Source organism: Prolixibacteraceae bacterium (assembly GCA_019856515.1).
GTDB lineage: Bacteria > Bacteroidota > Bacteroidia > Bacteroidales > Prolixibacteraceae > Halosquirtibacter > Halosquirtibacter xylanolyticus.
The window spans coordinates 865073-922743 of sequence record CP082230.1 but is presented as its reverse complement, the minus strand read 5'-3'; the positions used below and the strand labels follow the sequence as shown (position 1 = coordinate 922743).

Sequence of the window (57671 nt, the reverse complement as noted above, 5' to 3'; positions counted from 1 at the left end):
AAGAAATATACAGATACTAATTTAATAGTATTTCAAAACCTTATAAATGTCTTAGGCAAACCGAAAATTGAATATGTAAAAGGTAAAATCAATAGAATGATTTTTAGAGATGTTTGTCCTTCTATTGTTGTCGATTTTATCACAGAATATCAGAGTGATATTCCAGCTATCTCAATGAATAGTATAAGTACTTATATTTCCACACAAAACAAGGGAAATAAGCTTACTAAATGGACTATTGTTCTTCGCTTTAGTTCTGTATCTGATCCTGAGTGTCTTAGTGTTGGAGGCGAACTCTATAGTGTCGGTTTACCGCAAAGAAGTTATGCCGAAGAGATGAGTCATGAAAGACTATTGACATATAGATTAAAATCGAACAATATTTCTGGAACAGAAGATCGTGTTGTAGATCTTAATTTAAAAGGGAAAGAGACTACTGCCGAGATAAAGAAAGTTAGAGAAATAGAAGAGAGCTCTTTGTTAACTATTTTCCCAATGCGAATGAAACATCCTGATAAGGATAAAGAAGAATTAAAGAATGAAATTGTTGTTGGATGGGATATATTATTACCGAACATACCTAATGAGGAGAAGGTCGAATATCAAGTAAGGCCATTGTCTGATGCATATGAAGGCCAAGAAGATGATGATATAGATGAATGTGATGACTAAACTAGAAGCTATTTGGGATAGAATTGAGACCCAAAATACAAATAAGACTGAATCTTTGTTTCAGACTCAACTTTATGCAATTTTTGGAGGTTATGCGTGTGAAATAGGTTCGACTGTAAATACAAATAGTCGAGTCTTTATTTTAAAAAACACTCTAGAATCAGAAGGTTTTAAGTTTACAGAGAAAAGGTTAAATGGAGTAAGTATTATACCATTAGAGGATAATAGTCCACAAATGTTGGTTATCTCATTGAATGAGAAAGATTCAATGGATATTTATACGATCTTCATTGAAGATTTGATTGTAAGTTTAAGTAAGTTTAAAGAGCCCGACTTGCTATTAGAATGCTTCAAACAAAGATTGGAGTATTGGGGGAAGTTTTTTTCTAAAGTATATCAGAAAAAATTAAGTAGAGAGGAAGAGCAAGGTTTATATAGCGAAATCTATATTCTTCGAAGGTTATTAGAAAAAGAGACAGATCATTGTAAAGTTTTAAAATCATGGAGAGGACCATTGGGAGAACTTCATGATTTTAAATATAAGGATCGGAGAATAGAAGTAAAAAGCAGTAAGCTAAATGAGAAGGTTATAACGATTAGTAATGAGGATCAATTAGACTATACTAAATTTGAGTATTTAAAATTATGTGTAGTTTATGTTCATGAGAATAGTGAAGGAGATAACACGTTAAGTCGGGCTATTGAAGAGATTGATAAATTTTTAGGAGCTAATTGGGAGACGAAAGATTTATTTTATCAGAAGCTTAATGAGATTGGAGTTTTTGATGCATCAATTTATGATACTAAAAGTTTTGAAGTAGATAAATTACAGGTGTATACTATCAATAATAAATTCCCACGCATAACAAGAGAGATGTTAAACCCACTCGTGAAGGGAGTTAAATATAAGGTCAGTTTAGTATCCGAAGATTTGCATTGTGAAGACTTTGGTGTTGATTTTAATTTTTATATGTAATGAGCAAACTAAAACCGTACAATATAGATTTAGAGAAGTATCAGCAAGAGATGTTTCATGAGGTTGAGTCTTTGGTATATTCAGACGAAGAAGGAGATACCAAAGAAAATAAATTCACTTCACATGTTCTAAATATATTAAATGATGCCGAGGAGACCGAAAGTTGTAGAGTTTGCTTTTATTTAAAAGAAAACACCAAAGAGCAGGTTGTTTACAAAATCAATGGCTATTCATTAGATGACCAATATGAAAATATTGATATTTTCATCTCTTCGTATAAGGATACAAATGAATTGTATGAGTTGAAGAAAAGTGATGTGGCGAATCTCTTGAAATGGTCGAGTAAGTTTGTTAATGACTCTATCAAAGGCTATTTAGAAGAATTGGAACCTTCCTCTGAAGCTTATGGACTAGCAAAAATCTTATTCAAGAATAGAAATGATATTATTAGAGTTAATTTGTTTGTACTGACTAATGGGATAATAAAACAAGAGTTTGATGCAGATTATAAAGTAAAGAACTTAGATAGTATATATTTTTCTGTGAACATTTGGGATATAGAACGATTTCAAAGGCTTCATGAATCGCAAGGTAACAGAGAGCCGATAGAGATTGATCTAGCAACATTAGATAGAAAGTATTCTATACCCTGTTTAAAGATGCCTTCATATGAAGAAAAGTATGATTGTTATTTAGCTATTATTGAAGGGTCTTTGTTATCTCTTTTGTATCGTAATTATGGAACAAAACTACTAGAGAGTAATGTTCGCGCATTTCTACAGCAAGCAGGAAAGATAAATAAAGGAATGCGAGAAACAATACAGATAGAACCAGGGATGTTTCTTCCTTATAACAATGGTTTATCGGCCACAGCACAAAATGTTGTAATCGAAACAAAGGATAACCAACAATATATAACAAGTTTAAAAGATTTTCAGATTGTAAATGGAGGACAAACAACTGCATCATTATTTCATACAGAGAGGAAATATAAGGCTGATTTAAATAGAGTGTATGTACAGATGAAGCTTACCGAGATAAAGGATGTGACATTGAAAAATGATATTGTTCCTAAGATATCAAGATATGCGAATAGTCAGAATAAGGTTTCAGAAGTAGATTTAACATCAAATCATCCATTTCTACAGAGGCTAGAAGAGTTGTCTCGAGTAACGTATGCAATAAATCCAGAGAATCGTAATAAGCAAACGATATGGTTTTTTGAACGCGTAAGAGGACAATATAAAGAGTCGTTGAATAAAGAGCCAACAAAAAGTAGGAAAGATGCTTTTTCTCTTAAATATCCAAAGAATCAGATTATAATAAAATCGGATGTGTCAAAATATCAGAATTTATTGGCACTTAAACCTTTTATGGTATCGCGAGGAGCACAAAAGAATTATGTTGACTTCATAAAACATATAAAAGAAGGAGAGAAGGATTTGCCTGGAAGAACATATTGGGAAGACTTAATAGCAAACTCCTTACTATTTAAAGCGATAGATCAACAATTTGGTAGAAAAGGTAAAGATGCTATTGGAGACACAAATATAAAGTCACATACAGTAGCGTATACTATTTCATTTTTTCATCATATAACAAAGAATAAATTAAATTTTGAGCAGATTTGGAACAAACAAGAAGTTTCTCAAGAGTTAATTGTAGAGTTGCGAAAGTTATTGATTGTAATTTATGAATATTTAACGAGCTTAAATGTTGCGTTAGTCAGTGAAGCAGCAAAAAAAGAAAAGACATGGGAGGATATACTAAAACAAACAAAAGCTATAAATCCGATGGATATGGATGTTGTAAAGAGCTATCTGATCACAGAAAGAGACTACAGGAAACGTTACGCAAAAGACAAAGACAGTCTTGTGGTTGAAGCTAAATTAGAGAAACTTGCTCGTATAAATAATATCGGTTTAAAATTTTGGGATGGATTATGTCTTTTTATGATGCGACATGAATTATATACGGATGTAGAGCAAAATATTATTATATCGATACGAGGGAAATTAAAAACGAATAAGAACCTCACCCAACGAGAAATTGATAAGGGCCAAGTTATTTTAGATAAGTTCATCAAAGAAGGAACAACTGTAGAGGATGTAGAAGCACTGAGTAAAGTAAAACAAGATAATTTATTAGATCCAGCAAGTTTACATGCTAGGTTAAAACAAATAAACTCTTCTACTTGGCAAAGAATTATTTCATTAGGAGAAAAGAGTGGAGCATTAAGCTACAAGCAAGTAAGTACAATTAGAGTTGTATCGAAGTATATATTAAAAGGAGAAGAGGTCGATATTCAAAGGATAACTATTGTTAAAGATGCACTAGATATTGTTTCAAGAAAGTTTAAAATGAATGTATAAAACATAGGCAACATAATAGATTGTAGATGATATATTATGTTGCCTATTTATTTAAATTAAGGATACCTTTTAACAATTACATATGTAGATATTGATGAATTGCGATAGCTATTTTCTTTGCAAAAAGAGGGGGGACAGCATTTCCTATCATCTTATAGCAAGCACCACGACTGCCACAAAAGTTGTAGTCCATAGGGAATGATTGTAACAATGCAGCTTCGCGCACAGTAATAGAACGACTTTGAAGAGCATCTGGGTGAATGAATAGCAATCCATCTTTATTGAGATGTGCAACAATTGTTGGAGAGGGTTTATCCCAACATAAGGATCGATATTTAACAATATTGGAATACCTATTTGTTCTTTGTTTATAGAATTCAAGTTTTTCTTGTTGTGTTTTCTTGTTCATCTCTAATTCTACCCAATCTTTAAAGATTGCAATATCTCTTAAGTTATTGAATCGAGGAAAATGATTTGGCACTTCAATATTAGAAGTTGCCTTATATGCTACTTTTTTACCATCAACGTTTATAGGAAAAGAAAGAGGTGCAAAAGAAGGAAGGTGCTCAATAGCATCGCGAACAGTTTTCTTCTCTTTGGTCTTTTTTTTGTTTATCGTTTTATATATTGTATTAAGATTGTATTCAGTATCGTTTTTTACACCTATAATAATAACTCTTTTACGAGACTGTGGCACCTCAAAATCATCAGTATTTAAGAGACATTCTCTGAGGTTCTCTGGTTTTGTAATATTGTACCCAATTTTATTAAAAGCATCGAATATTCTTTGTGTTACATTAACATCACCTGGTTTAGCACTTAGCATCCCTTGTACATTTTCGAAAACAAAGAGCTTGGGCTTATAGTGATCTACTATCTTAACAAAACTTTCGAAGAGGAAGTTTCTATAATCATCTTTCATTCCTTGGGGATTTTTTGCTCTTCCAGCCAGCGAGTATGCTTGACAAGGTGGCCCTCCAATGATTATATCAACAGGCTCCTCTTTGATAATAGCATTTAGTCCATTTTCAACAATGTCAGAGTGATTTGATCCTTCGAATTCGTTAAGTGCTTTGGTATCCCAATTTCCATTTATTAACTGATCGACACGTTGTATATCGAAGTGAATCACTCTTTTTTGAGCCTCTTCGGTAGAGTGATCCCAATGCGTGTTTAATCTATTTCGAAGCGTATCAACCATTGGCTTTTCCCATTCGACATGAGCAAGTCCGTGAAAAAGATTGCTGCTAAGAAAACCTTCAGATAGTCCACCACACCCTGAAAATAGATCTATAAAAGTCAACTTATTTTGTATCATTATTGTTTTCGTCAATAGTTAAAAGAATTCTCTTAAATTCTTGGGCAAAATAAGAAGCTAAAAGAGGAGGGACGGCATTACCTATTTGTTTAAGTTGTTTACGCGTGGTACCAGTAAAGAAGTACCAATCTGGAAAAGATTGAATACGCGCAGCTTCTCTAGGTGTTATGCTACGAGGTTTATCACCTGGGTGTACATAAGAGTTTCCATCAACTTCAAGATGCGCAATGATAGTTTTAGATGGCTTATTTGGATCTAATTTAAAATATTTATCTGTAAAATTTCGGATACATCTTTTTCCTTGCTCATCATAATAGATTCCATAAGGAACCTTAGACAAAGCCATCTCATTATCAGGATGATCTAGGTATTTTCCATGAGCAAGGTTCTTATATATAAATAAGTCTCTTTCGTTGTTATACCTTGCTTTATGATTGAAAAGGTATTTCGTTTTAATGTCTTTACCCTTGTAAGTATTTATTATATTGGTGTATTTTGATTTATTATTGTCGTCTATAAGGAGACTGTATTCTTCAGAAGATATATTTTGACCGAAAGAATCAATTTTTCCTATCGGGATTTCATTTTTCACTTCGTAATTAGATTTTAGAGGGTTTGCGATAACTTCAGGAAGATCTTTAATCGCATCGTTGAGAGTCAATATATCCTCAGATTTATTATTTTCAATGATATTATTAAAAATATCTACGGCAGATATATCATGATTATTTGAAATATCGCGACGAAGACCTATAAAAAATATTCTTTCTCTATTTTGAGGTATTCCAAAATATTTAGCATTAATTATAGTTGAAGATACATCGTACCCTACTCCCGTATTTCTCAATGTTTCCTCTATGAGGTCACGATATTTAGAAGCGGATGCAAGGCCTTTAACATTTTCTATAAGAACTATCTTGGGCGCAAGTTTATCCGCAAATTTCAGAAAATATTTAAATAATTGATTTCTTGGATCATCGATAAATCCCTTCATTCTCTCTTCTTTGGTAGCCTTTTTTGCTCTACCGATAAGAGAAAAACCTTGACATGGGGGTCCACCCACAAGTACATCTATATCTCTTATAGAAGAAACTATTTCTTCTATCTGTTTATTTTCTTTAATTGACGCAGTCTGTTTATTTACTCTAGCATCCTTATTGGTTTGTAATGTTAGATGACTTTCGTTTGTAATTTCAACTTCATTAACATTTAAGTAGTTATACAATTCTTTAATATCACCTAATATAACACGAGAAGGATCTGTCTCAGGATGTGCATGTTTTAGATTATATTTCAACGTGTTTAATGCATCCGAAAAGATATCATTTGCTAGTTCCAAATGAAAATCATGGTTTCCGAAACCGATGGAGATCCCCCCAGCACCTGAAAATAAGTCAATATATCTATAATTGGACATTCAAAATTATTTTTTAAAGCCCGCTAAGTTACTAAGATATTACCAGAATATGAAGCCTTAAAATGATGTTAATAGATCTTTTGTGTATATTCTTTCTGAAGAACTATAGTAATAACTATTTTGAAAAAATCTTATATCTTTTAGGATTGTCTTTCTCATTCGATATTTTGCTACACGTAGCGAGGTAGATCTTTCGGTTCTAGAGCAAGGGGCATTGATGATTGCTAAAGATGTGAATCTAAACGGGAAAAGGATATGCTTTAAAAAAGTATTTATGGACTTCTTTAAGGAGTTAGGTCGATGTGGTGCTGAATTTGGGTATCGTACGGCCAATGAGATGATCTGTTTGATAGAAAAGCTTAAGTTGATTGATGCTTCTGGGATGACAAGTCTAGATGCAAGAATTGATATTGCGATTATGCAAAAACTTCTTCCTAAATTACATGGTTCACGCAGAAAATTACAACCTGTGTTAGAGACGTTGGCTACTCTTTGTTTTGACGATTATGATGTGGCTAAGGTACGAAGTGAGGTATTGGGTAAAGTAGATTTTGATTTGAAGAATGCCAAATACCCTATTTCGCTTGAAAAGATTTTAAGGATGTATGACGGTATTATGGATAACGGTTTTGTGAGTTATGCTGAGGCTTAAAGAGTGTATTTATGAAGCCAATTAAGTTAGATGATATCCAGGAAGGGTTAGAGCTCTTTTTGGACGAGAGAAGCGATAATACGCTATTTGATTGTGAGGATGCTCAGCAGTTTGGTGAGGCTCGTTATCAGATGGTTGAGGGCTGTCGTTATGATTATGAATTGTCTGATAGTAGCTTAAGTTTGGTTGGTGAGGTGGTAGTTCCTCATAAGCGTAAGAAAAATGAAGGGTCTATTGAGCCAAATATATATGTTGGAACATTGACATTAAAGGTGTGTCGAGAGTCAGAGTGTTTGGGCACAATTCAACTGGAGGTTCGTTCGATTAAGTCAAGCTATCGTGAAGATTATCGTCATATGTTGGAGTATATTACGGATCGATGTGTTGATTTGGTTTTACAGGCAGATTCTCCTGTGTCACAACTCTTTGATGTCGATTTTGATAAAGATAGTGAAACGCTTTATCAGAGATTCTGTTTTGTGCGTTCAGTGGTAGGTTCTTCTGAGTTTGAAGAGTCGATACAACGTATATTAACAGCACCTGTTACACAATGGAAAGAGAGAGAGGAAAAGAAGGATATAAGAAAGATTCGTCGATTTCGTAGTCATAATGTAAAACAGATGGTCTCTGCAAATTGTAGAGAGAACCTTCCTTTAAATCACCCTTTACGAAGTTATGGGGTGGAGAGTGTGGCTAGAGAGGTTTCTTCGTCTCGTAAGGAGGATAGTGTAGATACGCCTGAGAATCGTTTTGTTAAGCATGCATTGTGCTCTTTTCAATTCTTTATGATGGAGATACAGAGAGCCGCAAAGAATCATAAGACGTTAGAGAAAGAGGCGAAAGCATTAGAGGAGAAGTTGAATGGCTATTTGCAATATGGGTTATTTAAAGAGGTGTCGAATCCTCAGACATTGAAACTCAATAGCCCTGTATTACAGCGAAAGGAGGGGTATCGAGAGATACTACGAGCATGGTTGATGTTCGATTTGGCTTCGAAATTAGTATGGAAAGGTGGAGATGATGTATATTCCGCAGGGAAACGTGATGTTGCCACTTTGTATGAATATTGGGTTTTCTTTAAGTTATTGGAGCTGTTTGGTGACTTTTTTGATATCGACCACGATGATCTGGATAGTTTAATAGTCTCTTCTTCGGATGATTTAAGTTTGCAGCTCAAGCAAGGAAAGCACACTGCATTAAGTGGTGTGTATGATTCGGGAAGTCGACAACTACTGGTTCGTTTTAACTATAATCGTTCTTTTGGTAAGAATAACAACTATCATGAGGCAGGTAGTTGGAGTCGTGGTTTACGTCCTGATTATACGCTCTCATTATGGCCATATGGAGTGAATGAATCTGAGGCAGAAAAAGAGGAGTTGATTGTTCATATTCATTTTGATGCCAAATATAAGCTTGCCAACTTTCGGGCTTTATTGGAGGACAGTGATGATGGTGAGGTAAAACGTTCCCATAAGAAGGAAGATATTCTTAAGATGCATGCTTATAAGGATGCAATTCGTCGTACTGGTGGGGCTTATGTACTTTATCCTGGTGATGTGTCTACTCATTTAACTGGTTTTCATGAAGTGCTACCTGGGTTAGGGGCATTCCCTTTATGTCCTTCGAAAGGGAGTGATGGGACCAAAGACTTGAGAGAGTTTATTGATGAAGTTATAAATCATTTTTTGGATCGTGCTTCTCAGAGAGAAAGGATGGCTTATCACTCCTATGATGTATATCGTCAAAAGCCTAATGGTGAGGATCGAGTGGAAGAGGCTTTGGTGGAGACCACGGATAGCTATAGAGACCATCTTCCTAATAACACTCATGTGTTGGTCGGTTATTGTAGGAAAGGTCAATTGGATTGGATTGAAAATAGGTTATTGTATAATGCGAGAACTGGAACTCAGCGGGGGGCTTTGAAGATTGATCCCAAAGTGGCAGGAGCTAAATACTTACTGTTACATTCGGAAGGAGAAACACTTGCGCATCGCCTTTATCATATTGTAGAAACAGGGCCGAGGGTGTTCTCTAAGGCTACGATGATAGCAAATGGATATAGTAAGCCTAATCATGATTATTACTTGGTATATAAGCTAAAGCCTTTAGAGGATCATGTGAATACCTTTCAGTGGGATATACGAGCGCTTAATGGTTATGAGAAGGGAAGAGGTTCAGCATTGCCTTTTGCAGTCTCTATGGCAGAGTTGATGAAGGTGAAAGTGTAAGTATAGATTGAGTTAATATTACAGGGAAACATCTATTGGATATGAGAAGATCAATAGATGTTTTTTTTATGTTACGACATTTTATGGCATAGGTCTCAGTTATGTTTGTACTATTGTTTAATCAGAGGCGGAGATAAGCCTCTAATAAAAGTCAAGCGTGATGAAGATAAAGAGAAATAGTGTTGTGAATTATAGTAGTATGGTGGTCGTGGGATTTTTTAATACAGATTGTCCAAAGTGTCAAGGAGAGAATGCTTATCATGATGGCATGGGATATGTGTGTCCAGATTGTGGGCATGAGTGGTAATGCGCAAGTGAAATGAAGCCCAAAGACACGAAGGGTTGAGGCGCAAGAGATGGCACACCGATGAGACGGATTTTTTTGTGGTTGAAGCGTAAGATGAAGAGTACCGCGAAGACGCAAAGACACGAAGGGTTGGGGTGCACGGGAATTATAGCCACGGATTAGACGGATTTGACGGATTGCCACAGATTATATTGTGGTTGAAGCGTAAGGTGGAGAGCACCACGAAGACGCAAAGACACGAAGGGTTGAGGCGCAAGAGATGGCACACCGATGAGACGGATTTTTTTGTGGTTGAAGCGTAAGATGAAGAGCACCACGAAGACACAAAGACACGAAGGGTTGGGGTGCACGGGAATTATAGCCACGGATTAGACGGATTAGACTGATTTTATTTGTGGTTGAAGCGGAAGGTGGAGAGCACCACGAAGACGCAAAGACACGAAGGGTTGAAGCGTAAGATGAAGAGCACCGCGAAGACGCAAAGACACGAAGGGATGAAGCAAACGGGATGGCACACAGATGAAACAGGTTAGACCGATGAAACAGATCTTTTTGTGGTTGAAACGGCAGGTGAAGCGCACCACGAAGACGCAAAGACACGAAGGGATGAAGCGTAAGATGAAGAGTACCGCGAAGACGCAAAGACACGAAGGGTTGGGGTGCACGGGAATTATAGCCATGGATTAGACGGATTTGACGGATTGCCACAGATTATATTGTGGTTGAAGCGTAAGATGAAGAGCACCACGAAGACGCAAAGACACGAAGGGTTGAGGCGCAAGAGATGGCACACCGATGAGACGGATTTTTTTTTTTGTGGTTGAAGCGTAAGGTGGAGAGCACCACGAAGACGCAAAGACACGAAGGGATGGGGTGCACGGGAATTATAGCCACGGATTCAACGGAATAGACTGATTTTCACGGATCTTTTTATGATGTAACAACCTATTCAATACTTCAACAGCCCCGAATGGGGTGACCGAATCTAGCCCAATGGTGGAAACCGTACCTTGACCGTAAGGTCAAGGTGTCGGTTGGAGCCTTGGGTAAAAAGTACCCCCACAACCAAGGGCTGAAGGCCTGTCCGAAAAAATAGCAGCGGATATAAATGAAGCCCAAAGAGACGAAGGTACAAAGGGGTGATACGCAAGAGATGGAACACAGATGAAACGGATGATACAGATGAACACAGATTTTTTTATTATAACGACGTCGTATTGGATGTGGAATGGATAAGATGGGCCAGGCTTTCAGCCCTTGTTTTTGTATGGGCAGTGTACCCAAGGCTCATTGCTATGCAGCGCTACTGCGCAACATACTCATTTCACCGTTGGGCTAGGTTCGGTCACCCCATTCGGGGCTTGGTTGAAATGGTTGAATGTACAAGAGGAATAGAACCGCGAAGGCACGAAGGGATGTGGAGTAGGGAAATATAGCCACGGATTAGACGGATTTGACGGATTGCCACGGATCTTTTTATGGTTATGAACGACGTAGAGGGACGAAGAGTTGAAACGCACGGGATGGCACACAGATGAAACAGATCTTTTATGTTTATGAACTACGTAGAGGCGCGATGTTCGCGTCTAATTTAACAGTATAGCCATGGATTGAACGGATTGCGTTAACGGGTAAAAGGAATGGAACCGCTAAGAGGCAAAGAGGCAAAGGAAATAATATAGCCACGGATTAGACGGATTTCCACGGATTGAAATGAAGTGTAAGGGAAATGCACCACAAAGACGCAAAGATACGAAGGGATGGGTGTAAGGGAGATATAGTCACAAATCTTAACTATAGTGCTTCTTGATGCTGAGCAGGTGCTCAGTATTCCCAAATGAATATCAATTTTATTTGTGTTGAAGTGTAAGGCGGATGGACGGCTAATACGAAAAGCTTCGTGTTTTGAGTTAACAAAATGAGTCCATTCTGAGAACTCATTTAAGGTCGTAAGAGAATAAATGAGTTCTTTGAAGTAAAGAATATCAATCTGCCTATTATGGCATCAGATAGTCGTAAAACAGATGTAGATTAGATGACATCAAGGAACGGGTCGAATGACATAAGTTTTCCATCAATTCTTAAAGTACAAGCGTATTGGTAATTTCCTTTGTCTCCACGAGTTTCAACAATTCCTTCCCAATATTCTTCATCTCCGAGATCATTCTTTTTAGGGACACAGATTCTTTCTGTAATGATTTGTCCTGTGAATTCAGTAATGTTGACATCATTGTCTGGACTAATTGAGGCTACTCTCCAAATGATCTTTTGGTCATCATGACATTTTGTGCTCAATTCATGTGTTCCTTCTCCATACGATCCTAGATACTTGTTTGTATCGATCATGTATAGGTTGTCTGACAAGTTTCCACTTGAAGTTGCTCCAACAACATCCACTACAATAAGTACTTCAACAGTTTTCATTTTGAGAAATATTTATATTATTCCTACTCGTATCGCTTTTCGGATTCCGCGTTATATATCCCAAAGTGTTTTGTTCATAAAAAGCGGATTGTCTTATGGTTCACTTTTGTCAAATTATAAAAATAAAGACGTTAATCCTATTTATTTGTGTTATATAGTGTTGTGTTTAAGTATTGTTGACGTTTGTTAGTGTTGTGAAAAATAGACAACAAATAGGTCATGGATTGAACGGGTTAGAGATTGAAGGACAAAAGGAATGCACCACAAAGACGCAAAGATACGAAGAGTTGGGTGTAAGGGAGATATAGTCACAAATCTTAACTATAGTGCTTCTTGATGCTGAGTAGGTGATCAGCGTTCTCATGTTTTTATGGAGCTATGTTTTTTGTTGATATTAGTATGTTCAGATACTTCTGTTTAACTTACTCGTTGGTGAGTATGCTACCTTTTATATATAAGTGGTATTGTTTGGAAGGATATTTCTTTTTTACTGTTGTTGAAATATAATGAGTTGATGTTGTGGTTAAGGTGTTGATTGTAAGGTGTAAATATGGAGGTGTTGCTTTTGCTGTATCATCGTCTATAAAGTGAATTTTTGTAGCATGATGTTTATGAATAGTTTTCTTTGTTGAAAGATTGTAAGGAGTGTAATAAACATTAAAATAGAACTACTAATGTATTGTACTGCGATAGGTCTATTGCGTTTAAGTTAAGAAAGAAAAATTGTTTATGAAAAGAGAAGTATTATTAGTGATTATGATGTTTTGTTCGTGGATTGGGTGGTCAGCGAATAAGATCGTACGAGTAACATCAGGTGAGTGGGAGTATCATTTGGTGGAAATTGATGGCGTTGAAGGTGCTAGTCTAGACCTCTATAAAGGTACGGATGTTGAACTTGAGATCCCGGAAGATATCGATGGACATCATGTGATATCATTGTGTCATGATGGAAATGTCTTGGCTGGATTATTTGATCAAAACTACAAAAGTGTAAATAATAATATTGAAAAGGTCTCTACTTTGAATGCGCCTTATTTGAAAGAGATTGGACCCAGTGCGTTTCAATTCTGCAAGCATGCTCGATTTGAAGTATATATGAATGATAAGATTGAATATTTTGGTAAAAAAGCTTTTTCAGGTAGTTCTATTAGTGAAATAGACTTTCCAAGTAGTTTGAAAAAACTGGGGGATATGTGCTTTGAATCATGTGATAAGTTAGAGTATCTAGAGAGTGATTTACCTGAGGAAGTGACTGTAATTCCATTTTGTTGTTTTAGTGGTTGTTCTAGATTTAATGCACGTATTGAATGGATTATTCATTCTCGAATAGAGGCTATTGGGCAGAGTGCCTTTTCAAATTGTTCCAAACTAATAGGTGTTCTATCGATTCCATTAAGTTGTAAAACTATTGGTGATTATGCCTTTTCGAATTGTTCGAAGATAACTGGAGGATTAGATTTGCGTCATGTTACCGATTTAGGTGGTGGTGCATTTTCGATGTGTGAAAGTTTGAATGGTCAGTTACAGTTGCCATTGAATATTACAACGATAGGGGAAAGAACTTTTTTAAATTGTAGTCTCCTTACAGGAGATTTAATACTGAAGGATGAGGTTTTATCTGTTGGTTATAAGGCGTTCAAAGGTTGTCGAAGTTTAGGTCCAAAATTGCAATTGTCTGCTAGCTTGAAGAAAATTGAGGGAAATAGTTTCTTCGGGTGTTTGGGATTTAAGGGAGATTTGTCGATACCTGAAGGTGTTGATGAAATTAAGTTTGGTGCATTTAATTCATGTAGTGGCTTTGATGGTACTTTAACTATCCCATCCACTGTGAAAATAATTGGTAACTCAGGTTTTTATCGTTGTAGTGGACTTCTTTCAGTTGAGATTAAAGGATCATCCCTTGAATCGGTTGGAGATTATGCTTTTAGTGATTGTAAAAAGATCGTTAAAGGAGTGGACTTACCTTCTTCCTTAATTAACATTGGAATGGCTGCTTTTAGTGGTAGTCGAGTTCATAAGAAAAAAATGACACTACCTGAAGGGGTGACAACGATTGCTTTTGATGCTTTTTCTTGGGGGGATAATATTGATGTTGATGAGAGACGAATGTTGAATAAAGTTTATCTTCCTTCAACTCTTGAGGAAGTAGGAGAAGATGCTTTTAATGGCGTGAGTTCTAATTTGAGTGAGTTATATGTTAAAAGTGAAGTCCCACCTCGTGTCTTGCGTATGGCAGATTCAAAGTGGTCTAAGCCTAAAAATCGTAAGATTATTGTATTTGATGAAGAAGCTTTTCAGCATGCAACACTGCATGTTCCTGCAGATAGTTATGATGCTTATGTTTCGGATGTTTATTGGGGACAGTTTCAAAATATTGAGAAGGTTGTTATTTCAACGGCAGTTTCAGATCGTGATGTGACAGCTTCAGTTCGTTCGATAAATGGTACTTATGTGATTGATAACACTGAAATGAAATGGGCAAGTTTAGAGTGTTTTAATATTTCAGGGATAAAGGTTTATTCTCAGAGTATAAAGACGACAGTAGTTACTCTACCATCTCAAAAAACTGGGATCTATTTGGTTCGTCTCTATTCGAAGCGTAAAGAGATTGCTTTATTAAAATTAGTCTATTGATTTCTTTGAGGGCGATACTAAATATTTATCGTTCTAAGATGAAAACGGGAATCGGTTTATAACCGATTCCCGTTTCTATTTTAATGTAGTTGTCTTTTGTGGTGGTATGGTTCGTTAAATGATTGCCTTGATTTGTGATATTACTTTATCAATATCATTTATTGTTGTGAGATGACTGAAGCTAAATCGTAGGTTATGTACTGGAGAGGTATTGTCAAGATTTAAGGCTTTAATCACTCTTGATGTATCTATTACTTTCGCTTTGCAAGCGGAGCCAGAGGAGAATGCAACATATGGCCTTAGAGCAAGTCTTAGGGCTTCAAAGTCAATATGTAGAAATCTAATATTAGATATGTAAGGAGAACGGTTGGCATGATTGGCAATAACTTGTATGTCGGCTATTTTTTGTAGCTCTGTTTCGAAATGTATTTGGATATGGGACACATGTTGGTTTCGTTCTTTGACATGATCTTGAGCTAAGGTAATGGCTTGTTCTAATGCTAAAATCAATGGAGTAGGAAGTGTGCCAGCTCTTAAATGATTTTGTTGCCCTCCACCATGAATGAGTGGGGCTATTTTTAGTTTCTTATTGAATACTAGTGCTCCAATACCTTTGGGACCATATATTTTATGCGCAGAAATGGTAAAGGCATCGAATAGTTGGTAATTTGTCTCTATTTTTCCCACTGTTTGTGTGGTGTCACAAATAAATAGAGCGTCTTTTTGATGGGCTAAATCTGCAATTTGTTCAAGAGGGTGAATGAGACCCGTCTCATTGTTTACCCCCATAAGTACTACAGCAAGTGTGTTTGTGTCTATCTGCTCTTTTAGTTCTTGTAGATCAACTTCTCCTTGTCTGTTGTTTTTTAGAGTGATGATCTCTAGGCCATAGCTCTCTAACTCTTTACACACTTCGAATACCGCACTATGCTCTGTCTGTGCAGTGATGATTTTTGATTTGGTGTTACTTGGGTGGTTGTATAGTCCTTTTAGAATGGTGTTAATTGATTCGGTGGCACCACTAGTGAAAATTAAATCATTAAGCGGGGTATTGAATGCTTTTAATATTTGTGTCGCAGCTTCTGATGTTTGATCTGCGAGGTTATTTGATTTGAGACTTTCTGTATTAGAAGGGTTGGCATACATCTCTGTCATCGATGTATTTAATTGCTCTAATATTTTAGGGTCAATAGGTGTTGAAGCAGCATAGTCGAGATAGATATATTGGCTCATATTACTGAAGATTGGTTTTAATTTACACGTAATTACAAATGTAAAAAAAACCATTGGTTTATGATATAGATCGACTTGTCTTCCTTTATTATTCTGTTTGCTCATCTGTTATGGACATTGTACTACAGTTACTAAAAGCGAAAAAATAGCTGTAGCACAATACCCGTAACTATTATATATTTATAGGATTTTTGTTTTTATATTCGATTTTGTTTTAACCTGTGTTGAAAAATATCTCTGTAGGACGAGGTTGCTTTATTGCCTCGTCCAATCACAGTGTTTTTGTGTAATGAATGTGTAGATCTATTTGAGATTACACTTGGTGTTAATTGACAATTACTTCATCTAGGCGAAGCCAAGTGTATTCAAGGTTCTTTTTTGTGTTGTATGTAGCTTGTCGTCTATTTTTTCCTATCACGTGTATGTATCTAGCGGATGTGTTTGACGGGATACATTTCACTGTTTTTCTCTCCTTTTTTTGTGTCTCTAGATCAAAGTGTACTTGATAGATATTTCTGAATGTTGCTCCATCATTTGAGACTTCATATCTTACAAAAGCAGGAATAACTTCTCCTTTCTTTGGTTTGGCATCCCATGTCGTTCTTATTTCGTTGATATCTTGAATTTCTCCTAAGTCAATGACGAAGTCAAAATCGTCAAGTTCGATAGATTGGAAGTTTCTACATACGCCATCAATAAGTGCCGATTGAAAGCAGTTTGGACGATCCATTGAATAGTTGTGTTTATATGTTATTTTGGAATGAATAGCCTTGTGATTAATAATATTCTTAGATTTTACTGGAGTTGGAATGCCTCTTTTGTCTTTGGTGATACAGTGGATGTTGATAGAGTCTTTTATTTTGATTGGTTGTGTGTAACGTGTTGATTCACTTGTGGGATTCTCTCCATTGGTTGTATACCATATTGGAGTGTTCGATTCATTGTACATAGTTAAAAGGAGTTCTCCTTCAGAAGATTTGGTGGTTTTCAGACGAATATCTTGTGATGGATATCCAACAATAAAGTCTTTTTGTCTAAGATAGTTATTCGCAATTTGTACTCGTTTGTTAAAAGACTCCCAATTATTGTTATTATATCCGCTCCAACCACGCTCCGCAATAGCTAGCAAGCGAGGAAAAGTGCGAATGGAAGCATACTTGAATGATGGTGAATTTTGGGTTGGAAGGATTGCAGAAATCCCTAATATATCATTACCTCTATCATCATTACCTCTATCATCATTATTGATAAAAGGGTTGAAGTTATATACATCTTCCAATGAAAGAATTCCAATTCGTGTGGTACTTAGGGTGTCATGACTCTCATTTTTAGAGAAAACATAGCTTCTTGGACTATATATGATTCTATTTCCATTGTCGCAAATATGATGTGCTTCCTCTATTCCATGTTTTAATTGTGCAATAGAGTTTTGATTCAGAGAGTATTTATATAGGTGATTCCCTCCAATTATTTGTCTTTGATATTTGTTCGCAATTTTTTCAAGTTCTCTCATGTATTGAAATGCTACTTGATCGTAGGGTTTTCTTGAGTTATCGCATGCATTAATACATCTTTTACACAGCCCTTCGGTTGAAAACCTTCTTTCACTATTATCAATAGAAATATATGGATTACGAAAAATATTAGTCATTTCACTGAAAACATCATCCCAAAATACCAAAGCCTCAGGGGACGTTTTACAGATATGATTGTGAGTTCCTTTACATGTTATTTCAGGATATGCTCTTCGGAGTGCACATAGTTGTCTTGAGGTGGTAAATTTAGGGATAATTTGGATATTCATCTGGTGTGCATAACGAACCAGGTTGTGCATTTTATTTTGGGTATAAAAGCCTCCATATGGTTTACCATTATCTTTGTTCATATGGTGTTTTTGATTCTGTTTAAAGCCGATATGATCTCTCATTGAGCATATTTCCGTTAGCTTTGGACGTTTTTTTATTTCGATTCTCCATCCATGCGGATCTCCTAAAGTTAGGATGAGACGATTCATCTTAAAATGAGACATGACCTCAATAAGTCTTTTAAGATCATCAATACTATATATATGGGAGCATACATCTAACTCAAAACCTCTGAAGGCATATTGAGGATCGTCTTTGATATAACACTCAGTCATCGATAGTTTATTCTCGGATTTGTTTATGAGTTGTGTTAACGTTTGTATTGCATAAAGAACACCTGCATTGTCCTTTGCTTTGATTACTATTCCCTCTTGTTTAACTGATAGTTCGTATCCTTCTTTATTTATGGCCTTCTTGGTTTGGCGAATGATCTTAATGAAACCATCTTTTTTAACCTTTTTACAGGTATTTCCTGTGTGATTCTTTATGATGGAGGTCCCCATCTTTATACCACTCATAAATAGTGCACTATTACTAGAGACTGTAATTGTATCGGGGATAATTACAGTTTCTGAATGTACTTCTTGGTATGAAGTTTGAGGTAGGATAGAGTTAATCTGATTTTGATCTTGTCTTTGACAACATATAAGCAAGGGGATTGCTACTATGAATATACATATGAAAAAAATAGAGTGCTTTTTAAATTTTTTCGTCATATTACATGGTGGTTAATGAGTGTTAATTAAGAGTGCAATATATTAAATTAAACAGTTCTATTTATTGTGTTATTTAAAATTATGATAATGTGTTATTGGGCTTGGGTTTGATTGTAACTATTTGTTTATTAGTTTAAGATTGTTCTGATTTGAGAAGTGTTTAAACTGTTTGGGATTAGATGATGGTTTTCAACTTATTAATAGAATTCCGTGTTCTGTTGTGTTTGTGTTTTTTGTTAATTAATGTGATTTGATGTGTTGTGGTGGGATAGAATAGTGTTTTAATACTTATTATTAGATCACAAACTTGCTGGGATCTTTATAAATTATGTCATTTGTGAGAGATATCAGTTCTTTATAATGCTCCTTAAAATGTGGTGTGTCGATTTTTGCATTTGTCGATGTTGATATGATACATGCGCAGATCTGTTGAAGAATAACAGATAAAGGATATTTAATCTGTAGAATAAGATGAAGACGATCTAAGTTATTCTGTTGTTAAACCGAGTTGTAAATAATCTAGTTTTAGATATGAGTATTACATATGAAAGAGAAGAAAGTCGATAGATTTTCAAAGAAGGACTATGGATAGAGAAAATGAATTGGATCATTGATTATATCACGTTTAGATGAAGTTTGTCTCTAAATCCAATGACTTGATAGAGGTTGTAAACTTCTTTTTTTTTTAGAATACATAATGGAATAAGTGGTCATGATATAATCCATTGGAATTTACTTTTATGGTTTATTGTTGGCATTTAGATCTATGTGTTTTGAGGATGGGTCCTAATATTTAATTTGGAAATGAACTTTCGAGAGATTATACAATAACTCAAAATTAAATTAATCAATGATTGTTACGATAGTCTGATGGTGTCTTTTTGTAGACATTCCTAAATGCAGTACTAAAGTATTTGGGGCTAGAGAAGCCTGTTTGATCTGCAATTTCTGATATAGACAGTGGGCTATTACAGAGAAGATCTGCAGCCTTGTTTAGACGAATTCGTTTAATGAAATCTTGTGGTGAATATTTGGTTAATGCTTTAACTTTTCGATATAGTACTGGTCTACTCATGTATATCTCTTTGCATAATATTTCAACAGAAAAAGATGGGTTATCTAAATGTTTATGGATTATTGAACTGCATTTGTCCATAAAGATTTGGTCTAGTTCATTGTTTTGTTTTATGTCTTTAAGCTTATGATTGAGAGAGGAGAATTTCTCTTTTAGTTTCTGATGAGACGTGATTAGATTGGATATTTTTGATTTAAGGATCTGGATATCAAATGGTTTTTCGATATAGCTGTCTGCTCCACATTTATAACTTTCAATTTCATCTTCGTTTGATGTGAGTGCTGTGAGAATAATTATAGGGATATGACATGTTTCGATACTTCCCTTTAATTTAGAACATAACTCGATTCCATTCATGTTGGGCATCATCACATCTGATATTATTAGATCTGGCTCTTCCTCTTTTATATATTGTAACGCTTCAAGTCCATCATTAGCAATATCGATATCGTAAGATTCGTTTAGAGTACTTGTTAATAATACCTGTATCTCTTTGCTATCTTCAACAATAAGGAGCTTTTGAGATGGAAGAGTATCTCTTATCTTCTTACTCGTAGATTGAAATGAAGAGAGTTCTATGTTTTGGTCATGAAAGATAGAGGAACCATTAAAGTGTTTATTCCCTTTAGGAAGTTTGATGGTAAAAGTGGACCCTTGGTTGATGGTGCTTTGAAAGGAGATGATTCCATGATGAGTGTTAATAATTTTTTTTACGAGCATGAGACCGATACCACTTCCTGAAATGTTTGAGTTAATCGCATTGGATGCCCTGTAATATCTCGTAAAAATATATTTCTGCTGTTTTTTTGGGATACCTATTCCATAATCCTTTAAACGAATGGTGGACCAGTTGTTCTCTTCTGAGATTTCTAAAACGACCTTACCATTTGTATGTGAGTATTTAAATGCATTGGATAAGAGGTTGGAGAAGACTTGTTCCATTTTATTTCGATCATACCATATATATAATTGCTGTTTTGGGTGTGAAATCTGGAAATCAACTCCTTTTTCTACGATGATTGGATTGAAGAATTGGGATATCTGTTCAATATGTTCAAGGATATTATAGTGTGAGACCGAGAGTGGTTCTTGAAAAGTTGTTACTTTTTGGAAGTCTAGAAGTTGTTTGAACAATGAGATCAGTTTATTGGTGTTTTTTAGAGATAGATCAAGAAGTAATTTCTCGTCGTCTGTTATATTATTTTTTTTAGATAGAGCAGTAATCGGAGCTTTAATTAAGGTTAGAGGTGTTTTAATATCATGGGCAATATTTGTGAAGAAGAGTATCTTTTCTTGATTACTCTTTTCATGAATTTTGATTCGATAGTAATTGATTATGATTGCAATTAAAAATAGTAATAGAACTGTATATAGCGCATATGCTATTTTGGTTTGCCACCAATAAGGTAAAATATTAATGATCATTGTTTTGGTTTGACTATTCCATTGGTGATCAATATTGGAAGTTTTTACAAGTAGAGAGTAAATGCCAGGAGGTACTTTTGTATAGGATGCTATATTTGTCGTTGTCCTTTTGTGCCAATGTTTGTCATAGCCCTTTAACATCCATGAGTAGGATGTATTTGTTGGGTTTGTGAAATTAATACCTGCAAACTCAAGAGAGAATGTGTTTTGGTTGGGTGCAAGTGTGATCTCTTTTGTCGTATTGATATTGTGTTTAAGAGGACTATGCTTTTGATCTCTTTGACATATTTCGTTGTCGATGCGAAGGTTCGTAAAAATAAGGTTTATATCCCTTCTATTCTGTTTCAAGTGCGATGGTTTGAATTTTATAAATCCTTTATTTCCTCCAAATATTATTTCGTTATTATTAAGCTTATATGCAGCCCTTTCATTGAATGCATCAGATATAAGTCCATCAGAGGTGTCGTAATTTGTGAAGGTCTCTTCTCTTTGATTATAGCAGGTAATTCCTTTTGTTGTGCTTAACCATAGTTTATTACTGTCTTCTGGAATAATACATTGTATTTTTAGAGATGGTAGTCCATCTTTCTTTGTTAAGTATTTAAATGTTTGTAATTCAGGATCGAATATATTTAATCCACCACCATCTGTTCCTATAAATATTTTGTTTTTACTTGCTTGATAAAAGCTTAGGGCTGGACTATTTGGCTGTTTGTGGTTGTTCGGTTTGTATGTATAATGGTTAATGTCGTTTGTGGTCAGATTGAGAGTGTAGAATCCATTTCCACTAGCAAGAAATAGTTGTTTTCTATCGTTTTGATAGATGTTTTTGATGCTGTTTATCGGAAATGTTTTAATACATTGATTTTTTAGAGAGTAACAAATAAGCATTCCTCTGATAGATCCAATCCATACATTTTGTTCTAGGTCTTTATGTATGCAGAAAATATATTGTGTCGCTCGATTCTTCTTTAATGTCTTTGACGTTATGGGGGTTCGTGTTGAAAAAGTATGAATGTTAATTTCTGTTATGCCTCCTCCGTAACTTCCAATCCATACTTTATCTTTAGATATTTGGGTGATGGAAAGTATTTCGTTGTTACTTATGTGAAGAGGTCTATTCTTATGATTTAGATGAATCCACTTTTTAGAACAAGGTTGATATATACTAATCCCTTTTTTTGTTCCAAACCATAGTTGCCCAATGTTATCTTCAAATATTGATTTTGCAGTATTATTGGCTAATGAATTTTTCTCTCGAATTTGATGCTTGATAATTTGAAATGGGTTCTGATTCAAATCATATAGATTAATTCCACCTCCATAAGTTGTAATCCATAGTCGTTTTTGTTTATCTTCCATCAAGTCATAAATCCCATTATTATTAATAGACATAGGGATATCTTCATTATGTGTGTATTGGTCTTTTACATTTCCAAGAGTGTCTAAAGCTATGACTCCTGAACCATCTACACCAATTAGAAGATCACCTGTAGATTGTTGTATTATTTTACGAACCCAAGAGGATGGGGCAATTTTATTGTTTATGTTAGGATGAGAAGTAAGCTTTTGTTGTCGGAGGTCATAGGAATAAATGCCTTTTTCAACTGATGCAATCCATATTCTACCATTATTATCTTTAAAAATATAACTACAGATTGTATTCTTGATCTGTTTGCATGAATCTAAGGGCATCAACAGATCTATATTATTCTTTATATCCATTTGGTATACTCCTTTGTCTGTCGCCAAAAGAATCTGGTGTTTATTATACGAGGTGATAGAATGGACCTCAAATTGTTTCTCTATGACACGTTGTATCTTATGGGTGTGTATGTTATAAAGAATAATTTTTTTTGAAGTAATTAAGACTAGAATCTGTTTTGAGTGAGGGTAAATGAGATGAGGAGGAGAATTATCCAGTCGTTTATTCTCTATTTTTATAAACCGATCCTTTTTACTATCGTAAAGATAAAGACCTTGATTACTTCCCACCCAGATGTTTTCATTCATGTCAATGCATAGATCGTTAATTCGTTCTCTGTTTGGCTCAAGGTAGTAGTACTTGAAGTGGTTTCCATCGTATCTTTCAATACCATTTTTTGTTCCTAACCATATAAGTTCGTTGGTATCTTGCACCACTTTAAACACATAATTAGAACCAAGTCCTTCATCCATTGTGATATGTTTAAACGGTATCCCATTGCTCCAAAAATGACATAGCATCAAAATGGTTATGAGGAATAATTTAGATAAGGTGTAAGTGGTATGTCTCATTTAATGTTAATGGGTCTTATCGGTGAAAAAAGAGAATCGTTTGATGATGATATTTTGAAGTTTTTGCACTGTCCCTCATCTATGCAATCATGTTCAAACGATTGTTTGCAACTCTCAGTTAAATATAGTTAAGATCATGGAATAATAAAATAGTTGATTGTCGATAAGTGTGTTGTTTGAATGTGTTTTTATTTGTAATTGATTGAAGTGTAGGGGTGTATGTCTGCAATGGTGGACAGAATGGAACATCTGTTTATATATTATGAACTTAAATTAGAATTCAAAGAACTCTAATTAGACCCTTTATTGAGAGCAAAAGTCGTCATTTGTGTTATTGCCAATTAGAAGTTAAAGTGAAGAGTATTAATCTTCATTTCAAGTTGAAATTGCTACAAATCCAATAAACTAAATGTACCCATGAAGAAGATCATTATCTTATGTATTATTTCTCTTCACAGCTTTTTGAGTTTCTCTCAAATAGATATAAAAGGTGTTGTCAGGGATAAGGAGGAAGTAACCTTACCTGGGGTTAATGTCCTTCTTAAAGGGACTAAAGTTGGAACGGTTACTGACATAAATGGTCGGTTTCAACTAGAGGTTCCAGATAGAGAATCAACTCTGGTATTTTCTTATGTCGGCTATAAAGCCAAGGAGGTTCAGGTTCGATTCCGAACAGAGGTTGAAGTACAGTTAGAGTCTACACTACAATCTTTGTCTGATGTGGTGGTGGTTGGATATGGTGTCCTTCAAAAAAGAGATGTTACAGGCTCGGTTTCAAAAGTAAAAACTTCAGACAATGAGGCACGGCAGTATACCTCTGTTGATGCATTACTTCAAGGGCGTTCAAGTGGAGTCCAGGTAACCTCTAATTCCGGAACACCTGGATCAGCAGTAAGTGTGAGAGTTCGAGGGACGAATAGCTTAAGGGGTAACAATGAGCCTTTATATGTGATCGATGGAGTGATTATAAACTCCGCAGCTGAGGATGTTAGAGATCCTTCTTCTGATGCTAATGAGATACAAAGTGCACAAAATGGGTTGACGGGTTTAAACCCTCGAGATATTGAAAGTATTGAATTGTTAAAGGATGCTTCAGCTACTGCAATATATGGGTCTAGAGGTGCCAATGGAGTCATATTAATTACGACCAAGAAAGGAGTGAGAGGAGAAGCAAAAGTTAATGTGTATGGTAGTATTTGCTTTTCACAAATGTCGAATAAGATTGATATGCTAGACGCATTTGGATATGCAAAATATATTAATGAGTTTCAATTACAAGTTGGCGGAGAACAAAAATATGAAATGGACCAAGATAATATCTATATATTAAATCATATAGAAGATCCTGATGCAGGCGCCCCAAGTAATGTAATGTCTTCGACCCGTGCCATTGATTGGCAAGATGAAATATACCAGATGGGAATTACACATATAGAAGGAGTATCGGTTAGCGGGACTAGTAATAAGACTCAATATTATATTTCAGGAGGATATACTGATCAACAAGGGTTTATTGAGACATCAAATTTACAGAAAGGAGACTTTCGTTTGAATTTAACCAACAACCTTTCGTCGTCGGTGAAATTAGATACCCGTTTCTCAGGGATATATCAGAAAGGTTCTTTTTCTCAAGCTGGTAGTAAGGCTGGGGGGCCTAGAAGCTTTCCAAAACAAGTCCTTACATACTCTCCAATAGAGAGTGATCAAGAGCTTGGTATAGACCAAGAATTAGAAGTTTCAAGTCCATATACTTGGTTGATAGATTATCAAGATGAAACGTCTGAAACGCGTGTTAATGGATATACATCCGTGAGTATCCGATTATTGACTGGATTAACATATAAAACACAAGTCGGGTTAGATTATCGTAATAAACAGCGTAGCCGATTTTGGGATCGTGGTGTTTTTAAGGGTAAAATAGACAATGGGGTCTTGGCCACTTCAACTCTTTTGCGATATTCATATAGTTTAGATAATTTATTGATGTATAATCGCAATTTTGAGAATGGAAATAGGCTTGCATCTACTATCGCTTTCACCTATGATGAATCGAATTCAACCTCTTCCATTTATGAGACCAAAGATTTTCCATTTACATTCTTAGGTATAGACTCTCCACAGGTCGGACGATTGATCTCAAGGCCTTATAGTCTATATAAAAGTAAGCAATCAATATTGTCGTTATTGGCTCGATTAAATTTTACGTTAAAAGACAAATATATTTTCACTGGTAGTATACGTGCTGATGGCTCTTCTAAGTTTTCGAAAGGCAATAAATATGGTTATTTTCCTGCAGGGGCATTTGCTTGGCGAATAGGAGAAGAACCGATAATCAAATCGGTGAAATGGATCGATAATCTTAAGTTTCGAGCTGGTTGGGGAAAGACCGGTAATCAGGCAATTGGGCCATACAGTACATTTAAGAATTATGCAACGGTATATGCTGCAGATGCAAGTGACAACTTCATTATTGGATCAGTTCCTACCAATATAAAAAATAGTGATCTTACATGGGAGGTCTCTTCCCAATACAATACGGGTCTTGATATCTCTTTTTTTGATCAGCGTGTGAGTTTAGTTGCTGATGTTTATTACAAAACGACAAGTGACCTTCTTCAAAGTATTGAGATCGGAGCATCCAATGGTTATCGTAGAATGCTTGTTAATAGGGGTGAGATTGAAAATAAGGGTGTGGAGTTGTCTCTTGATGTACAACCTATACGAAAAGATGATATTTCTCTTTCGATTGGTGCCAATATCTCATTTAACAAGAATAAGATTAGAGCACTTGGGTTGTCTCCCTCGGAAGTTTATATTAATGGAGAATCAAGGAGCGAAATTTTTTATTATGGAACAAATGTCTCTACTGGATTAGAGTTTAAGTGTCCTGCTAATATCTTTATGGAAGGACAACCTATCGGGATGTTTTGGGGTTATCAAACAGATGGCATTTTTCAAAGTCAAACAGCTGCAGATAATGCAGCAGCATTTCGAGGTCAAGATAATCAAGCAGGTGATGTCTGTTTTATAGATCAGAATAAAGATGGTGTCATTAACAATAAGGATATGACTTTTATTGGTAACCCAAATCCAGATCTCTTCTATGGAATGAATATAAACCTTTCGTATAAAAGGTTTAGGTTATCAGCATTGTTGAATGGAGTATATGGAGTCGATATTGCGAATGGTGTTTCTCTTTCAACTTCATATCCGACGGGCAATGGAAAGAATATTACTGAAACGAGTTATGCTAATGCGTGGCGGGAAAATACCCCCAATAACACTTCTCCAAGAATTGGATATCGTTTGAGTCAATATTTTACTGATCGGATTGTTGAAGATGGGAGTTTTTTAAGGCTATCAAATGTTACATGTAGTTATGATATTATTAGAAATAAATTTGGGTTAGATAATGTCAACTTATACGTTACAGGTAGTAACCTCTTGACGGTAACCAATTATAGTGGTTATGATCCAGAAGTTACGAGCTTCATGTTTAATGGTGGTATTATGGGGGTCGATTGGTCAGGTTCTCCTAATAGTAAGAGTATTCTTGTTGGATTAAATGTTACATTCTAAATAATATGATTATGTGTAAGATATATCGAATAATAATCGTTTGTTTATTCCTCGTATTGGGCATGTCATGCTCGTTGAATGAAAAGCCATTTACCGCCTCTGAAGAGAAATTGATATCTACAGAAGAAGGAGCACAATCTTTAGTGAATGGATGTTATGCAAAGATGGCTTCTTACAATCATATGGGTGCTAGTGCGCAGATGTTAACCCATTTAGGTTCCGGTCTCTTTACAACATCTAAGGCAAGTAATCTAAAAGACATATGTGCCTTGAAACCATATTCAACTCTTAATTATGTTGACAAATATTGGTCGGGAGTATATGCTACTATTGAATCGTGCAATACGACTATTGCAACATTGAAAAAGAGTCATTTAGATGAAGTTAAGATCAAAGACTTATATGGACAAGTCTATTTCATTAGATCCTTTTGTTATTTTGATCTGGTACGTTTATTTGGAAGAATTCCTTTACGAATAGCTCCTTCCAATTCGAGTAATATTAACTCTCCAATGAGTGATGTCTCTCTTGTATATGATCAAGTTATCAGTGATGCGACGCTCGCAAAGAAGATGTTAAAAGAGAAGAGGATGGATGGTCTGCCATCTAAATATGCGGCACATATGCTACTGACAAAAGTTTATGTTACGCTTGCAGGGAATAAAAGAGCTAATGAGACTCCCTACTGGACAAAGGCATATGATGAAGCTATGACGATATACGGGCATTATCAGTTGGTTCATGACTATCGTACTTTATGGCGTGAAGAGACAAGCAATATTACTTCAGAGTCTATTTTTGAGATTATGGGTAACAATGAGCATACCCTTCGACATTACCAACTCTATACACCCTCAAAGGGAAACAAAGGAAAGTCGACATGGGGACGTATCATCCCAAATATTGAACTATATGATGCTCATGCGAAAAAGTACCCTTCTGATCCAAGATTAAAGGAGACATTTCTTACTGAGTGGATAAAGTATGTTAAGAAGCCAACCTTGATGAAGACCTATCCTTCTTTTACAAAACGAAATAACGTAGATAAAAGTTACCCTTTTTTATCCAAATATGTCATGAATAATTCTGAATCGATGGGGTATGCTACCAACATGAACCTAGTATTATATCGTTATTCGGAACTATTATTAACTCTTGCAGAGATCGAGAATGAATTGCATGGGGCGAAGGGGGCATACTTCTATGTAAACAAGGTGCTTGCTAGAGCAAGAGCCAGTTCTGATATCCCATCTGTCGATCCTAAGGACTGGTCCGATTTATCACAGGATCAGTTTAGAGAAGCTATTATGGCAGAATATAATTTTGAATTGTTAGGAGAGGGTAATGACTGGTATGTAGTCCGACGAAGAGGATATGAATATTTTAAAAATCATGTGATCGATGTTCACAATAACACCATGGTGTATGACTTCAAGAAACAACGTGATGTTCAATATCCAGAAGGAGTAAGTACAATGTTGTTTCCGATTCCCATGATAGAGATTACTTCTAACCCAAACATCTCGATTGACGATCAAAACTTGGGGTATTAATTCTATCAATAATATTAATTAAAAAATGTGGTACGATGTTAAACAAATACTTAATGATTACGATCATTTTATTTTCATGCTTTATATGTCAAAGTAAGAGTAAGCGATCTCGCCCTAATGTACTTTTCTTTTTAGTCGATGATATGGGGTGGAGAGATGTCGGTTATCAGGGATCAGATTTTTATGAAACCCCTAATATTGATCGCTTATCCGATAAAGGTGTAGTTTTTTCAAATGCTTATGCTTCCCATCCACGATGTGTTCCGTCGAGGTATGCCATCATGACGGGAAGGTATCCTGCAAGAGCTCAAATGCCTGGTCCAGGAGAGGGGAAACTAAAGTCGAATATTATTGCTGGTGATGATGGGAAGCTTAATCCTACTGATCGATGTATTGCAAAAGAGTTTAAAAGTGTAGGGTATAAAACTTTCTTTACAGGTAAATGGCACCTGGCAACCTCTGGTACGTTTCCTGAGGATGTTGGTTTTGATATTAACATTGCTGGTGGTCATGCCGGATCTCCTATCTCATATTTTCACCCCTATAATGAAGGACGTGCTACAGGTAAAAAAGCACCGATTAAAGGATTAGAGGAGGGATACGATGGAGAGTACTTAACAGATCGAATTACGAAAGAGACATTGAAGTTTCTTGATGATCATCTTAAAAATTCAGATGAGCCATTCTTCGCTTTTGTTTCACACTATGCAGTACATGAACCTTTAGAGGCAAAAAGAAAAGATATAGAACGTTTTCAAGAGAGACAAAAAAAAATGCACTATGAAGGTCCTGAATTTATTCCTGAAGGAACAGGTACAACGAAAGTTCGTCAAGATGATCCCAAATATGCAGCAATGATCTATAGTATGGATCAAAGTTTAGGGCGTATTATCAATAAGCTAGAAGAAGAGAAGGTAATGGACAACACGATTATCGTTTTCTTCTCTGATAATGGAGGTTTATCTAATAGAGGTTTTCGACCAAGGCATGTTGCAACATCTAACTTGCCTCTAAGAGCTGGAAAAGGTCATCTATATGAAGGGGGAATTAGAGAACCAATGATTGTTTATGACCCGAGGATTAATAAGAGTGTTAATCGTTCAGATGCCATTGTGATAGGGAATGACTTTTATCCTACATTAATGGAGATGAGTGGAATGTCTACAAAAGGACTTCGTGGCATAGATGGACAGAGCTTTCTGTGGGCATTAAAGGGACAAAAAAATCCCAATCCACAAAGGTCTATTTTTTGGCACTCTCCTGTGCCTAGACCTCAATCTACAGGTGATGAATCTTGTACTGCAGTGAGAAAAGGGGATTATAAACTCATCGAATGGTATGATAAGGGTATTGTTGAACTATATAATATCACCAATGATATTGGAGAAGAGTCGGACTTGTCTAAAGAAGATCCCGATAAAGTGAAAGAGCTTTTAACTGAAGTCAAAGTATGGCGTAATGAAGTAGATGCCTATATGGGGAAAAAGAAGTGATGCAAACATAAATAGTGATAGGTCATAATGAAGGATTTACTCCAATGATAAACAGAATTATAATACACACATAAAAACAACTTAAATATGAAAAGCAATCGATATACAGAATGGATCACTTTGGTACTCTTCTTATTTGCGGGAGCTATACATGCCGAGAAGGTACAAAAACTGGAGAGAGACAAGAAGACTCAGGCAAGAAACGTTATTTTTATTCTAACGGATGACCATCGTTATGATTATATGGGGTTTACAGGAAAGGTTCCATGGTTGAAGACCCCTAATATGGATCGTCTAGCAAGTGAGGGAGTGTATTTTAGGAATACCTTTGTTACGACTTCGTTATGTTCTCCTAGTCGTGCTTCGATATTGACAGGCCAATATTCTCATTGTCATACTATAGTGGATAATGTGGCTCCGAACCCAGGCAATCTCGTTTTCTTTCCTCAATATTTACAACAAGCCGGTTATCAGACCTCTTTCTTTGGTAAATGGCATATGGGAGACCATAATGATCAACCTCGTCCAGGTTTTAACCATTGGGAGAGCTTTAAAGGACAAGGGAAATATTATAATCCCAAACTGAACATTGATGGTAAGCATGTCCAGTATAAAGATTCGACTTATGTGACCGATCTTTTAACTGACCATGCTATTGATTGGCTAGAGAACAGAGATAAAGAAAAACCATTTTTCATGTACTTATCTCATAAAGCTGTACATGCATCTTTTCAACCTGCAAAACGACATCGTGGAGTATACAAAGGAAAAAAGATTAAACTACCTGCCACTTTCGACCAAACAAAGAATGGGGCATATAGAGATTTAAAATGGCCTGAATGGGTGAAAAATCAACGAGTTAGTTGGCATGGTGTTGATTATATGTACCATGGAAATCACGATATGAATGAGATGATCCAGAAATATTGTGAGACATTGCTAGGTGTTGACGAGAGCGTCGGCAGAGTACTTCAGTTTTTGGAGGAAAATGGTCTTGATGAGTCGACCATGGTGATCTACATGGGAGATAATGGTTTTAGTTGGGGTGAGCATGGTTTGATTGACAAGCGGCATTTTTACGAAGAATCAGTTAAGGTTCCATTTTTGGTAAGGTGTCCTGAGTTAACGTCAGGTGGGATGGTTGATGAAAGAATGATTCAAAATATTGATGTTGCACCAACCATCTTAGATCTTGCAGGATTAAGCAAACCTAGCTATATGGTAGGAAACTCTTTTATCCCTCTTTTATCTAATGAGAACTCAGCATGGAGAAACAGAATTTTCTATGAGTACTATTGGGAGTATGACTTTCCGATGACTCCAACTGTTTTTGGAGTCCGAACCGATAGATACAAATATATTAGATATCACGGAATTTGGGATCGTAATGAATTGTACGACATCAAGAATGATCCTGATGAAATGTACAATATAATTGATAAGCCTGAAAACCAGAAGTTAGTAAAAAAACTTGTAAACGATCTATATGGTTGGTTAGAGGATAGTGATGGAATGCAGATTCCATTGAAACGAACTGTGAAATACCGATTTGGAGATTACAAACATAAAAAACAGTATTGATAGCTTCTTACTCATGGAGTCCATTATTGAACTCCATGGATTGTTTTATTGTTTGATTCTGAGATAATTCTAATAAGAGTGTTTCAGCTCAGTGAATAAAAACATATATATGAATATACGAAATCTAATAGTTGCCTTTATTCTTACCCCAGTATCTCTTTTTGCAAAGGAGAAGAAGAATGTTCTTTTCATCGCAGTCGATGATCTAAAACCAATTCTTGGATGTTATGGAAATAGTTTTATTAAAACACCTAATATTGATCGTTTGGGCAAACGTGGGGTTGTCTTTACCAATAATCATTGTCAACAAGCTGTTTGTGCTCCTTCTAGGTCTAGCTTGTTGTGCGGACTTAAACCCAATCATACTAAAGTATGGGATCTAAAAACGAAGATCAGAGATATGAATCCGAATGCAGTAACCATTCCCCAATACTTTAAAAGCAAAGGTTATTTTGTGACAGGAACAGGTAAAATTTTTGATACTAGAAGCGTCGATCGTAAACATGATGCTATTTCTTGGAGTGAACCTTATTCATTTCTTGGAGACGAAAAATTTATGTCTAAAGAGTATGGAGCACCTGCGTTGAGACATTACCAGCTTGCAGCGACTAAAAGGGAGGTGGCAAAATATCAGCGTATAGCTAAGGAAAAAGGATTAAGAGGTGCTCAAATTAATAAATTTATTCAAGAGCATATTAAACCAAGTGTTGAGTGTGTTGACGTTCCTGATAATGCATATGTTGATGGGGTGATTGGACTAACAGGTGTGGAAAGAATTAAACAGGCTAGCAAGAAACAGCAACCATTCTTTGTTGCCGTTGGTTTCAAGCGACCACATCTGCCTTTTGTTGCACCGAAGAAATATTGGGATTTGTACCAAAGAGAAAAAATTCCTGTTGCACAATATCAAAAGTATGCAAAGAGAGGACCTAAACTATCCTATCATACTTCTGGTGAGATACATTCGTATTCAGACATTCCAAGATTAGAAACTTTCTCAGACATCAAACAAAACATCTTTGATATCGATAAGCAAAAAGAGCTTATTCATGGTTATTATGCTTCTATCTCATATGTTGATGAACAAATCGGAAAATTATTAGATACGATTGACTCTTTGGGATTAAATAAAAATACAATTATTGTTCTCTGGGGTGATCATGGATGGCATCTTGGAGATCATGGATTGTGGTGTAAACATAGCAATTTTGAACAAGCTACTCGTAGTCCGTTGATTATTTCAGATTCATCAAGGAAGACAGGGATTTATCAGTACCCTACCGAATTCCTATCTGTCTTTCCCACAGTATGTGATCTTGCAGGAATCTCAAAACCGTCATTTATTGAAGGGGTAAGTTTGAAACCAGCAATGGACAATTTAAATCGACGCGTGTTAGATTGTGCCGTAAGTCAATATGGTAGAGGTAAAAGAGAAGGTTATGCTTTTAGAACCGATCGTTATAGACTCGTGGTATGGTTCAACAAAATGGCACACCATCCAGAAAATTATTCTAGAGACCTAATCTATACGGAAGAGTTGTATGATTATGATGTGGATCCTCTTGAGACAATCAATGTGGTTGATGATCCATCGTATGATGTAGTGCGAAAGAGACTTGAGACTTACTGTTTTAACTATTTTGAACAGATATCTGAAAGAGAAGAATAACGAATCATTTATAAGGAAACTAAAAACTAAAGCTTTATGAAGAAAAAAATTCAGCTCCAAATCCAATTGTTGTTGGTCATGATCATTGGTCATGTCGCTTTGTATGCCGAAGAATCACCCGTAAAGCGATCTGCTTTATCTCCATCCGCAAAGAGTTCAATCGTACTTGCCGAAGATAATCCAGGAAGTTTACCATATGTTGTCAAACAAAAGTCGAATTTCTTAGATCTTATTATTGGTTCAGCCTATCATGAACGTTTTATGACCGATTCCAATAGAAAGGAGCTATATGCCAATTTTGATTATATCACACCAGGAAATGATTTTAAACAGAGTTATATGCATTCTAAACCAGGAGTCTATCGTTTTGATAAGAGTGATTTTTGGATCAACGAATGTAAAAAATACAATAAAGTCATTCGGTTACATGCTCCTATTAGCCCTCAATGTTCTAAGTGGGTTCGAATAGATAATCGAACGGGGGGAGAGATGCGAGTAATGATGCAAGAATATATGGATACATTGATTGCTAGGTATATGAATGAACCTTGTGTGAGATGGTATGATGTTGTCAATGAAACCATCGATGCTAATACAGGAGATTGGTTTATGGATAAAAGTGGTGTTGACAAGTGGGAGAATCCATGGGTTAAGATGGGGTTTGATCAATCCTCATCATTAAAAGTTCCTAACTATGTGATCGAATCCTTTGAGATTGCTACCCAAAAGTGTCCGAATCATGTAAAGTTAATTATTAATCAACATGGAGCTTTTGAACGTCCTGTATGGAATCGAATGAAAAAACTCGTACTTTTTTTAAGAACGAGAGGTTTTCGTGTTGATGGGATAGGGTGGCAAGCACATATCGACTGTGGTTGGGAGAAAAGTCAAGATAATATTTCTCATCTACAAGAGGTTATTCGCTGGTGTCATACCAATGGTTTGGAATTTCATATCACTGAATTTAATGTGTGGCTGAAGAATAAAACGTATAGTTATCAAGATCAAGCCAATACTTTTGCTAAAGTGGTTAAAGTGGTTTCTAACGAATCTAAGAATGGACCTGTAAGAATCAATTTTTGGCATATGAGAAAAGGAGAGACTGCTAAAGAGACGTTCGATGGTACACCTTTCTTTGATAATTTTACACCGAAACCAGCATATTATCGAATGCGAAAAGTATTACGTAATATTTAGTTTGATCGAATCTATTGCGATGTAACCCCCTCACTATTTTAGGGGTGACAAGTGGAGTATTACGAGAGTAATACCGATTTGAAAATAGAATTCTCAGAGAGATCATTTTTTAGTCTTAGTAGATGGATGTGATCTTCGAGATATTCAAGAGAGTGCTTCGTTTGATAAAGATATATGAAAATAAAAAACACGTAAATCAATGTATAAGTTATTATTTATCTTGACCCTGTCATTAAGTCTAATTGCTTGCAAAGAGAAAAAGACACCAATGAAACCAATCTATTTAGATGAATCTTTTTCTGTAAATAAACGAGTGGAGGATTTGTTGTCAAGGATGACCTTAGAAGAGAAAATAGCTCAAATGTGTCAATATGTTGGTCTCGAGCATATGAAAAAAGCAGAGCAAAATTTGACCAAAGAACAGATGGAGGAAAGTGATGCTCATGGATTCTATCCTGAACTTCATTCAAGTGATGTGGAAGAGATGATCACAAAAGGGTTGATTGGATCTTTTCTTCATGTGGTAGATGTCAATGAAGTGAATCATCTACAAGCACTGGCACAAAAAAGCAGACTTAAAATACCACTGCTCATTGGTATTGACGCAATTCATGGTACAGGACTTGTTGAAGGTGCAACCATTTATCCTACTCCCATTGGTTTAGCAAGTACTTGGGCCCCTGACTTAGTTAGGAAGGTATCCGTAGAAACTGCAAAAGAGATGAGAGCTACTGGTGCAACATGGACATTTACTCCAAATATTGATGTGGCTAGAGATGCAAGATGGGGAAGGGTAGGAGAAACATTTGGAGAGGACCCATTACTTGTATCCAAAATGGGTGTTGCCATGATTCAAGGGTTACAACACAGTGAGAAGAATGGCCATTTTAATGTGGTGGCTTGTGCAAAACATTTAATTGCCGGTAGTCAGTCTGTCAATGGAATAAATGGGGCCCCAACAGATTTATCCGAACGAACAATTCGTGAGATATTTTTGCCACCATATAAGGCAGCTGTGGAAGCAGGAGTGTTCTCTATTATGACTGCTCATAATGAATTAAATGGCGTTGCTTGTCATGCCGACAAATGGATGATGAATGACATCTTAAGAGAAGAGCTTGGATTTAAAGGGTTCTTTGTTAGTGATTGGATGGATATTGAACGTCTTGTTACACGTCATTTTGTGGCTCCCAATCAAAAAGAAGCTTGTTTTCAAACCATCGATGCAGGAATGGATATGCACATGCATGGTCCAGGATTCTTAAAACCTGTTGAGGCTTTAGTGAAAGAGGGGCGTATTTCAGTACATCGTATTGACCAAAGCATTAGACGAATACTTGAAGCAAAGTTTAAACTAGGACTGTTTGAGAATCCCTTTGTTAATACAACAGGGACAACAGAGACAACAGAGACAACAGGGGTGCTGTTTAATCGACTACATCAGGCTACTGCCTTGGAAGCAGCACAAAAATCTATTGTACTGCTAAAGAATAAAGACAATCTCCTTCCTATTAATAAACTGAAGTATAAAAAAATATTGGTTACAGGACCTAATTCCAATAATGAGACGATTCTTGGTGATTGGGTATGGAAACAACCAAAAAAGAATGTGGTGACCATTCTAGAGGGCATAAGGGAGGTCGCAAAAGGTTGTGAGATAACTTATTTGAATGTAGGAGAAGATGTGAGAAAAATAGTACCTTCTAAGCTGTTAGAGGCAAAGAGAAAGGCTCAGAAATCGGATCTTGCTATTGTGGTGGTTGGAGAAAATTCATTTAGGTGGAAATGGCAAGAAAAAACTTGTGGTGAGAATGCTGCTCGTTCAGAATTAAACTTGGTCGGAGAACAACAGAAGTTGATCAAAATGATTAATAGTACAGGGGTTCCTACTCTCGTTGTCTTTGTTAATGGTCGTCCATTGGCAACCGAATGGATTGCTGAAAATATTCCTGCTATTATTGAATCTTGGGAACCTGGTTCTATGGGTGGAAAAGCTGTTGCACAGATAATCTTCGGTGAGGTGAATCCTTCAGGAAAATTGCCTATAACAATTCCACGTAGTGTTGGACACCAGTTGTCTATTTACAACGCGAAACCATCTCAATATTTTCATAAATATGTAACAAGTCGTAGTGATAATCTCTTTTCATTTGGTTATGGATTAAGTTATTCGAAATTTAAGTATGACAACGTGCGAGTTTCGAAAGATACTATTAGATCTGATGAATCAGTCCAGATATCAGTCGAGGTTACGAATGTCGGAGATGTAAAAGGAGATGAGATCGTACAATTTTATTTGCGTGATGAATTTAGTTCTGTTACACGTCCAGTTAAGGAATTAAAAGATTTTAAACGTATTTCATTGGATCCTAAAGAATCAAAGGTCGTATCGTTTAAAGTGATGCCACATATGTTGGGGTTTTTAGGTAAAGATCTTGTTGAGACTATTGAATCGGGTACTTTCATAGGAATGGTGGGAAGTTCGTCAAGAAGAACGGATTTGAAAAGTGCTTTGTTTTATGTAACAAAAGATTAGATTATTCCTTGTCTAGGTATAATTGTTGCATTATCCTGAGACAGAACTAATTTAAAAAATATATTTTGTGATAATTAAAAGCCTCTATTACTGAATGTAGATAGGGGCTTTCGTTTTTCTTATACATTTAATTCTGTAGATTTCGTATGGTCTCTGATAGATGAATGCATATATGTTCTGAGATCTATATTTGAGCATATTGAAAAATGCCTGTCGTATTAAGTTCAATGATCTCATTGTTTTGAATTTTATCTCAATATTGTATTGGTATAATTAACGGTATATGATTACAAAAAATGTATCAACTAGAATATGCAGTATCTCTCTTCCGAAGGAGTCAGATCAATTTAAGATCGGCCTCATAAGAATTATTACTATTTGAGCCCCCTCTATCCTAATTTAATAGTGATAATACGACGTCTTCGTATATAAGTATTCTTGAATCGCTTGGCTAAGAATATCAACGAATAAAATAGTTCTTGTGTTTTTATTTATCACCATCAGCGAATAGATTAATACGCTCTTTTTCGAATTTTTCTCCCTTAGGTTTAAAAAATAGCTTATGATTGATGATCTAAATCTTATGAATGAAAATAATTGATTATTTAGAAAGATATTTTTATTCATATTTAATATAAATAAATATTTTTGTGCCCCATATTGGGAAGTATGTGCTTGAGGTAATGCTTGTGTGATATTTGATTTAAGATACTTTTGTATCGATTAGAATCGTGATGTCTAGAGTATATTCCATTTCATGGAAGAAGGAGGATAATAACGAATAACGTGATAAAAAACTATTAACAACTATTTATGGGGGGAATGTATTCACCAGACGAGATCGTAGATGTCGTAAGAAAAACTGCGCTCAAGAAAGCGAAGTATGGTTCAAAGAAAACACTTATTTTAAGCTTCCTTGCAGGTGCTTATATCGCTTTTGGTAGCCTTTTAGCAATTATAGTAGCAGGCGGAACTCCTGGCTTAAGCGAGTCATATATTGGAATTCAAAAACTTCTATTGGGAGCAACATTCCCTGTGGGACTAATTATGGTCGTCATCGCAGGAGCAGAGTTGTTTACAGGTAACACAGCTTATTTCATGCCTAATATTATAGACGGAAAGCAGCCTGTGTCTGATATGTTTCGGAATTGGATGTGGGTATATATCGGTAATTTTATAGGTTCGCTTTTTGTTGCCTATTTTATTACCTATCTCACCGATGTTGTGGCTCATAAACCTTGGTTAGATATGGTGAATAGTATTGCAATAGGAAAGACTTCAAATCCGTTTTATAAGACTTTCTTGAAAGGCATTGGAGCAAATTGGTTGGTTTGTCTTGCAATGTGGTTAGGAATGGCTTCTAAAAGTGCTTCTGGGAAAATACTTGGAATATGGTGGCCTGTTATGGCATTTGTAACGATTGGTTTTGAACATAGTATTGCAAATATGTATTTCATACCATTAGCGATCTTCCATGGTGCTGATATCTCATGGAGTGATTTTATCTTCCATAACCTTATACCTGCAACTTTAGGTAATATTGTTGGTGGATTGTTTTTTGTTGGAACGCTTTATGGCTATCTATTCCGTAATAAATCATGATGCCTTAAGATCTTACCAAGCACTTTCATTAGGAGATTAGAAAGTGCTTGGAGATTATCTAGAACATAATGATGGAACATAAAGAATCTGTTTTTAATATCTATGTCTCCGATAAGGTAACGATAGTGTATTTGTCATGGTGAAAGAAATAAGTGAAGTTATATTCAAATTAGATGTGAGTAGACTCCTCTTTTTGTGCCGATTATGCTGGATGAAATCATATGCTTAATATGCTGATAGTTCTGTAGCCTTTTATTCGTTCGTATTGAATTTTTTTTATTCGATCTTATTTACGACGAATGTCATTAAGTCACTCGTTATAAGTTCCTAATGATCATTTAGCAAATTATTAATATTTTAAAAAGTTATATCCTTTTATCGGCCTAAATTATATTCTCGATGTTATCTTTAATCGTTGTGACCGAATTTTCTTTTGCCACCATGGAAAGAAATGATTGTTTTATAATATACGATTGTATTCCTAAGATAATACCTACTTCACCACTCAATATGAACATCAAATTAAATATCCTTCAAGATCCTTTTCGATCCATAGAAACCCGCTGTTGAATTATGTGTATTAGTAGATAGGCTAGGTGTCGGTTGTGAAATATGGGGGTGATAGTTTTTTATCATATATCCTGCCACTAATTCAGTTCTATTTTAAAATATGGGTACCTCGTAATTGAGTTAAAATGGGTATTGTGTTGTTTTATAGAGTGATCCTGTCGTTAGATATAGTCGCTGTGTTATGATGTATTCTTACTCAATAGAAAAAAATACTTTATGTTATTGATTTTATCCGACATGTTATTATATTTGTTCGTGAAACGACGAACAATGGGTGTTGAAATAAGTATTCATTTTTTTTGTTTTTAATGTTCGTGTTATTGCGAATAATAGAGTCCGTTATATTACATATGTTTTAAAATAATTGATATGGAAATTAAAGTATTAGGCACAGGTTGTGCAAAGTGTAAAACACAAGAGAAATATGTGCAAGATGCTGTTGCAGAAGCAAATGTCGAAGCTACTGTGGAGAAGGAAGAGGATATTATGAAAATTATGCAGTATGGTGTAATGGCTACTCCTGCAATCGTTATTGATAATGAGGTTGTAGCAAAAGGTCGGGTCTTGTCCGTAAAAGAAATTGTAAAACTAATTACCCAATAAAACCAATTTAATTCTACATTCAGAATATGAAAAACCTGAGAATTTATATCGTATTGATTGTTGTAGTTACATTTTTTACTTCTTGTAACGGAACGAATAAGAAGAAATCGGATTGTTGTGAAAAGAAAGTGGAAAAGACTGCTTGTTGCGATGAAAAGAAGGCTGAGAAGAAGCCTTGTTGTGGGGATAAAACAAAGACTGCTACAAAACCTTGTAGTGAAAAGAAGAATATTCAAAAGAAACCATGTTGTGGGGATAAAGTTGCAAGCAATGGTGTAAAAGTTTACTATTTTCACGGAACTCGTCGTTGTGCTACATGTAAAGCAGTAGAGGCAGTTACTTTAGAAACTGTTTCTGAAACATTCGGTGACAAAGTTGCTTTTATTTCTATTGACAGAGACCAAGATAAGGAAAATCCATTGATCGAAAAGTATCATGTTACAGGACAAACACTTCTTGTGGTAAACGGAGATCAAAAAGAGAATCTTACCAATGTTGCATTTATGAATGCTAAGACACACCCAGAGAAGCTGAAAGCAAAGATTATTGAAACAGTGGAAACATTGAAATAATTATGGAAATACTTCAGGGATGGTTAGAGGGATCTTCATTTCCTCTTCTAACAGCATTTATTTTAGGACTTATGACAGCCATAAGTCCTTGCCCTTTGGCAACAAATATTACAGCGATTGGTTTTATCAGTAAAGATATTGGAAGTCGTAAGCGAGTTTTTATTAATGGAATTGTATACACATTGGGGCGTGCAGTCACTTACACTCTTATTGGAATTTTGTTCTTCTTTGGTGCGAGTCACTTGTCTATCGAAGGAGTATTGCAAGAGTGGGGAGAGAAACTTCTTGGGCCCCTGTTGATTATTATTGGACTTTTTATGCTTGATCTGTTTTCTTTTCGTATTCCTGGAATAGGAGGAGTATCTGAAAAGATGGAAAAGCGTAGCCAATCTGGTTTAGGAGGAGTACTTCTTTTAGGAGTTGTATTTGCCTTGGCGTTTTGCCCTTACAGTGGTGTATTATATTTTGGGATGCTAATTCCGATGACTATTAGTAGTGCAGGAAGTCTATACTTGCCAGCAGTATTTGCGCTAGCTACAGGTGTTCCTGTTATTATTTTTGCATGGATTATTGCTTTCAGTATTGGTTCAATGGGAACTGTTTATAACAAAATCAAACGTTTTGAGATATGGTTTCGTAAAGTGGTTGCAGTACTATTTGTTGCTGTAGGCATCTATCATATTTTGATATTCTTTATTTAAAAAATTTACGATTATTGTTCGTGTTATTGCGAACATTTATAATAGAATGAGTCATGAGAAAAAAAAATCACTTTTCAGAACGAGAATCTGTTTTCAAAGATAAAACTTCATGTGGTTATTTGATTATGGTATCTTTACTTGTTGTGTTTTTAGCTATTTTATATCATTACCTCCCGAGTTTGGTGGATTGGTTTGCTTATGATTTTCTAACGCTTTCATCCACCACTCATCTAGGAAAATCGATCCATTTTTTTCTTTATGATACCATAAAGATTATGATCTTGCTTTTTCTTATAAGTGGGGTAATGGGGATAGTGAATGCATACTTTCCAGTGGATCGTTTGCGGGTCTTCTTGACTACAAAGAAACTTTACGGTCTAGAATACTTAATGGCATCGTTTTTTGGTGCTGTAACTCCTTTTTGTTCTTGTTCATCGATCCCTCTTTTTATCGGTTTTGTAAAAGGAGGTATCCCATTAGGAGTAACATTTGCTTATCTTATCACATCTCCTTTAGTAAACGAAGTTGCTGTGGCTATGTTTTTAGGTCTCTTTGGTTTTAAAGCGACTCTAATATATGCGGGTAGTGGAATTTTAATGGGCGTTATCGGTGGATATATCCTAGGTAAAATGAGACTAGATAAGTATTTGAGCGATTGGGTAAAACAAATCCAAGATAATGCAATGGCAGAAAATGAAGTTTGGAGTGAAGAGAGAACCACCTTTGTTGATCGTTTGCCTATTATTATCAAAGAAGCGTGGGGTATTGTTCGCTCCGTGTTATTATATGTAATCATAGGAATTGCTATTGGCGCAGCGATGCATGGATATGTTCCAGAAGATTTTTTTACAGAATATCTATCTACTGACAAATGGTATGCAGTTCCTTTAGCTGTAATATTAGCTGTTCCGATGTATGCTAATGCGGCAGGTATCGTTCCTGTAATTCAAGTGTTTGTTGCTAAAGGTGTTCCGCTTGGAACTGCTATTGCTTTTATGATGGCCGTAGTCGGACTTTCACTTCCAGAAGCTACATTATTAAAAAAAGTAATGCAATGGCAATTGGTCGCAATCTTCTTTGGAACGATTACTTTGTTTATAATTCTGTTAGGATTCCTATTTAATATGGTTCTGTAATTCAGTGTTTATATTGAAGAGGCAGAGTTTGTCCATGAAAAAAGTGGTTAAGAACTTGTTTGTACTCTTATGAGTATAGATAAGTTCTTCGCTTTATTTACGTAAAGCATTATTGCCAGTGTGTTATTGCATATGAATAATATACTGGCAGTTCTAAATCCCAATTTCTCTTGATCTAAACAGACTAAATAGAATATTGGTGACTGTCCGCCTTTTTTTATTTTACTGATTGATGTAGCTTTTCTAGAATTTATGACCAGTGGAGATCTGGGATAATATAGATTAAAATAGAACAATGTGGATTCTAAGTTTCAATGTGTACGTAACTTAAGAATAGATGGCACATCTTGGGAAATACACTCTGAATTGATTTTTACTGGTCCCTCATGATTCCATACCGTCGGTCTTCATCGTTTACCCCTTTTTTAAATAATAGATGAATCAGCACTTGATCGAAGTGCTTAACTTGTCATTAGAATAATGCAGGGCTTTTGCATAAAAATGTTAATGCTTAAACAAATGAATCGTTTATTGAGAAAATTTTGGAACTGAACGGACAAATAAAAATAACGGAATGAAAAAAAGTCTACCTACAACAATTCTGAGCAAATATTTGAATTTATGAAACACCTTTCATATCTTTATGAAAGGTGTTTCATAAAATAATAATATGGCAGATATGTTAAATGAATTAGGATTTCTTGCAGGGGCTTCAAGATTCCGAAGAATTAGTGAAAAACTGCAACAAGATGGCGACAAAATTTATTCCGATGCTAATATTCGATTTAGGGCAAGCTGGTTTTCAGTGTACTATGTTTTAGCAAAGTCAAATTTGCCCCAAACTATACTTGAGATTTCCAATCAAATCGACTTTTCTCATATTACAGTTAAGAATATTTTACGAGAACTGACAAAGGAAGAGTTAGTCAGCATTAAGCCTAACCCAAGAGATAAACGTTCAAAATTAGTTGAACTAACAAAAAAAGGGAAAGAACTACAAATGGAACTTGAACCATTATGGCTTTCTTTCTCAAATACTCTTAAAGACTTATTTTCAATCGGACATCCAGATATGAGTAACATTTTGAATAGGCTGGATTGGGAGATTAATTTTAAACCAATAAATGAACGTATTCATCAACCCAAAGACGAATTTGTAAAAATCCTTGATTATAAACCAAGTTTAAAAAAACACTTCTATGAATTAGCAGGTCCTTGGCTACTAGGTGTTTTGAATGGCAAATTGGAAGAAGATGATAAATTCACTTTAAATAATCCTGATAAAGCATATTTAGAAAATGGAGGATTTGTATTTTACGCAAAATACAAAAACAACATAGTAGGTTGTGTTGCCTTAAAACGATTAGATGACGACACATTTGAATTCGCTAAGTTATTTATTAATCCAAACTTTCGAAAACTTGGAATAGCTACTAAACTAATAGAACGTTGCATAAGTCGTTGTATGGAAAATGAAGCGAAAGAACTTTGGTTGCAAACTACTATGAGTATGCCACAAGCACACAAGCTATATTACAAACTTGGATTTAACGACAAGTCGGCACCACCCCAAATGGATGTATTGGAAAGAACCGAAAAAATAATGTGTCTCACACTATGATTCATATTATTGGATATACGGCCTTAGCAATAAACTTGACTTCAATGGCAATGAAAAATGTCTTTCTTTTAAGATTGTTATCCTTAATAGCTAATTGATTTATCTAGTTTACGGGATTTTACTCAATGCACCACCATTTATAATAGGATGTGGAATTGCAATTATGATTCACGGATTTCATATTGTTAAAATTAAAAGGCAGCAAGTCTTAATATCTGATGAAAATAATAATTTATGAAAGAATTACTGTTTAGAATACCAAAATAAAACAATATAGCAATTGAACTATTTGAAAAATGAAGCAAGTGGAATAGATAAATATCTAAAAGGCGAACATAGACATGATCAATAATGTCTGCCAAATTTTTTTAAATTATTTAAGTTGTGAAAAATTTTATGATTATAGAACGTTTTAAACCAAATTGTTTTGACAAAGTTTATGAACGATTTAATGAAAAAGGGAGAATGTTTCCAGATGGATTAAATTATTTAAATTCTTGGGTAAATAAAGAGAAAAACATTTGTTTCCAATTAATGGAAACGAGTGATATAAAATTATTTGAAAAATGGTTTGAAAATTGGAGTGATTTAACAGAATTTGAAATTGCACCTATAGATTAATGACGTATTTATTACCATAGGAATTCAGAATATTTGTTAGGTTGATAATTAAGGTTTGATAATTCTCAGATGCAGAAAATCCGATCCAAAAGTATTTAATGTGTTTTCACAATATCTCAATTATATTTAATTCTGGCGAATATGGTGTGATAAAGTATATGTATAGATCCTCTTCTTCCCATTGCTCTATTTTATCCTTAAATTTCTTAGATTTATGAATCGAGGCATTATCAAGGACAAGTATTATTTTTCTTGTTATTTGATTACATAGTTTATCAACGAATTCGATAAATATATCAGTATTTACGGAATCCTTATGTATTTCATATATCAATTTACCTTTTCTATTTACGGCCCCTATAACATTGACTCTTTTGCTTTTAGAAGAGCGTAATCTAATCTAATCTGATCTAATCACCTTTCTTTTGTCAAGCATATGGAATATATGGTGCCATGTTAAAATGACTTTCATCACAATAAAACAAATCGATGTAACCTACGTCTTATAATTGCTTCAATGCCTTAAGTTCATGCTCTTAAAAACTATGGCATCTCTTTTATTTCTTAAACATCGTCTGACTCGATGCCAACTATATCCTAACTTTTTAAAAAATTCCTGAGTGTATTGCGACTAACCGTAACATCATGATCTTCATTCAATTTATTGAGTGTCTGTCAAATATTTCGACTATGCTCTTTAATTGACTCATCGATATAAGCTTGATACGGTGTGAGTATATATTTCGGATCTCGACCTTTTTTAATCCTTAAAGACTTATACTTACACTCTTCCCATGACAAAAATAATCGTTCAACTGTTCTTCTTGAAGTTTTCAATATTCCAATAATATCTGATATAGTAAAACCTTCTGACGATAATAATAAACAATGACTTCTGTGACGCTCAACCTTATTATCCGAATTGTGATAGCGATTACGTAATTCTAAAACTTCCTCTTCTGTTAATTCAATAAACTTCATCGTACTAAGAGAGGTCTTTTATATGATAATAAATAATACGTCAATATTTGTTATTAGGTACTTATATTATTATTCAGTGAACATGAAAATCTGTCACAAATAACGAAAGTATAATGTTGTTTAGGGCTAAAAAAACAAGTGTGTAAACTCGAAGATCCAGATCTAATACTCTTTAATTGGAGGTAGAATGCATTTATCTATGTTTATTATATCTCTTATGAAAAAGTGTTTTAGAGTGAAAATTGTTCTGTGTCAAGTATTTGATTTCATTAAACCATCGTTTTATTGGTAGGGTTAAAAGGTAGTTGTACGGTCTATTAGTGTTTGATATAAATGTCTTTGGGGTGTGCACTCTATTTATGGATATTTAAATTAGTTGTGAATATTATTATTAGCACTAATTTACATAGTTTAATTAAAGGGCATTTGTTTTGTTAAATAGATACGTTTTGTCCACATTTGTGTAGATATTGATTACATTTAAATGTGTTTTAATTATTTGGATTATTTCAGATAGGTTAAAATACTGCGGTTATTGTTCTTTGTATAATAAAAAGGGGATAAAAACTTAGCCGTGAAGGAAAATGAGAAATGATATAGACAGTGAGGCTAATAATTGTGGATACGAATTATTGGCTTCATTGAGAAATGATATATGGTTCACCAATTAATAAGGGATAAGGTAAGATGAAGAGATTATTTTTTGGATGGTTGTTGATGCTACTTTTTGTAGTTCCAACCCAAGCGCAACAGGTCGATAATAGAGTTAAAGCAAAATTCAATTATTATGACAGTATGCGTAAGATTGGATTATGGGAATATGATAAAGCGGCAGAAGTAAGCCCATATTCGAACAACAAAATGCAATTACTAAAACGAATGGTTGCGGTAAAATCTTATGATGCTCTGAGTATTGATGTAATCGTCTCGAAATATGGGGCAGTAAAAGCTTGTCGGTGTCGTCCTTCTGTTAGTCAAGAAGACCAATCTATGATTAATGCGTGTGTGAAAAAACTTGAGTTTGCACCTGCAAAGATGGAGTCTACACCTGTAGAGTCTATCTATACAATCATACTTTAGAGTCGTTTATATACTATTGTTTCTAGAGTGTAAAAATACTATCATGTAGGTTAAAATCCTATTTTTAGAAAGGTGTCAAGTTTATTTTGGCACCTTTTTTGTGCTCCTTATTATGATATATCTAAACTGTTAGAATAGTTAACTTGTTATATTTTCCATAGAGATTGGAAACAGATTATAATTAATAAAGAAAAGATGAAAAGACGACTATTATGCATCATATTGCTTTGTCTCAGTACTTTGTCTTTAGTAGGGCAAGAAAAAATGTTAGGTGCTTGGAATGCAGGAAACCAGAATACGATTGTCGAGGTAGAAGTAGTGGGACAAGTTCTAACAGGAATAATTATCTCTTCCGATAATAGTAATGTTGAAGTTGGCAAATCTATTCTCAAAGAATTCAAACTAAAGGGTGCTAAATGGAAGGGAAAGATATATTCAATGAAAAGAAAATCCTGGTATAATGCTACTTTAGACTTGAAAGATGCAAAGACGTTAGAAATAACAGTATTTGCTGGTTTTATCAGTAAGAAGGTCGTATGGAAAAAAGATTAATGATGATTAGTCTATTTTTCATAAATATTTTATTTGGATAGGTAAGAAAGTCTAAGGTGTCAATAAATGATGAAACCTTAGACTTTGTTGTGATGCATAAACGGACTGAAAAACTTGAAATATACTCTTACTTTACCTTTTCTTTTAAAAGTTATAGATGAGATTATATGCAGCTTTATCGCGATTCAAGTACTGTTGGTGTAAATAGACTCTATCTTCACGGGCGTCACTAATATGTGTATGGCTTTTCAGACTGGGTTCTAGTAAGAGTTCCTTTTGCGACTAGATCGATTATTGTATGTAAATAAATGGTTCTAAATATCGCATTTGAGTCCTGTTTTAGCATTTATTTCACCTTAAGGGATTGTTGATGGACAATAAAATTAAATATTATTCTGTCTATGTGTTGATTTTCAATTTTGCCATTCCAGATGTTATGATTATATCCTTCCATAGGATAAAAAGCGAAGGGAACTTTGTTTGATTTGTATATCTTCTTTAATGTCGTGGCATGATGAAACGGAGTCAGTGTGTTGAGTGTTCCATGGGCAATAAACATTGGAGGATCATTTTTGTCAAATCGGTCAAATCCATACTTGTTTTTTAGTTGATCCAATGATCTTTTTGAGCCCCCTAAGTCGATAATCGTACTCACTGAATAGTCTTGATCTATGTACGTAGAAACCAATGATGGGTCTTGTTCAGTTGTTAGTTCATCTCTAAAATCCTGCGGTTCGGATATTCCCAATGTGATCGCAATGTCTGCACCTTCCGACATGCCACCGATGGTAATATGCTTAGGATTGATATCATATATCTCAGCATGTGCTGCAATCCATCTTATAGCAGTTTTCGCATCTCTATGTGCTGGATACAATGCTATTGTCTTTAATTCGTTTACCGTTGGTGTTGACTCATTTAGTACCACCCATTCTTCAGGGACTGTTCCTAGTTCTCCAAGAGTCCTGTAGTCCGCTGAAATAAATACCCAACCTCTTGCGCAGAAGTAGTTCGCGAGCTGTTTAATTTCGTCTTGTTCTTTAGAGCCATAATTACCATGTAGAAAAAGAAAGGCTGGTCTATTATTTCTATGGTTCTCTGGACAGTAAAGGTCCAGCTTTAACGGTACACTTTGTGTCATACCACTATTTAAAGAGGAGTGATGAAGTCCATGAGCATAGACGATATCCTTTTCTAAGAGCACCTCAAAGGTAGAATCTTTATACACTATAGGTGCGACTTCCTTATTAATTTGTTTCTCTTGATCTTTTTCACTCTTACATCCAGTAAGAATGAGTCCCCATAAATAAAACCATAACATATTTTGCCTGGTCATAAAGTGATTCATGTTCAATATCATTGCATTTTTTATTACATTCCCAAAATATATGTCTGCCGAAAACAAATATCATTACACAAGATGCTCTACTTTATTTAAGTGTTGTTACATCCGATGTTGATTTATAGTGTATTAAATTGAATTTGATGCTGTCTTAATGATTGGATGTCAGCGGTCGTTTTTGGTTCGTTTGGGTTGAATAAAAAAGCCAATATTCCATAATGAATATTAGATTACTCTAATCTTCGATAAGAATATTGGCTGAACATTTAAATTGAACTGTAACTAATTTTAATTCTTGATAAATTGTTGGGTGTGAACCACGTTATCAATGTTTACCTTTAGTAGATATACATTCCTCTTTAGGTTACGAATATCTATATGTTGATCGGTGTTGTTGTATGCTTTTATTTGTTTACCATCTACCGTGTATATTGAAATTGATTGTACTGTTTTATTGGTTTTGATTTGAATATAATCATTTGCTGGGTTTGGGTATATCGTGATCTTATCGTTTAAAGAACTCTCTTTTTGTAAGTCAGATAGACTCTTTTGATTTGCATGTTTATTGGATTTGAAATGCCATGTTTGTCCTTTAATAATCCCATTTTTACTTATCACATCAATTCTCCAATAATAAGTTTGGTTTTTATTCAATTTCTCTGGTGTATAGATATTGTTAACCTGTTGTCCTTTGCATTCGACCGAGGCATCGGTCGCTTGATCAACTGCAGTTAAAGATGTTCCAAAATAAATGTAATAGCCTGTAGCCTGGTAGCCTGGTCTCCACATAAGATCAACACTTTCGTTATTGGTCTCTCCATTATCTGATGGAATGGGCATGGTTGCATGCTCTTCTCTTCTTCCAGGGATCCAATAATTTTCGGAACCAGATTCGTATGCCCCAATGTCAGGAGCAAATCCTTGGTGTTTATATTTCTGGTTATTGATAATGACTCCTTTATCTATAAGTCCATTGCTATCTTCTTTAGGACGGAAATCTAAATTTGAAATATCCCTTAATTGATTCTCAACTCTTTGTAGCGTAACGTAACCATTCCAATTGTGTTCAGCAATACCAGATATAGAACGAAATTTTCCACGGTGACCAGTTAATTCATTTGCTGCATTGTTTTTAGTGACATTGCCTACCCAAGCCATTTCGTCTAGTACGGTAATATCTCGCGATTTACTGTTGAAACATGTATTATGGTAGATCTGATGATAGTCTCCCTTTACCATTAATCCCCTAGCAACATTTCTTGTTATTTGATGGTGAATGATTCCTCTGTGACTCCATATTCTTGGAGGTATTGGAGTGTCAAATCGAACCCCAATAGCATTACTGTTAAAGATCCAATTGTATGAAATATTACAATCTGTTGCTGCACCAATCATTAAGTGTATCACCCCAACATCACCCCCATTATGACTACAGTGATTGAAAAAATTATTGAATACGATTGCTTTATCACTACCGTAGAGACAGTTTCCTGATGCACTATTAATTACGGTATTGTTTTTGAATTCACATAGATCTCCTTTTTGGTAGATAGCGTAAGCTCCATGTTCTAAGGATGCTGTAGAATGATCAATATTTTCAAAATGACAGTTATTGATGATATTTTTGTTTCCATACATCTTTATCGCTTCGCTATCTGTATTACGAAAGGTACAGTTTATTATTTCACAATAAGTTGTCTTTCTAGGATTGGTGTGGAATAACGTTGTGGGACGGTAGCCAAGTTCTCCTATCTTACGTCGTGAACAAGAGGGGTACTCAAAGTCACAGTCTTCCAATTTGGAGTATGATGCGTGTTCCATCCATATACTGTTTCCGTAGAATTTTAGCCCTTTTATATTTAAGTATTTACAGTCCGTAAATTCGAAAAAGTAGTCTTGGATTTTACAGTTCAACTTATGGGCAGGTGCAGAAGAGTTTTCGCTCCACCAGTAAAGTTTTCCTGTTTCTTTATCATAAAACCATTCGTCTTTACTATCGATTAAATTAATGTGATTTTCAAGATAGTAACGTTCTTTTGTGTCATCGATATTTTTATTAATCTCAATTGTGTTAGAATGAAGGTCATGTTTAGTTACTGTCGATAAGTTTAATCGTGACTCAGCGACGAAGGTAGCATTTGTTACATCTTTAGGAAAAGAGCTTAGGTTGATGCCATCGTGAGGAATATCAGTAATTGTTTTATTCGACACACTCATTCTTGCCCATGATTCTTCATGTTGCCAAATTGAGCCATCTTCAAAGTTGGCATTTGGCCAACGAGCATTAATTAACCATCGATTATCTTCTAGGAGTTGCCATGTATCAGCGCTAATCGTAGTTGTCATTATATTAGGAGAGTGAAGTTTCCAATCTTCTTGTCTTATTTCGTCTACATCTATTGTTCCATTAAGAATTACCTCCTCATTGTTGTAATTGGTAATGGTTATTGGCTGATCTTTAGTTCCTTTGAAAGACTTTTGATGTACCATTTCATGGTATGTTCCTTTTCGAATGAATAACGTTTCTCCTGCAGAAAGGGTCGAAACAGCATAGTTGATAGTTTTGAAAGGGCTAATTATAGTTCCATCATTATCATCAGAACCAGCATGAGAGAGGTACTTGTTCTTTTGTGAAGGTCTTGTAAGTTCAGTAAGTTTGATATCATCAAGATACCATTCACACGGTTGTCCATCATCAGGTATTTCGATTGATAAGTTGTATTCCCCAGTGTTGTTAGGCTTGTCTAATGTTTTAATCATTAAATTGTGGGTATGGTAATTATTGGTTGCGGCTAACTCAAATGATTGAACTCTTCCACCTATAATCCCCAGTTGTAACCTCTTCGCATGTTTTGATGATTTTGTTGTCAAGGATAATTTATAACACTTACCTCTACGTATTGAATTTAATGCTTGGGTAATAACAAGGTTTTGTTTCTTTCCATTCGTTCTGTTTGTCGTTATTTTAAGTGCATTATTCCCATTGTTTTGGTCTGTCTCAATTTGTATTATTGCTTCAGATCGATCGTCCTTCTGATATTTATATCCAACATCTTTGCCTTTATCAAAGTCTGAGTTTGTTATTAAGTTTTGACTTATACCAACGGTTGCACATATGAGCATGAAGGTAACTGTAATAAATGTTTTCATTGATAATAGATTATATAATGATAGTATTAAATGTGGTTGATTCTTAGTTTGTTGTGGCAATTGTTGGTGTGTAATGTGAGAGTAAAACTATATAGAATTCACCATTTATGTCTTTTGAGTATGTTCAAATTGTTTCAATTGTGAAAAAAAGTGATGTAAGTGTTATTTCTTGTAATTTTCAATTCGACTATATGTTTTAATGGATTGTAAATATGTTGAAAAGTGATAGTTAATGTTGTTTATGTGAAGAATGTTGTAATGATTAATCTATTGAAATGTTGTTCTGATTAAATATTGAAGACGAGATGTTTTATCTATTCTTGTTCTATGTGAAAAAAAGTATGTTTTAGCCCAATAAGGATTAATATTAGACCTAAGAAAAGAATCTTAATTGGTGGGAAGTCAGATCGTAAATAGTCGTTTGAGCTATTTGTTGATATATACAGGATGAATGAAATATCAGAGAGAGATATTTTCAGTAGTGTATAGTTGATACTACTGTTTACTTATTGAACTTTCATGAACAGGTTTCTGTTAAATAAATAATGGTAAAATATATTTCACTTGATATCGTACGTCCTAGGTTCTCAAAGTCGGTTATAACTAAAGAGGTGTTATATTAAAAGTGATGTATTTCTTAAATGAAAATGAGTCTAATAAAATGTGTCAATAATATGAAGCGACGTAATTATTTAATCCTTTTTTTCTGTTTTGTTATGATGGGTTGTAGTGGAATGAAAAAGAAGGAGAAGGAGAGTGCTTCGACAGAAGTAAATAACGAAAGTCTTAAAGATATTGCTTATGAAGCTTTTGTCTATGCTTATCCTATGATTGAGCAGGTTAAGACCGTTAATACGATGAACAAAGCATATGGTAAGCTGGGGCTTGGGCCAAACAAAGTATATATGGGACATAAATATCCAATGGATAATATTGGTCAACCTATTGTTGCTCCAAACTTCACTTCAATGACAGGCTTGATTAATGTTGATATTTCAGGAGGGCCAGTCACCTTACAAATTCCCGATATAACAGATCGATATGCCGTATTCCAGTGTATTGATGTCTTTACGTATAATTTCTTCTATATTGGTTCTAGAGCGACCAAAGGAAAAGGTGGGAAATTTATTTTTCATAATAAGAATCAGCAGGTCCAAAAAGTCGGTGATGTAACTCCTGTTTTGGTAGAGCAAGATATATTTAGTATTGTCAATCGAATTGATGTGAAGGATAGGGCAGATGTTGCAAATGTTGTAAGATATCAAAATCAAGTGAAGATAATAGATAAGCCTGCTACAACAAGATCGTATCCTACGTATGATAAGATCAAAGTGTTCTCTCCCGATTTCGTAGATTATGTGAATCAATTGATTGTTTGGATTCCAGAGCCCGAAAAAGAGATGTATCAGCGTTTTGCTAAAATCGGAATTAAGAGTGATGTAAAATTAACTGCAGACCAAAGAAAAGAGGTGCAGGTAGGTATTGATGCTGCCTATAAAGCGATTATGAGTACAAAGAAACAGCTGCAGGTTGGAAATGGGTGGACTGGTGCTACGACCATTTTTGGCACAAGAGAATATATCAATGGACGATATCTAGATCTTGCTGCTGGTGCTAGTTTTGGTCTTTGGGGTAACTCGAAAGAAGAAGCAAATTACTATATATTGTTTGCAGAAGGAGCTGGAGAATTGACTTTCACCAAAGAGCAGTTACCTCCATTGTCCGATATTGGGTTTTATTCATTGACTATTTATGATAGCACTGTTCATGCAACAAGGAATAAATATAACTCATATGTGTTAACTCATGATAGAATGAAATTCAATAAAGATGGTTCTATCACCTTTAAGGTTTCGAAGAAACCACAGAAAGGGAATTGGCTGTATCTTCCAACGTATAAATTTGCCTTGTTGTTACGAGTTTATGCGGCTGATCCAAATAAAATTCAAGATTATGTTCCTCCTAGATATTCTCAAAAGAAATAATATATGCTGTCCATAGTATTAGAATAAAAGCTAACCAAATAGATTGATGGTTAGCTTTTATTCTCATTTGATGATTGATTATTTTGGTATTTTAAATTTCAATGCACCATTGAAACTTTTCTATTGCTTCCTATAGTTTGATAATATGTTGTGTGTTCTCACTATCTTTTGATATACATTTGATCATATAGATGTTGGGAGGCAAGGAGGCGATGCTAAGAGGTGTTCGAGGTTTGTGTTTGTAGAAAACTCTTACGATACGCCCATCCATTGAATAGACTTCGATCTTATCAAAGCAGATGTCAGTATCAATATTTAATAGATTCTTGGTTGGATTCGGAAAAACTAGTAGCTTATCATTGTTTTTTGGCGTTTGTGGAGCTAGGTCTTTAAGATTCGTGTTTGCTTCTGTTAAGTTAATCCATTGCCATGTCTTTCCTTTAGTAATGCCATCTTTGCCGATAACATCTATTCTCCAATAGTATGTGGTGTTTTTCTCTAGCTTTCCAGGTGTAAAAATGTTATTATCTTGTCTTTCCTGATAGGTTGAACTATTGGTGGTTGCATTGCTTACACTTGCAAATGATTTACCAAAATAGATGTCGTATTGTTTGGCATCGTATCCAGGACGCCACATCAGATCAATATATTCGTTTTCTACGATACTTTTATCACTTGGAATAGGCATTGTAGCATAAGCTTCTCTTCTTCCTGGTATCCAGTAATTCTTTGCACTATATTCATATGCTCCAATATCTGGAACTTTCCCTTCATATTCGAGAGGTAGTTCTGCTAGAACTGATCCTTGATCAATAAGGTTACTATGATGTCTTGGACGAAAATCATTTTGGCTTACATCTCTAAGTTGATCTTGAATTTTTTGTTTGGTCACATATCCATTCCAATTATTCTTATCGACACCAGATAGAGGACGATGTTTGCCTCTATGACCACTCATTTGATTGGCAGCATTGTTTCTTGTGATATTACCTTCCCAATTCGTCTCATCTAAAACGGTAATATCTTTTGACTTGCTATTAAAACAAGTATTGTGGTATACTTGGTGGTGTTCTCCTTTTATCATTAAACCTCTAGCAACATTCATTGTGACTTGATGATGGATAAATCCATGATTACTCCATTTTCTAGGTGGGATAGGAGTGTCAAACCTAACACCTATAGCATCACTATTAAAAATCCAATTATGTGAAATGTTACAGTTTGTAGCAGGGCCAATCATTAAGTGTATCACTCCGACATCTCCTCCATTCGTACTACAATGATTGAAGAAGTTGTTATGAACAATGGCTGCTTTAAGACTTCCGTAGAGGCAATTTCCAGATGGAGAATTGATCACCGTATTATTGTTGAACTCACAACTGTTTCCCTTGTGATAGATAGCATATTGGCCATGTTCGAGGGTAGAAGTTGAGTGGTCTATATTTTCGAAATGACAGTTGTCAATAATATTCTTATTCCCGTACATTTTTATGGCTTCGCTGTCTGTATTATAGAATGTACAATTGGTGATAGAACAATGGGTTGTTTTCCTTGGATTCGTTTTAAAACTAGTGGTAGGCCTATATCCTTCTTCACCTAACATACGTCTAGAACAAGAAGGATATTCAAAATCACAATCAGTAACATGAGAATACATGGCGTCCTCCAATCTAACTGTATTTCCAAAAAAATGTAGTCCTTTGATCGTGAGATATTCACACCCATTTAGTTTGAAGAAGTGATCTTGTGTTTTACACCTTAAAGGAACGATTGGAGTAGAAGATGATTCACTCCACCAATACAATTGATTTGTATTTTTATCGTAAAACCATTCATCTTTAGTGTCTATAAGATTAAGGTGATTCTCAAGATAGTATCTTCCTGTGGTGCCAATCCTCTTTGCCAATGTGATATTTGAGGTGCTTGGAGTATGATCTACAACATGAGTTAAATTTAGTCCTCCCTCACATACAAAAGAGGCATTTGTAATCTCTTTATTCAATTCGGTAAGATCAATATTGTCATGTGGAGTGTCGGTTACAGTCTTATCATTCATCTTTAACCTTGCCCATGATTTTGAATGATTCCATATGGATTTATCTTCAAAATTTGCATTTGGCCAACGTGCGTTAATAAGCCATCTTCGATCTTCGAATAGTTGCCATGTGTCAGAACTAATCGTTGTCTTCATAATATTTCCCTCATGTAAAACCCAGGGAGTTGTTCTGAGCTTATCGACTTCTATTGTGCCGTCTAAAAGAACGTTTTCATTTTTATATCTAGTTATCGTAATGGGTGTTTCTTTTTTTCCGTAAAGCCTCGATTCTTTTACGTTTTCGTGATAGACACCTTCGCGGATAAAAAGAGTTTGTCCTGCAGATAGTGTTGAAATCGCAAAATTAATAGTTTTAAATGGAGCATCTATCGATCCTTCGTTATCATCAGAACCATACAAAGAGACATATTTCTCTTTTAGATCGTATGCAGGAGCTTCCGAAACGATAAGTTCATCAATAAGCCAAGTTGTTGCGGTACCGCTATCTGGTATTGTGATTGTTAAAGTATAAGATCCATCTTTTGCTGGACGGTCTAATGGTTTTATGATTTTCGAGTGGGTATAGTAGCTTGTATGCGAAGAGAAGGTATACCTCTGTGTTTTTGCACCAACGATTCCAAAAGAGAACTCTTTTGCATATTTTGAAGCTTTTACTGATAGAACTATCTTATAGTGTTTTCCTCGTCTTAGTTGTTTGATTTTCTGAGTAACAGTGATTTTTCGATCAGCATTACTCTCTTCATTAAAAGTAATGATTTTTAGCGCTTTATCTCCTTCTTTTGCACTTGTGTCGATTCCAATTGTCGCGTTGGATTTGTCACTTTTGTTGTATTCAAAATATTCCTCTTTACCTTGTTCAAACCCATCGTTGGTTACCAGGTTTTGTGCTATACCTGCAGTATGGAGAACTGCCAAAAGTACAAGCGTAATAATTCTTCTCATTCATTATTTTTTGCAACAGGAAAACTAATTTATTAAAGCTTCTGTTTTTGTTAAAAAAATGACTGCGTCTTCTGTTATGGGCTATTAAAAAATATGGTTTGTTTATTTGAGTACTCTCAAAAGTTGTTATTGTAAACAATGAGGGTTCTCATGTAAAGGAGGAGAATGTAACTTGAAAATGTGATCAAAAGGTCTGTAAATATAAATATATTTTTCATAATGCAATGATCTGAAGTTGATATATTCATATTGATTGTTAAAATATTTTGCACTCTAGTTTTTTTGTTGTCTTTGAAGGTTTTGGGCTTTTTTTGTCTTGTGAGATGATTTTGGAACCAGCCTTAATAATTAATGTATCCAATTAGTTGACTACCTCCCGAAAAGAGATGTAAAGTTGTTAGAAACATCTGATTTTCTTAGAGAAGAACATGCTTAAGAACAAGAAAGGATAGATTAAAAATGGTTCATCCACATTTTGCATATATATTTCCATGCATTCCTTTAATTCTTAGCATAAAATAATCTAAGTCTCGATAGCCATAAGCTTGTCTTTTCATTGTTTTTATCTTGTTATTTACTCCTTCTAAAGGCCCTGTAGATATCCCACATTTATACCAATTCAATATTCCTGTTTTATGTCTAATCATTAAATCTGCAACCTTTTGGAGTTGTGGTATCTTAGTCTCCTTTACTTCTTCTATCCATTGCTCTAGTAGCTTTATTGCATCATTAATATTGTCTTGATTCCATAATTCTCTTAATTCCTCTTTCAAATAGTATGCATAAAACAAAGAGATGTTTATTTCCAATACCTTTTCCAATCTAATGTCTTCACCTTTCTTGTAATTAAGGTTTTCAGGGTTTTTTAGCAACAACCAACGACTTCCTTTTAATTGCTTCTTAATGACTTTATCCTTCTCTTTGTTGTAAATAGCTCTCCGTACTTTACTTATGGCAT

37 protein-coding genes (2 of these 37 running past the window's edge) are annotated in these 57671 nt (G+C 35.0%); 25 read left to right on the top strand and 12 right to left on the bottom strand.

Annotated features, from left to right (window positions below):
- The 3 genes in view from K5X82_03205 to K5X82_03195 are tightly spaced (each overlapping or abutting the next) and all read left to right on the top strand, a layout consistent with a single transcriptional unit that may run on beyond the window.
- Positions 1-672: the end of a Z1 domain-containing protein gene (locus K5X82_03205; GenBank protein ID QZT37916.1), read on the top strand. 2076 nt of this gene lie to the left of the window's left edge; 672 of the gene's 2748 nt are visible here — the last part of the coding sequence; its start codon lies off the left edge, out of view; its stop codon occupies positions 670-672.
- Positions 665-1648, top strand: a complete 984-nt coding sequence (locus K5X82_03200; protein QZT37915.1) for a PD-(D/E)XK motif protein — start codon at positions 665-667, stop codon at positions 1646-1648. Before K5X82_03205 ends, K5X82_03200 begins: the two co-directional genes overlap by 8 nt.
- Positions 1648-4020: an AIPR family protein gene (locus K5X82_03195; protein QZT37914.1), complete on the top strand. Its 2373-nt coding sequence runs from the start codon at positions 1648-1650 to the stop codon at positions 4018-4020. The genes K5X82_03200 and K5X82_03195 overlap by 1 nt, the downstream gene beginning before the upstream one ends.
- A gap of 76 nt (positions 4021-4096) precedes the next feature.
- Here K5X82_03195 and K5X82_03190 read toward each other — a convergent pair whose 3' ends face one another.
- Together K5X82_03190 and K5X82_03185 are read right to left on the bottom strand one after the other, a co-directional pair.
- The gene (locus tag K5X82_03190; GenBank protein QZT37913.1) at positions 4097-5338 is read right to left on the bottom strand and encodes a DNA cytosine methyltransferase; all 1242 of its coding nucleotides are present in this window, start codon (positions 5336-5338) and stop codon (positions 4097-4099) included.
- Positions 5325-6755 carry a DNA cytosine methyltransferase gene (locus tag K5X82_03185; GenBank protein ID QZT37912.1) on the bottom strand — a complete coding sequence of 477 codons (1431 nt, stop codon included), beginning with the start codon at positions 6753-6755 and terminating at the stop codon, positions 5325-5327. Before K5X82_03185 ends, K5X82_03190 begins: the two co-directional genes overlap by 14 nt.
- A 274-nt stretch (positions 6756-7029) precedes the next feature.
- Between K5X82_03185 and K5X82_03180 the strand changes: the two genes are divergently transcribed.
- From K5X82_03180 to K5X82_03165, 4 genes are all read left to right on the top strand, one after another.
- Positions 7030-7407, top strand: a complete 378-nt coding sequence (locus K5X82_03180) for a hypothetical protein (GenBank protein QZT37911.1) — start codon at positions 7030-7032, stop codon at positions 7405-7407.
- A gap of 11 nt (positions 7408-7418) precedes the next feature.
- Positions 7419-9635, top strand: a complete 2217-nt coding sequence (locus K5X82_03175) for a DUF2357 domain-containing protein (protein QZT37910.1) — start codon at positions 7419-7421, stop codon at positions 9633-9635.
- A gap of 160 nt (positions 9636-9795) precedes the next feature.
- On the top strand, positions 9796-9942 hold the full coding sequence (locus K5X82_03170) for a hypothetical protein (GenBank protein QZT37909.1): 147 nt from the start codon (positions 9796-9798) through the stop codon (positions 9940-9942).
- A 519-nt stretch (positions 9943-10461) separates the two neighbouring features.
- The gene (locus K5X82_03165) at positions 10462-10629 is read left to right on the top strand and encodes a hypothetical protein (GenBank protein QZT37908.1); all 168 of its coding nucleotides are present in this window, start codon (positions 10462-10464) and stop codon (positions 10627-10629) included.
- Between the two features lie 1344 nt (positions 10630-11973).
- Here K5X82_03165 and K5X82_03160 read toward each other — a convergent pair.
- Complete coding sequence (locus K5X82_03160; GenBank protein QZT37907.1) at positions 11974-12366, bottom strand: inclusion body family protein; 393 nt, start codon at positions 12364-12366, stop codon at positions 11974-11976.
- A 729-nt stretch (positions 12367-13095) separates the two neighbouring features.
- Between K5X82_03160 and K5X82_03155 the strand changes: the two genes are divergently transcribed.
- The gene (locus tag K5X82_03155; protein ID QZT37906.1) at positions 13096-15000 is read left to right on the top strand and encodes a leucine-rich repeat domain-containing protein; all 1905 of its coding nucleotides are present in this window, start codon (positions 13096-13098) and stop codon (positions 14998-15000) included.
- Positions 15001-15114: 114 nt separating this feature from the next.
- On the opposite strand, the gene K5X82_03150 is transcribed toward K5X82_03155, so the two are convergent.
- The 3 genes from K5X82_03150 to K5X82_03140 all read right to left on the bottom strand — a co-directional run bounded on the left by K5X82_03150 (position 15115) and on the right by K5X82_03140 (position 23492).
- The gene (locus K5X82_03150; GenBank protein ID QZT37905.1) at positions 15115-16338 is read right to left on the bottom strand and encodes a cysteine desulfurase; all 1224 of its coding nucleotides are present in this window, start codon (positions 16336-16338) and stop codon (positions 15115-15117) included.
- Between the two features lie 220 nt (positions 16339-16558).
- Positions 16559-18814 carry a family 20 glycosylhydrolase gene (locus K5X82_03145; protein ID QZT37904.1) on the bottom strand — a complete coding sequence of 752 codons (2256 nt, stop codon included), beginning with the start codon at positions 18812-18814 and terminating at the stop codon, positions 16559-16561.
- A gap of 847 nt (positions 18815-19661) precedes the next feature.
- The gene (locus K5X82_03140; GenBank protein QZT37903.1) at positions 19662-23492 is read right to left on the bottom strand and encodes a response regulator; all 3831 of its coding nucleotides are present in this window, start codon (positions 23490-23492) and stop codon (positions 19662-19664) included.
- A gap of 516 nt (positions 23493-24008) precedes the next feature.
- Here K5X82_03140 and K5X82_03135 point away from each other — a divergent pair.
- The 14 genes from K5X82_03135 to K5X82_03070 all read left to right on the top strand — a co-directional run bounded on the left by K5X82_03135 (position 24009) and on the right by K5X82_03070 (position 44625).
- On the top strand, positions 24009-27170 hold the full coding sequence (locus K5X82_03135; GenBank protein QZT37902.1) for a TonB-dependent receptor: 3162 nt from the start codon (positions 24009-24011) through the stop codon (positions 27168-27170).
- An 11-nt stretch (positions 27171-27181) separates the two neighbouring features.
- Positions 27182-28723: a RagB/SusD family nutrient uptake outer membrane protein gene (locus K5X82_03130; protein QZT37901.1), complete on the top strand. Its 1542-nt coding sequence runs from the start codon at positions 27182-27184 to the stop codon at positions 28721-28723.
- 35 nt (positions 28724-28758) lie between these two features.
- A complete protein-coding gene (locus K5X82_03125) occupies positions 28759-30216 on the top strand; it encodes a sulfatase (protein ID QZT37900.1) in 1458 nt (485 codons plus the stop codon).
- A gap of 87 nt (positions 30217-30303) precedes the next feature.
- Complete coding sequence (locus tag K5X82_03120; protein QZT37899.1) at positions 30304-31797, top strand: sulfatase; 1494 nt, start codon at positions 30304-30306, stop codon at positions 31795-31797.
- A gap of 109 nt (positions 31798-31906) precedes the next feature.
- Positions 31907-33466 carry a sulfatase gene (locus K5X82_03115; protein ID QZT37898.1) on the top strand — a complete coding sequence of 520 codons (1560 nt, stop codon included), beginning with the start codon at positions 31907-31909 and terminating at the stop codon, positions 33464-33466.
- A gap of 36 nt (positions 33467-33502) precedes the next feature.
- The gene (locus K5X82_03110; GenBank protein QZT37897.1) at positions 33503-34663 is read left to right on the top strand and encodes an endo-1,4-beta-xylanase; all 1161 of its coding nucleotides are present in this window, start codon (positions 33503-33505) and stop codon (positions 34661-34663) included.
- A 199-nt stretch (positions 34664-34862) separates the two neighbouring features.
- Positions 34863-37199, top strand: a complete 2337-nt coding sequence (locus K5X82_03105; protein ID QZT37896.1) for a glycoside hydrolase family 3 C-terminal domain-containing protein — start codon at positions 34863-34865, stop codon at positions 37197-37199.
- Positions 37200-38012: 813 nt separating this feature from the next.
- Positions 38013-38801: a formate/nitrite transporter family protein gene (locus tag K5X82_03100; protein QZT37895.1), complete on the top strand. Its 789-nt coding sequence runs from the start codon at positions 38013-38015 to the stop codon at positions 38799-38801.
- Positions 38802-39740: 939 nt separating this feature from the next.
- Positions 39741-39974 (top strand): thioredoxin family protein, encoded by a 234-nt coding sequence (locus K5X82_03095; protein QZT37894.1) that lies wholly within the window; start codon positions 39741-39743, stop codon positions 39972-39974.
- A gap of 26 nt (positions 39975-40000) precedes the next feature.
- Positions 40001-40546 (top strand): nitrophenyl compound nitroreductase subunit ArsF family protein, encoded by a 546-nt coding sequence (locus tag K5X82_03090; GenBank protein QZT37893.1) that lies wholly within the window; start codon positions 40001-40003, stop codon positions 40544-40546.
- Between the two features lie 2 nt (positions 40547-40548).
- Complete coding sequence (locus K5X82_03085) at positions 40549-41247, top strand: aromatic aminobenezylarsenical efflux permease ArsG family transporter (protein ID QZT37892.1); 699 nt, start codon at positions 40549-40551, stop codon at positions 41245-41247.
- 53 nt (positions 41248-41300) lie between these two features.
- Positions 41301-42383, top strand: coding sequence for a permease (locus K5X82_03080; protein QZT37891.1), 1083 nt, complete (start codon positions 41301-41303; stop codon positions 42381-42383).
- A 670-nt stretch (positions 42384-43053) separates the two neighbouring features.
- On the top strand, positions 43054-44004 hold the full coding sequence (locus K5X82_03075; GenBank protein QZT37890.1) for a bifunctional helix-turn-helix transcriptional regulator/GNAT family N-acetyltransferase: 951 nt from the start codon (positions 43054-43056) through the stop codon (positions 44002-44004).
- A gap of 384 nt (positions 44005-44388) precedes the next feature.
- Complete coding sequence (locus K5X82_03070) at positions 44389-44625, top strand: DUF3303 domain-containing protein (protein ID QZT37889.1); 237 nt, start codon at positions 44389-44391, stop codon at positions 44623-44625.
- 106 nt (positions 44626-44731) lie between these two features.
- Here K5X82_03070 and K5X82_03065 read toward each other — a convergent pair whose 3' ends face one another.
- Together K5X82_03065 and K5X82_03060 are read right to left on the bottom strand one after the other, a co-directional pair.
- Complete coding sequence (locus tag K5X82_03065; protein QZT39075.1) at positions 44732-45025, bottom strand: transposase; 294 nt, start codon at positions 45023-45025, stop codon at positions 44732-44734.
- A gap of 275 nt (positions 45026-45300) precedes the next feature.
- The gene (locus K5X82_03060) at positions 45301-45606 is read right to left on the bottom strand and encodes a hypothetical protein (protein ID QZT37888.1); all 306 of its coding nucleotides are present in this window, start codon (positions 45604-45606) and stop codon (positions 45301-45303) included.
- 687 nt (positions 45607-46293) lie between these two features.
- Between K5X82_03060 and K5X82_03055 the strand changes: the two genes are divergently transcribed.
- Complete coding sequence (locus K5X82_03055) at positions 46294-46686, top strand: hypothetical protein (GenBank protein ID QZT37887.1); 393 nt, start codon at positions 46294-46296, stop codon at positions 46684-46686.
- A 195-nt stretch (positions 46687-46881) separates the two neighbouring features.
- On the top strand, positions 46882-47238 hold the full coding sequence (locus tag K5X82_03050) for a DUF2147 domain-containing protein (protein QZT37886.1): 357 nt from the start codon (positions 46882-46884) through the stop codon (positions 47236-47238).
- Between the two features lie 346 nt (positions 47239-47584).
- Here the strand turns inward: K5X82_03050 and K5X82_03045 are convergent, their stop codons facing one another.
- Together K5X82_03045 and K5X82_03040 are read right to left on the bottom strand one after the other, a co-directional pair.
- Entirely contained in the window at positions 47585-48574 is a 990-nt protein-coding gene (locus K5X82_03045) for an alpha/beta hydrolase (protein QZT37885.1), read from the bottom strand.
- Positions 48575-48868: 294 nt separating this feature from the next.
- Positions 48869-51730, bottom strand: coding sequence for a T9SS type A sorting domain-containing protein (locus K5X82_03040; GenBank protein QZT37884.1), 2862 nt, complete (start codon positions 51728-51730; stop codon positions 48869-48871).
- Between the two features lie 674 nt (positions 51731-52404).
- On the opposite strand from K5X82_03040, the gene K5X82_03035 reads away from it, so the two are divergent.
- Positions 52405-53715 carry a DUF1254 domain-containing protein gene (locus tag K5X82_03035; protein ID QZT37883.1) on the top strand — a complete coding sequence of 437 codons (1311 nt, stop codon included), beginning with the start codon at positions 52405-52407 and terminating at the stop codon, positions 53713-53715.
- 130 nt (positions 53716-53845) lie between these two features.
- Here K5X82_03035 and K5X82_03030 read toward each other — a convergent pair whose 3' ends face one another.
- Positions 53846-56713, bottom strand: coding sequence for a T9SS type A sorting domain-containing protein (locus K5X82_03030; GenBank protein QZT37882.1), 2868 nt, complete (start codon positions 56711-56713; stop codon positions 53846-53848).
- A gap of 464 nt (positions 56714-57177) precedes the next feature.
- Positions 57178-57671 carry the end of an ISL3 family transposase gene (locus K5X82_03025; GenBank protein ID QZT37881.1) on the bottom strand. The gene runs 562 nt beyond the window's last position, so only the last 494 of its 1056 coding nucleotides appear in the window; its start codon lies off the right edge, out of view; it ends in the stop codon at positions 57178-57180.

What these genes read in the sequence shown, in the direction of transcription:
- K5X82_03120 (QZT37899.1), top strand. Translation starts at nt 30,304, where the DNA reads ATGAAAAGCAATCGATATACAGAATGGATCACTTTGGTACTCTTCTTA.
- K5X82_03185 (QZT37912.1), bottom strand. Translation starts at nt 6,755, where the DNA reads ATGTCCAATTATAGATATATTGACTTATTTTCAGGTGCTGGGGGGATC.
- K5X82_03105 (QZT37896.1), top strand. Translation starts at nt 34,863, where the DNA reads ATGTATAAGTTATTATTTATCTTGACCCTGTCATTAAGTCTAATTGCT.
- K5X82_03080 (QZT37891.1), top strand. Translation starts at nt 41,301, where the DNA reads ATGAGAAAAAAAAATCACTTTTCAGAACGAGAATCTGTTTTCAAAGAT.
- K5X82_03150 (QZT37905.1), bottom strand. Translation starts at nt 16,338, where the DNA reads ATGAGCAAACAGAATAATAAAGGAAGACAAGTCGATCTATATCATAAA.
- K5X82_03090 (QZT37893.1), top strand. Translation starts at nt 40,001, where the DNA reads ATGAAAAACCTGAGAATTTATATCGTATTGATTGTTGTAGTTACATTT.
- K5X82_03200 (QZT37915.1), top strand. Translation starts at nt 665, where the DNA reads ATGACTAAACTAGAAGCTATTTGGGATAGAATTGAGACCCAAAATACA.
- K5X82_03085 (QZT37892.1), top strand. Translation starts at nt 40,549, where the DNA reads ATGGAAATACTTCAGGGATGGTTAGAGGGATCTTCATTTCCTCTTCTA.
- K5X82_03165 (QZT37908.1), top strand. Translation starts at nt 10,462, where the DNA reads ATGAAACAGGTTAGACCGATGAAACAGATCTTTTTGTGGTTGAAACGG.
- K5X82_03055 (QZT37887.1), top strand. Translation starts at nt 46,294, where the DNA reads ATGAAGAGATTATTTTTTGGATGGTTGTTGATGCTACTTTTTGTAGTT.
- K5X82_03195 (QZT37914.1), top strand. Translation starts at nt 1,648, where the DNA reads ATGAGCAAACTAAAACCGTACAATATAGATTTAGAGAAGTATCAGCAA.
- K5X82_03035 (QZT37883.1), top strand. Translation starts at nt 52,405, where the DNA reads ATGAAGCGACGTAATTATTTAATCCTTTTTTTCTGTTTTGTTATGATG.
- K5X82_03040 (QZT37884.1), bottom strand. Translation starts at nt 51,730, where the DNA reads ATGAAAACATTTATTACAGTTACCTTCATGCTCATATGTGCAACCGTT.
- K5X82_03160 (QZT37907.1), bottom strand. Translation starts at nt 12,366, where the DNA reads ATGAAAACTGTTGAAGTACTTATTGTAGTGGATGTTGTTGGAGCAACT.
- K5X82_03180 (QZT37911.1), top strand. Translation starts at nt 7,030, where the DNA reads ATGGACTTCTTTAAGGAGTTAGGTCGATGTGGTGCTGAATTTGGGTAT.
- K5X82_03045 (QZT37885.1), bottom strand. Translation starts at nt 48,574, where the DNA reads ATGACCAGGCAAAATATGTTATGGTTTTATTTATGGGGACTCATTCTT.
- K5X82_03060 (QZT37888.1), bottom strand. Translation starts at nt 45,606, where the DNA reads ATGAAGTTTATTGAATTAACAGAAGAGGAAGTTTTAGAATTACGTAAT.
- K5X82_03100 (QZT37895.1), top strand. Translation starts at nt 38,013, where the DNA reads ATGGGGGGAATGTATTCACCAGACGAGATCGTAGATGTCGTAAGAAAA.
- K5X82_03175 (QZT37910.1), top strand. Translation starts at nt 7,419, where the DNA reads ATGAAGCCAATTAAGTTAGATGATATCCAGGAAGGGTTAGAGCTCTTT.
- K5X82_03050 (QZT37886.1), top strand. Translation starts at nt 46,882, where the DNA reads ATGAAAAGACGACTATTATGCATCATATTGCTTTGTCTCAGTACTTTG.
- K5X82_03170 (QZT37909.1), top strand. Translation starts at nt 9,796, where the DNA reads ATGAAGATAAAGAGAAATAGTGTTGTGAATTATAGTAGTATGGTGGTC.
- K5X82_03135 (QZT37902.1), top strand. Translation starts at nt 24,009, where the DNA reads ATGAAGAAGATCATTATCTTATGTATTATTTCTCTTCACAGCTTTTTG.
- K5X82_03125 (QZT37900.1), top strand. Translation starts at nt 28,759, where the DNA reads ATGTTAAACAAATACTTAATGATTACGATCATTTTATTTTCATGCTTT.
- K5X82_03130 (QZT37901.1), top strand. Translation starts at nt 27,182, where the DNA reads ATGTGTAAGATATATCGAATAATAATCGTTTGTTTATTCCTCGTATTG.
- K5X82_03075 (QZT37890.1), top strand. Translation starts at nt 43,054, where the DNA reads ATGGCAGATATGTTAAATGAATTAGGATTTCTTGCAGGGGCTTCAAGA.
- K5X82_03145 (QZT37904.1), bottom strand. Translation starts at nt 18,814, where the DNA reads ATGACGAAAAAATTTAAAAAGCACTCTATTTTTTTCATATGTATATTC.
- K5X82_03190 (QZT37913.1), bottom strand. Translation starts at nt 5,338, where the DNA reads ATGATACAAAATAAGTTGACTTTTATAGATCTATTTTCAGGGTGTGGT.
- K5X82_03095 (QZT37894.1), top strand. Translation starts at nt 39,741, where the DNA reads ATGGAAATTAAAGTATTAGGCACAGGTTGTGCAAAGTGTAAAACACAA.
- K5X82_03155 (QZT37906.1), top strand. Translation starts at nt 13,096, where the DNA reads ATGAAAAGAGAAGTATTATTAGTGATTATGATGTTTTGTTCGTGGATT.
- K5X82_03110 (QZT37897.1), top strand. Translation starts at nt 33,503, where the DNA reads ATGAAGAAAAAAATTCAGCTCCAAATCCAATTGTTGTTGGTCATGATC.
- K5X82_03030 (QZT37882.1), bottom strand. Translation starts at nt 56,713, where the DNA reads ATGAGAAGAATTATTACGCTTGTACTTTTGGCAGTTCTCCATACTGCA.
- K5X82_03115 (QZT37898.1), top strand. Translation starts at nt 31,907, where the DNA reads ATGAATATACGAAATCTAATAGTTGCCTTTATTCTTACCCCAGTATCT.
- K5X82_03140 (QZT37903.1), bottom strand. Translation starts at nt 23,492, where the DNA reads ATGGATGAAGGACTTGGTTCTAATTATGTGTTTAAAGTGGTGCAAGAT.